At 48.4% G+C, this 57,671-nt stretch carries 52 protein-coding genes (1 of these 52 running past the window's edge); 22 read left to right on the top strand and 30 right to left on the bottom strand.

The features are described from left to right. The 4 genes from GOU96_RS04940 to GOU96_RS04925 form a co-directional block, all read left to right on the top strand. A protein-coding gene (locus tag GOU96_RS04940; protein WP_001914879.1) for an N-acetylglucosamine kinase crosses the window boundary here: on the top strand, positions 1 to 501 show its 3' portion. 384 nt of this gene lie to the left of the window's left edge; 501 of the gene's 885 nt are visible here — the last part of the coding sequence; its start codon lies off the left edge, out of view; it ends in the stop codon at positions 499 to 501. Then, the gene (locus GOU96_RS04935; RefSeq protein WP_000122111.1) at positions 498 to 2,411 is read left to right on the top strand and encodes a beta-N-acetylhexosaminidase; all 1,914 of its coding nucleotides are present in this window, start codon (positions 498 to 500) and stop codon (positions 2,409 to 2,411) included. Before GOU96_RS04940 ends, GOU96_RS04935 begins: the two co-directional genes overlap by 4 nt. Before the next feature lie 118 nt (positions 2,412 to 2,529). Then, on the top strand, positions 2,530 to 4,935 hold the full coding sequence (locus GOU96_RS04930; protein WP_069212470.1) for a GH36-type glycosyl hydrolase domain-containing protein: 2,406 nt from the start codon (positions 2,530 to 2,532) through the stop codon (positions 4,933 to 4,935). A 122-nt stretch (positions 4,936 to 5,057) separates the two neighbouring features. Further along, positions 5,058 to 6,470, top strand: a complete 1,413-nt coding sequence (locus GOU96_RS04925; protein ID WP_000589188.1) for a phosphoglucomutase/phosphomannomutase family protein — start codon at positions 5,058 to 5,060, stop codon at positions 6,468 to 6,470. Between the two features lie 130 nt (positions 6,471 to 6,600). Here the strand turns inward: GOU96_RS04925 and GOU96_RS04920 are convergent, their stop codons facing one another. From GOU96_RS04920 to GOU96_RS04870, 11 genes are all read right to left on the bottom strand, one after another. Beyond that, positions 6,601 to 7,632: an ABC transporter ATP-binding protein gene (locus GOU96_RS04920; RefSeq protein WP_001277489.1), complete on the bottom strand. Its 1,032-nt coding sequence runs from the start codon at positions 7,630 to 7,632 to the stop codon at positions 6,601 to 6,603. After that, positions 7,632 to 9,257: an ABC transporter permease gene (locus GOU96_RS04915; RefSeq protein WP_000660927.1), complete on the bottom strand. Its 1,626-nt coding sequence runs from the start codon at positions 9,255 to 9,257 to the stop codon at positions 7,632 to 7,634. Before GOU96_RS04915 ends, GOU96_RS04920 begins: the two co-directional genes overlap by 1 nt. 83 nt (positions 9,258 to 9,340) lie before the next feature. After that, positions 9,341 to 10,354 carry a Fe(3+) ABC transporter substrate-binding protein gene (locus GOU96_RS04910; RefSeq protein WP_000735496.1) on the bottom strand — a complete coding sequence of 338 codons (1,014 nt, stop codon included), beginning with the start codon at positions 10,352 to 10,354 and terminating at the stop codon, positions 9,341 to 9,343. Between the two features lie 141 nt (positions 10,355 to 10,495). Beyond that, a complete protein-coding gene (locus tag GOU96_RS04905; protein ID WP_267781937.1) occupies positions 10,496 to 11,725 on the bottom strand; it encodes an ammonium transporter in 1,230 nt (409 codons plus the stop codon). Positions 11,726 to 11,746: 21 nt separating this feature from the next. Next, positions 11,747 to 12,085: a P-II family nitrogen regulator gene (gene glnK / locus GOU96_RS04900; RefSeq protein WP_000767166.1), complete on the bottom strand. Its 339-nt coding sequence runs from the start codon at positions 12,083 to 12,085 to the stop codon at positions 11,747 to 11,749. Positions 12,086 to 12,262: 177 nt separating this feature from the next. Then, positions 12,263 to 12,643 carry a YacL family protein gene (locus GOU96_RS04895; protein ID WP_000393917.1) on the bottom strand — a complete coding sequence of 127 codons (381 nt, stop codon included), beginning with the start codon at positions 12,641 to 12,643 and terminating at the stop codon, positions 12,263 to 12,265. A 154-nt stretch (positions 12,644 to 12,797) separates the two neighbouring features. Beyond that, on the bottom strand, positions 12,798 to 15,395 hold the full coding sequence (gene acnB / locus GOU96_RS04890; RefSeq protein WP_000888585.1) for a bifunctional aconitate hydratase 2/2-methylisocitrate dehydratase: 2,598 nt from the start codon (positions 15,393 to 15,395) through the stop codon (positions 12,798 to 12,800). Positions 15,396 to 15,659: 264 nt separating this feature from the next. Further along, positions 15,660 to 17,951, bottom strand: coding sequence for a patatin-like phospholipase family protein (locus GOU96_RS04885; RefSeq protein ID WP_042989794.1), 2,292 nt, complete (start codon positions 17,949 to 17,951; stop codon positions 15,660 to 15,662). A gap of 240 nt (positions 17,952 to 18,191) precedes the next feature. Further along, complete coding sequence (gene mrcB / locus GOU96_RS04880; RefSeq protein WP_000197290.1) at positions 18,192 to 20,525, bottom strand: penicillin-binding protein 1B; 2,334 nt, start codon at positions 20,523 to 20,525, stop codon at positions 18,192 to 18,194. Beyond that, a complete protein-coding gene (gene hrpB, locus GOU96_RS04875; protein ID WP_267781940.1) occupies positions 20,522 to 22,984 on the bottom strand; it encodes an ATP-dependent helicase HrpB in 2,463 nt (820 codons plus the stop codon). Before hrpB ends, mrcB begins: the two co-directional genes overlap by 4 nt. A gap of 98 nt (positions 22,985 to 23,082) precedes the next feature. Then, complete coding sequence (locus GOU96_RS04870) at positions 23,083 to 24,408, bottom strand: alpha/beta fold hydrolase (RefSeq protein ID WP_267781943.1); 1,326 nt, start codon at positions 24,406 to 24,408, stop codon at positions 23,083 to 23,085. Positions 24,409 to 24,681: 273 nt separating this feature from the next. Between GOU96_RS04870 and sfsA the strand changes: the two genes are divergently transcribed. The 7 genes from sfsA to panC all read left to right on the top strand — a co-directional run bounded on the left by sfsA (position 24,682) and on the right by panC (position 30,604). Continuing rightward, positions 24,682 to 25,416: a DNA/RNA nuclease SfsA gene (gene sfsA / locus GOU96_RS04865; protein WP_000545809.1), complete on the top strand. Its 735-nt coding sequence runs from the start codon at positions 24,682 to 24,684 to the stop codon at positions 25,414 to 25,416. A gap of 124 nt (positions 25,417 to 25,540) precedes the next feature. Further along, positions 25,541 to 25,987 (top strand): RNA polymerase-binding protein DksA, encoded by a 447-nt coding sequence (gene dksA, locus GOU96_RS04860; protein ID WP_000140367.1) that lies wholly within the window; start codon positions 25,541 to 25,543, stop codon positions 25,985 to 25,987. Between the two features lie 73 nt (positions 25,988 to 26,060). Next, the gene (gene gluQRS / locus GOU96_RS04855) at positions 26,061 to 26,951 is read left to right on the top strand and encodes a tRNA glutamyl-Q(34) synthetase GluQRS (RefSeq protein ID WP_001106431.1); all 891 of its coding nucleotides are present in this window, start codon (positions 26,061 to 26,063) and stop codon (positions 26,949 to 26,951) included. A 90-nt stretch (positions 26,952 to 27,041) separates the two neighbouring features. Continuing rightward, the gene (pcnB, locus tag GOU96_RS04850) at positions 27,042 to 28,415 is read left to right on the top strand and encodes a polynucleotide adenylyltransferase PcnB (protein WP_267781946.1); all 1,374 of its coding nucleotides are present in this window, start codon (positions 27,042 to 27,044) and stop codon (positions 28,413 to 28,415) included. After that, the gene (gene folK, locus GOU96_RS04845; RefSeq protein WP_000978980.1) at positions 28,412 to 28,915 is read left to right on the top strand and encodes a 2-amino-4-hydroxy-6-hydroxymethyldihydropteridine diphosphokinase; all 504 of its coding nucleotides are present in this window, start codon (positions 28,412 to 28,414) and stop codon (positions 28,913 to 28,915) included. The genes pcnB and folK overlap by 4 nt, the downstream gene beginning before the upstream one ends. Before the next feature lie 2 nt (positions 28,916 to 28,917). Beyond that, a complete protein-coding gene (gene panB / locus GOU96_RS04840) occupies positions 28,918 to 29,712 on the top strand; it encodes a 3-methyl-2-oxobutanoate hydroxymethyltransferase (protein WP_000724408.1) in 795 nt (264 codons plus the stop codon). A gap of 10 nt (positions 29,713 to 29,722) precedes the next feature. Continuing rightward, on the top strand, positions 29,723 to 30,604 hold the full coding sequence (gene panC / locus GOU96_RS04835) for a pantoate--beta-alanine ligase (protein WP_267781949.1): 882 nt from the start codon (positions 29,723 to 29,725) through the stop codon (positions 30,602 to 30,604). A gap of 63 nt (positions 30,605 to 30,667) precedes the next feature. Here panC and GOU96_RS04830 read toward each other — a convergent pair whose 3' ends face one another. The 3 genes from GOU96_RS04830 to GOU96_RS04820 all read right to left on the bottom strand — a co-directional run bounded on the left by GOU96_RS04830 (position 30,668) and on the right by GOU96_RS04820 (position 34,387). Further along, positions 30,668 to 31,438, bottom strand: coding sequence for an ABC transporter permease (locus GOU96_RS04830; RefSeq protein ID WP_000284379.1), 771 nt, complete (start codon positions 31,436 to 31,438; stop codon positions 30,668 to 30,670). A gap of 5 nt (positions 31,439 to 31,443) precedes the next feature. Further along, positions 31,444 to 32,361, bottom strand: coding sequence for an ABC transporter ATP-binding protein (locus tag GOU96_RS04825; RefSeq protein ID WP_000271066.1), 918 nt, complete (start codon positions 32,359 to 32,361; stop codon positions 31,444 to 31,446). A 379-nt stretch (positions 32,362 to 32,740) separates the two neighbouring features. Next, positions 32,741 to 34,387, bottom strand: a complete 1,647-nt coding sequence (locus tag GOU96_RS04820) for a SulP family inorganic anion transporter (RefSeq protein ID WP_113628433.1) — start codon at positions 34,385 to 34,387, stop codon at positions 32,741 to 32,743. Positions 34,388 to 34,534: 147 nt separating this feature from the next. Between GOU96_RS04820 and can the strand changes: the two genes are divergently transcribed. Then, positions 34,535 to 35,203: a carbonate dehydratase gene (gene can, locus GOU96_RS04815; RefSeq protein ID WP_001114117.1), complete on the top strand. Its 669-nt coding sequence runs from the start codon at positions 34,535 to 34,537 to the stop codon at positions 35,201 to 35,203. A 74-nt stretch (positions 35,204 to 35,277) separates the two neighbouring features. Here the strand turns inward: can and hpt are convergent, their stop codons facing one another. After that, entirely contained in the window at positions 35,278 to 35,811 is a 534-nt protein-coding gene (gene hpt / locus GOU96_RS04810) for a hypoxanthine phosphoribosyltransferase (RefSeq protein ID WP_000683351.1), read from the bottom strand. 295 nt (positions 35,812 to 36,106) lie between these two features. On the opposite strand from hpt, the gene hapR reads away from it, so the two are divergent. Further along, the gene (gene hapR / locus GOU96_RS04805) at positions 36,107 to 36,718 is read left to right on the top strand and encodes a quorum-sensing master transcriptional regulator HapR (protein ID WP_000340100.1); all 612 of its coding nucleotides are present in this window, start codon (positions 36,107 to 36,109) and stop codon (positions 36,716 to 36,718) included. Between the two features lie 209 nt (positions 36,719 to 36,927). Here the strand turns inward: hapR and rsmI are convergent, their stop codons facing one another. Further along, positions 36,928 to 37,794: a 16S rRNA (cytidine(1402)-2'-O)-methyltransferase gene (rsmI, locus tag GOU96_RS04800; RefSeq protein ID WP_000131547.1), complete on the bottom strand. Its 867-nt coding sequence runs from the start codon at positions 37,792 to 37,794 to the stop codon at positions 36,928 to 36,930. Positions 37,795 to 37,863: 69 nt separating this feature from the next. Here rsmI and GOU96_RS04795 point away from each other — a divergent pair, with 69 nt between their 5' ends. Genes GOU96_RS04795 through GOU96_RS04780 form a run of 4 tightly spaced genes read left to right on the top strand, consistent with a single transcriptional unit; the run spans position 37,864 to position 41,190 of the window. After that, positions 37,864 to 39,669: a penicillin-binding protein activator gene (locus GOU96_RS04795; RefSeq protein WP_258501536.1), complete on the top strand. Its 1,806-nt coding sequence runs from the start codon at positions 37,864 to 37,866 to the stop codon at positions 39,667 to 39,669. After that, a complete protein-coding gene (locus GOU96_RS04790; protein ID WP_001893625.1) occupies positions 39,656 to 40,024 on the top strand; it encodes a YraN family protein in 369 nt (122 codons plus the stop codon). Before GOU96_RS04795 ends, GOU96_RS04790 begins: the two co-directional genes overlap by 14 nt. Before the next feature lie 3 nt (positions 40,025 to 40,027). Further along, a complete protein-coding gene (locus GOU96_RS04785) occupies positions 40,028 to 40,618 on the top strand; it encodes a phosphoheptose isomerase (protein ID WP_000887295.1) in 591 nt (196 codons plus the stop codon). A gap of 2 nt (positions 40,619 to 40,620) precedes the next feature. Continuing rightward, positions 40,621 to 41,190, top strand: coding sequence for a BON domain-containing protein (locus GOU96_RS04780; protein ID WP_000836325.1), 570 nt, complete (start codon positions 40,621 to 40,623; stop codon positions 41,188 to 41,190). A gap of 67 nt (positions 41,191 to 41,257) precedes the next feature. On the opposite strand, the gene sspB is transcribed toward GOU96_RS04780, so the two are convergent. The 8 genes from sspB to zapE all read right to left on the bottom strand — a co-directional run bounded on the left by sspB (position 41,258) and on the right by zapE (position 47,552). After that, positions 41,258 to 41,722, bottom strand: a complete 465-nt coding sequence (sspB, locus tag GOU96_RS04775) for a ClpXP protease specificity-enhancing factor (RefSeq protein WP_000351088.1) — start codon at positions 41,720 to 41,722, stop codon at positions 41,258 to 41,260. An 11-nt stretch (positions 41,723 to 41,733) separates the two neighbouring features. Next, a complete protein-coding gene (gene sspA / locus GOU96_RS04770; RefSeq protein WP_000257304.1) occupies positions 41,734 to 42,369 on the bottom strand; it encodes a stringent starvation protein SspA in 636 nt (211 codons plus the stop codon). Between the two features lie 99 nt (positions 42,370 to 42,468). Further along, the gene (locus GOU96_RS04765) at positions 42,469 to 43,206 is read right to left on the bottom strand and encodes a cytochrome c1 (protein ID WP_000758871.1); all 738 of its coding nucleotides are present in this window, start codon (positions 43,204 to 43,206) and stop codon (positions 42,469 to 42,471) included. Then, the gene (locus GOU96_RS04760; RefSeq protein WP_001148353.1) at positions 43,203 to 44,468 is read right to left on the bottom strand and encodes a cytochrome b; all 1,266 of its coding nucleotides are present in this window, start codon (positions 44,466 to 44,468) and stop codon (positions 43,203 to 43,205) included. Before GOU96_RS04760 ends, GOU96_RS04765 begins: the two co-directional genes overlap by 4 nt. After that, complete coding sequence (petA, locus tag GOU96_RS04755) at positions 44,468 to 45,061, bottom strand: ubiquinol-cytochrome c reductase iron-sulfur subunit (RefSeq protein ID WP_000063600.1); 594 nt, start codon at positions 45,059 to 45,061, stop codon at positions 44,468 to 44,470. Before petA ends, GOU96_RS04760 begins: the two co-directional genes overlap by 1 nt. 327 nt (positions 45,062 to 45,388) lie before the next feature. Then, the gene (gene rpsI / locus GOU96_RS04750) at positions 45,389 to 45,781 is read right to left on the bottom strand and encodes a 30S ribosomal protein S9 (RefSeq protein ID WP_000829823.1); all 393 of its coding nucleotides are present in this window, start codon (positions 45,779 to 45,781) and stop codon (positions 45,389 to 45,391) included. A gap of 15 nt (positions 45,782 to 45,796) precedes the next feature. Next, positions 45,797 to 46,225, bottom strand: coding sequence for a 50S ribosomal protein L13 (gene rplM / locus GOU96_RS04745; RefSeq protein WP_000847599.1), 429 nt, complete (start codon positions 46,223 to 46,225; stop codon positions 45,797 to 45,799). Positions 46,226 to 46,448: 223 nt separating this feature from the next. Further along, a complete protein-coding gene (gene zapE / locus GOU96_RS04740) occupies positions 46,449 to 47,552 on the bottom strand; it encodes a cell division protein ZapE (protein ID WP_258501496.1) in 1,104 nt (367 codons plus the stop codon). Between the two features lie 153 nt (positions 47,553 to 47,705). Here zapE and zapG point away from each other — a divergent pair, with 153 nt between their 5' ends. The 3 genes from zapG to degS all read left to right on the top strand — a co-directional run bounded on the left by zapG (position 47,706) and on the right by degS (position 50,877). After that, on the top strand, positions 47,706 to 48,143 hold the full coding sequence (zapG, locus tag GOU96_RS04735) for a Z-ring associated protein ZapG (protein ID WP_001145863.1): 438 nt from the start codon (positions 47,706 to 47,708) through the stop codon (positions 48,141 to 48,143). Positions 48,144 to 48,274: 131 nt separating this feature from the next. Further along, positions 48,275 to 49,642, top strand: a complete 1,368-nt coding sequence (locus tag GOU96_RS04730) for a DegQ family serine endoprotease (protein ID WP_000743136.1) — start codon at positions 48,275 to 48,277, stop codon at positions 49,640 to 49,642. 176 nt (positions 49,643 to 49,818) lie between these two features. Then, on the top strand, positions 49,819 to 50,877 hold the full coding sequence (gene degS, locus GOU96_RS04725) for an outer membrane-stress sensor serine endopeptidase DegS (RefSeq protein ID WP_000911599.1): 1,059 nt from the start codon (positions 49,819 to 49,821) through the stop codon (positions 50,875 to 50,877). A 120-nt stretch (positions 50,878 to 50,997) separates the two neighbouring features. On the opposite strand, the gene rplS is transcribed toward degS, so the two are convergent. The 5 genes from rplS to ffh form a co-directional block, all read right to left on the bottom strand. Beyond that, a complete protein-coding gene (gene rplS, locus GOU96_RS04720; RefSeq protein WP_000065250.1) occupies positions 50,998 to 51,351 on the bottom strand; it encodes a 50S ribosomal protein L19 in 354 nt (117 codons plus the stop codon). Positions 51,352 to 51,392: 41 nt separating this feature from the next. Further along, complete coding sequence (trmD, locus tag GOU96_RS04715; protein WP_000270021.1) at positions 51,393 to 52,136, bottom strand: tRNA (guanosine(37)-N1)-methyltransferase TrmD; 744 nt, start codon at positions 52,134 to 52,136, stop codon at positions 51,393 to 51,395. A 27-nt stretch (positions 52,137 to 52,163) separates the two neighbouring features. Next, on the bottom strand, positions 52,164 to 52,718 hold the full coding sequence (gene rimM, locus GOU96_RS04710; protein WP_002031055.1) for a ribosome maturation factor RimM: 555 nt from the start codon (positions 52,716 to 52,718) through the stop codon (positions 52,164 to 52,166). Positions 52,719 to 52,745: 27 nt separating this feature from the next. Then, positions 52,746 to 52,994, bottom strand: a complete 249-nt coding sequence (rpsP, locus tag GOU96_RS04705; protein ID WP_000256449.1) for a 30S ribosomal protein S16 — start codon at positions 52,992 to 52,994, stop codon at positions 52,746 to 52,748. Between the two features lie 235 nt (positions 52,995 to 53,229). Further along, positions 53,230 to 54,615: a signal recognition particle protein gene (gene ffh, locus GOU96_RS04700; protein WP_000462715.1), complete on the bottom strand. Its 1,386-nt coding sequence runs from the start codon at positions 54,613 to 54,615 to the stop codon at positions 53,230 to 53,232. 212 nt (positions 54,616 to 54,827) lie between these two features. Here ffh and GOU96_RS04695 point away from each other — a divergent pair, with 212 nt between their 5' ends. Next, complete coding sequence (locus GOU96_RS04695; RefSeq protein ID WP_000369278.1) at positions 54,828 to 55,622, top strand: cytochrome C assembly family protein; 795 nt, start codon at positions 54,828 to 54,830, stop codon at positions 55,620 to 55,622. Positions 55,623 to 55,704: 82 nt separating this feature from the next. Further along, on the top strand, positions 55,705 to 56,985 hold the full coding sequence (locus tag GOU96_RS04690) for an HlyC/CorC family transporter (protein WP_000340990.1): 1,281 nt from the start codon (positions 55,705 to 55,707) through the stop codon (positions 56,983 to 56,985). 69 nt (positions 56,986 to 57,054) lie between these two features. On the opposite strand, the gene luxS is transcribed toward GOU96_RS04690, so the two are convergent. Next, positions 57,055 to 57,573 (bottom strand): S-ribosylhomocysteine lyase, encoded by a 519-nt coding sequence (gene luxS / locus GOU96_RS04685; protein WP_001130227.1) that lies wholly within the window; start codon positions 57,571 to 57,573, stop codon positions 57,055 to 57,057. Positions 57,574 to 57,671: the final 98 nt, after the last annotated feature.

Below are 57,671 nucleotides of genomic sequence, written 5' to 3'. Positions count from 1 at the left end.
CTAAAAGGTGGCAAACAGTACGTGGTTGGCGGTCGTGAGTTCCCAATCTCCGATCAAGGCAGTGGCGCCGTCATGGGCTTACGCCTGATTCAACAAGTGCTGCTCGCACAAGACGGCATCCGTCCCCATACCCCGCTGTGTGATGTAGTGATGAACCACTTTAACCAAGATATTGATGCCATTGTTGCTTGGTCTAAAACCGCTCTACCTCGCGATTATGGGCAATTTTCACCTCAGATTTTCAGCCATGCCTATTGCGGCGATACCCTCGCGATTGAATTACTCAAACAGACCGCCGCAGACATTGAAATGTTCCTGATCGCCTTACACCACAAAGGCGCAGAACGCATCTGTTTAATGGGCAGCATTGCTGAGCGTATCCAAGATTGGCTCTCCCCACCGGTACAGCAGTGGATTGTCAAACCGCAATCGGATGCTATCGAAGGCGCATTAATGTTTGCCGGTAAGCCTGAGCACAACCTGTATAAGGATGGTTTATGAGTTATCGAATTGAATTTGCGGTGCTCTCGGAACAAAAACCGGATTGCCGTTTTGGTTTAACCCTGCACAATTTGAGCGATCAAGATCTGCATGATTGGTCGCTGTATTTTGTGATTGATCGTTACATCCAACCCATGAGTGTGACCAACGGTCAACTGACCCAAGTCGGCAGCTTATGTTCGATTGTTCCAACGGAAAAAGTGTTGCCAGCCAATGGCCACTTTTATTGTGAGTTCATCATCAAAACCGCGCCTTACCATTTCTACACCGATGGGGTAAAGCACGCGTTTGTCCAACTCAATGATAAACAGCCTGTCGAAAGAATTAACGTTGCGGTTAACCCTATCGTTCTCGCGTCACCATTTCGCGAGCGTAGCCAAATCCCACACGTTGAGGCCGCCGAGCTGTGCCTAATTCCAAAACCCAATTCACTGCAACGTTTCCAAGGTGAGTTTGTGGTCAACCACTCCAGCCAGATCTCGCTGCAATCGGACTCGGCCGCGCGTGCTGCACGCTGGTTAGAACAAGAATTGCATGCACTGCATGGGTTCAAACTGAATACGGTTGGCCATAGCGATATCGTCTACCGCAGTAATCCCACGCTCGATGAGGGCCATTATCAACTCAATATCGAAGCGCAAGGGATCAAGATTGAAGCAGGTAGCCACAGTGGCTTTATGCATGCCAGCGCGACTTTGCTGCAACTGGCGCAAGCGCATCAAGGCTCATTGCGCTTTCCTCTGGTCAAAATTGTCGATGCACCGCGCTTTAAGTATCGCGGCATGATGCTCGATTGCGCCCGCCACTTTCACTCGCTTGAGCAGGTCAAACGAGTGATCAATCAACTGGCACACTACAAATTTAACGTGTTCCACTGGCATCTGACCGATGATGAAGGTTGGCGTATTGAGATTAAACGCCTGCCGCAACTGACAGACATTGGTGCATGGCGTGGCATGGATGAAGTGCTTGAACCTCAATACAGTTTACTCACCGAGCGTCATGGCGGTTTCTATACCCAAGATGAGATCCGTGCAGTGATTGAGTACGCCAGCGATCGTGGCATTACTGTCATCCCTGAAATTGACGTACCAGGGCACAGCCGCGCCGCGATTAAAGCGCTGCCGGAATGGCTGGTTGATGAGGAAGATTGCTCGCAATATCGCAGTATTCAGTACTACAACGACAATGTGCTCTCCCCTGCACTGCCGGGCACTTATCAATTCCTCGACATCGTATTGGAAGAAGTGGCTGCGCTGTTTCCAAGCCAATTTATCCATATCGGTGCCGATGAAGTCCCACACGGCGTGTGGGTAGATAGCCCGAAATGCCAAGCCTTAATGCAAGAGCAAGGCTATACCGACCCGAAAGAGCTGCAAGGCCACTTACTGCGCTACGCCGAGAAAAAACTCAAGAGCTTGGGTAAGCGCATGGTCGGCTGGGAAGAAGCCCATCACGGCGACAAAGTGAGTAAAGATACGGTGATTTACTCTTGGTTATCGGAAAAAGCCGCCTTGGATTGCGCCAAACAAGGCTTTGACGTGATTTTGCAACCGGGACAATTCACCTATCTCGATATCGTTCAAGACTACGCTCCTGAAGAGCCGGGCGTGGATTGGGCGGGTGTTACTCCGCTAGAGCGTGCTTACGGTTATGAACCGTTAGCCGACGTTCCGGCCAATGACCCACTGCGTAAACGCATTTTAGGTATTCAATGCGCTTTGTGGTGTGAATTGATCAATAACTCAGAACGCATGGAATACATGCTCTATCCACGTCTCACGGCATTAGCAGAAGGCGGTTGGACAGAGAAATCCCAGCGTGACTGGTTGGATTATCTAGCGCGTTTGAAAGGCCATTTACCACTGCTGGATAAGCAGAAAATACCTTATCGCGCGCCTTGGAAGTAATTCTGCCTTGAAAGTAATTCTTCCGAAAATCGTAACGACGGCGTGACGGAACTCACGCTGGTTTTCACTAGCAAAATTTTTAGCTGCCATAGGGCAGCTGGTTTAAAAGGAAAGCACAATGAAATACGGCTATTTCGATAATGATAATCGCGAATACGTCATCACTCGCCCTGACGTACCCGCACCTTGGACTAACTATCTCGGTACTGAAAAATTCTGTACGGTGATTTCACACAACGCAGGGGGTTACTCCTTCTATCACTCACCTGAGTACAACCGCGTGACCAAGTTTCGTCCAAACTTTACCCAAGATCGTCCCGGGCACTATGTTTACCTACGCGATGATGCGACAGGCGATTTCTGGTCAATCTCTTGGCAACCTGTTGCGAAGAGCCTTGAACAAGCGAAATACGAAGTTCGCCACGGTTTGTCTTACTCAAAATTCAAGTGTGAATACAACGGCATTCACGCGACCAAAACCCTGTTTGTTCCTAAAGGCGAAGATGCCGAAGTTTGGGATGTAGTGATTGAAAACACTTCGAACGAAGTGCGCACCATCAGTGCGTTCAACTATGTTGAGTTCTCTTTCAGCCACATCAAGTCAGATAACCAAAACCATCAAATGTCGCTCTACTCAGCAGGTACTGCGTTCAAAGATGGCGTGATTGAGTATGACCTGTACTACAACACCGATGATTTCTTAGGCTTCTACTACCTGACTGCGACTTTCGATGCCGACAGCTACGACGGCCAACGCGACCAATTCCTTGGCATGTACCGTGATGAAGCTAACCCAATCGCTGTGGCGCAAGGCAAGTGCTCTAACAGTGCGCAAACCTGTTACAACCACTGTGGTGCACTGCATAAGCAATTCGTTCTGCAACCAGGCGAAAAAGTTCGCTTCGCAGTGATCTTAGGTGTAGGTAAAGGCAACGGCGCAAAACTGCGTGAAAAATACCAAGATCTGAGCAAAGTGGATGCTGCCTTTGCAGGTATCAAAGCACACTGGGATGAGCGTTGTGCGAAATTCCAAGTCAAATCACCCAACCAAGGTCTCGATACCATGATCAACGCTTGGACTCTGTACCAAGCGGAGACGTGTGTGGTGTGGTCGCGTTTCGCCTCTTTCATTGAAGTCGGCGGCCGTACAGGCCTTGGCTACCGTGATACTGCGCAAGATGCGATCTCCGTACCGCACACTAACCCAGCAATGACTCGTAAGCGCCTCGTTGACCTACTGCGTGGTCAAGTGAAAGCCGGTTACGGTCTGCACCTGTTTGATCCTGACTGGTTCGATCCAGAAAAAGCGGATGTTAAACCGTCTAAATCACCCACAGTTGTCCCCACACCGTCGGATGAAGACAAGATCCACGGCATTAAAGATACTTGTTCTGACGATCACCTGTGGATTGTGCCAACCATCCTCAACTATGTGAAAGAGACCGGTGACTTCGCCTTTATCGACGAAGTAATCCCTTACGCGGATGGCGGCAACGCAACCGTATATGAGCACATGATGGCAGCGCTAGATTTCTCTGCAGAATATGTGGGGCAAACCGGTATCTGTAAGGGTCTGCGTGCCGACTGGAACGACTGTTTGAACCTCGGTGGTGGTGAGTCCTCTATGGTCTCTTTCCTACACTTCTGGGCGTTGGAATCTTTCCTTGAACTGTCACGCTATCGCAATGATGAAGCGGCAACCGACAAGTACCAAGCGATGGCCGATGGTGTACGCGAAGCGTGTGAAACTCACTTGTGGGATGAACAAGGCGAATGGTACATCCGTGGCCTGACCAAAAATGGCGACAAGATCGGAACCTTCGAACAAGTGGAAGGCAAAGTGCATTTAGAGTCTAACTCGCTTGCAGTGTTGTCTGGCACGGTTAGCCATGAACGCGGCATCAAAGCAATGGATGCGGTGTACAAATATCTGTTCTCCAAATACGGTCTACACCTGAACGCTCCATCATTTGCCACGCCAAATGATGACATCGGTTTCGTGACTCGCGTTTACCAAGGCGTGAAAGAGAACGGCGCGATCTTCTCGCATCCAAACCCATGGGCATGGGTAGCCGAAGCGAAACTGGGCCGTGGTGATCGTGCGATGGAGCTGTATGACGCACTCAACCCATACAACCAAAACGACATCATCGAAACCCGTATTGCTGAACCTTACTCTTACGTACAGTTCATCATGGGGCGTGACCACCAAGATCACGGCCGCGCTAACCACCCATGGTTAACCGGTACTTCTGGCTGGGCATACCATGCGACCACCAACTATATCTTGGGTATCAAAGCGGGCTTCGATGCACTGGAGATCGATCCTTGTATCCCAACGTCATGGCCGGGTTTTGAAGTGACTCGCGAATGGCGTGATGCGACTTACCAGATCAAAGTTGAAAACCCGCAAAGTGTTTCAAAAGGCGTGAAATCCATCACCCTAAATGGTCAAGCGATTCAAGGTGCCGTTCCTGTGCAAGCCGCAGGCAGCGTTAACCAAGTCGTGGTTGTTCTAGGTTAATCCATTTTCGGGCACTCGCTGAGTGCCCGTTTGCTAATACCTAAGCGTTTTATATGCCCAGACCACTTGTCGTTGCAGCCAAGACTCTTGCAGCGTCAGTAGAAAAGGGATAGGGGGAGAAAATGATTAAATTTGGTACTGGCGGCTGGCGTGCGTTTATTGGTGAAGAATTCACTAAAGATAATGTGCGCTTGGTGGCTCAAGCGTTAGCCAACATCATCCATCATGAGCAAGCCGCAAACGAAGGCTTCGTAATTGGTTACGACCGCCGTTTTCTGTCAGACAAAGCGGGACGCTGGTTTGCCGAAGTGTTAGCCGCGAATGGCGTTGTGGTGAGCTTTATTGACAAGTTTGTGCCAACACCGGTGGTGATGTTTAAAGCCAAAGCGATGGATTGTGCTTATTCAGCCTGTATTACCGCCTCGCACAACCCGGCCGACTACAACGGCATCAAAGTGTTTATCCGTGGTGGCCGTGATGCAGATGAAGTGATCACTCAGAAGATCGAGCAGCAAATTGCCACTTTGACTTTACAAGACGTGAAATCGATCGACTTTGATCAAGCCGTCAACGACAAACTGATCGCCATCATCAACCCGATGAACGAGTTCGTCGACAGCATCATCAACTTCATCGATATTGAAGCGATCAAAAAAGCCAATCTGCGAGTGTTGATCGACCCGATGTTCGGGGTGGCGAAAAACGCGCTGCAAACGGTACTGATCAATGGCCGCTGCGACGTGGACGTGATCAACGATGGCAAAAACCCAGACTTCGGTGGTTTGATGCCTTCGCCTAGCGCTGCCACCTTGTATCGCTTGAAGCATCTGGTGAAACACGAAGGTTATGACATCGGTATCGGCACCGATGGCGATGCGGACCGCCTTGGCATCATCGATGAAAAAGGCAACTTTATTCACCCGAACGAAGTGCTGATCCTGCTTTACTACTACCTGCTGGAGTACAAAGGCTGGAAAGGTTCTGTGGTGCGTAACATCGCAACCACACATCTGTTGGATAAGATCGCCGCCGATCATGGTGAGCAGTGCTTTGAAGTGCCTGTGGGCTTTAAACACATCTCTTCACAAATGGAAGCGGACGACTCTCTGATTGGCGGGGAGAGCTCTGGCGGCCTCACGATTCGTGGTCACATCAAGGGGAAAGATGGCGTGTTCGCTTCTAGCCTATTGGTGGAAATGATCAGCGTGACGGGCAAGAAACTCTCTGAGCTGTTAACCGAGATCTATGATCGTTACGGCTATGCCTACACTGCGGAAGGCGATTGCAAATTTAAGCCCGCTCAGCGTGATGAGATCTACAACAAGGTCTACATTGAGAAAAAACTGCCTGAGTTTGAATTCGACATCGATAAAGTCAGCTATGAAGATGGGGCGAAAGTCTACTTCAAGAACGGTGGCTGGGTAATTGCCCGCTTCTCCGGTACTGAACCTTTATTACGTATTTTCGCCGAAATGGCCGACAAAGATACTGCGGAGCGTGTTCTTCAACAGATGAAAGCTTTCTTGGCGTTGTAATCATCGCCTTGTCAAATCATCCCCTGAGGTTAAGTCCCCTCAGCGGAGAAGAACACTTGCCCGACGCTCGACGTCGGGCTTTTTTATGCAGGTAACATAGTTTGGCAATTCAAGACGCTTGGTGGGTGCATTAGGCGAAAGCGAGCACGCCTTGGGTATCAATATTGACCGAGACTGACTGCCCTAACTCCAGCGGTTGCGAAGAGGTCGCGATAAGCTGAGTGCCATGCGCATCAATCAGATAACGGCAATGATCGCCCATAAACTGCTGCTCCGTCACCGTCACACTGCTCTCCTCTTCTGCACGAATTTGCACCTGTTGTGGACGCAGCAGTAACTTACACTCCGCCTCTACCGCGATCGGTTGGCGCGCAATCGCTTCGACCACCCCAAGCGCCGTTTGGTACTGAGTTTCACTGATCCGCTTGGCGCTTAAATAACTGCCTCCGCCCAGAAAATCGGCCACAAACTGACTCGATGGTTGGTAGTAAAGCTCTGCGGCGGTGCCGTATTGTTCAATCACACCACGATTCATCACCGCCATTTTATCAGCGAAGGCAAACGCTTCTTCGCGCGAGTGAGTGACGAAAATCGCCGTGACACCCTGCTGTTTAAAGATCTTACGAATCTCAATGATCAGCTCATGGCGTACTTGAGTATCGATATTGGAAAACGGCTCATCAAGCAGTAACAGATCGGGCTTATACGCTAAGGCACGAGCAATGGCGACACGCTGCTGCTGACCACCCGATAGTTGGTGCGGATAACGCTCTGCGAAAGCGTCAAGATGAACCAGAGCCAGCATCTCGGCAATTTTGGCCTGCTTTTGCTTCGCGGGCATCGCATCTAACCCAAAACCAACGTTTTGCGCCACGGTAAGATGGGGAAACAATGCGTAATCTTGGAAAATCATTCCAATATTGCGCTGCTCAGGGGGCAACCAGCGTTTACCGTCATCCAAGGTGACACAGTTAAGGCTAAGCTGACCAGAAGCCAAAGGCAGCAAGCCGGCAATCGCTTTCAGCAAGGTGGTTTTACCACAACCACTTGCGCCAAGCAGACAGACAATTTCGCCCGGATTGACTTGCAAAGAGAGAGATTTTAATACGGTTTGTGCATCGTATTGGCAAGTGAGATTTTCAATCAGCAGTGCGCAGCTCATTAGTGCTTTTGCTCCAAAGAACGGTTAACCATAACAAGAGGAATAAGCCCGACCAACACCAGTAAAATGGCGGGTAGCGCCGCCAACTCTAAGCGCTCATCTGAAGCGTAGTTATAGACGTAAGTAGCGAGAGTTTCAAAGTTAAATGGGCGCAGCAAAATCGCCGCGTTCAATTCCTTCATCGATTCGATAAACACCAACAAGCCGGCGATTAATGCACCGCGGCGGATCAGCGGCAAGTGTACACGCTTGAGCATTTGATTGGCATGACAACCCATAGTGCGCGCCGCCATATCCAACGAAGGTGATACTTTACTGAGGCTACTTTCGATGCTGCCAATCGCTACCGCCGAGAAACGCACCACCAGCGCGAACACAATCGCAAATAAACTGCCGGAGAAAACAAGCCCTGGGCGTCCCCACTCCATCATTTTAGCGATATCGTTGATCAGATGATCCAGTGCGAGTACAGGTACTAAAATACCGATAGCCAGAACGGTTCCCGGCACCGCATAGCCCATCGAAGAGAGGCGCATCAAGGCAACACTGGTACGATTATTTTGTAAACGGGCATAAAAGTTAGCCACTAAAGCCACTAAGACTGCTACGACAGCAGCACTGATCGAGACAGTGAAACTGTTGATCGCGTACTCTTTAAATTGGGTGGTCCAGCTCTGGGCAAAATAGGTCCACGCGTAACTGATAAGTTGTAGCAGAGGCAGAATAAACGCCACCGCCACTAAGCCCCAGCACCAGATTAAAGCGGCCCATAAACGCCAGCCTTTTAAGGTATAACGATACTCTTCATGGCTATTAAATTGGGTTTGATACAGTTTTTGTCGGCGACGACTATAGCGCTCACTACTGAGCAGTAGCAGCACCATCACCAGCATAATGGCCGAGATTTTTGCAGCCGCATTGAGATTGGAATAACCGAGCCAAGTATCGTAAACCGCTGTGGTTAAGGTATTCACCGCAAACAGGCTTACCGTGCCGAAATCACCAATGGTTTCCATGGCCACCAAAGACAAACCCACCGCAATCGCAGGTCGTGCTAATGGCAGAGAAATACGTCGAAAACTTTGCCACGGTGAACATTTCAGTAAGCGCGCAGACTGAAGCAAAGTGACATTTTGCTCCATAAACGCCGCACGGCACAAAAGATACACATAAGGATAAAGTACCAGCGCCAGCACCACACTCGCACCGCCTAGGCTACGAATATCGGGAAACCAGTAGCTGCCCGCTTGCCAACCGGTCCAATCGCGCAAGGCAATTTGGATTGGACCTGCGTAATCAAACCAATGGGTAAATAAATACCCAATAATATAAGCAGGCATCGCCAAAGGGAGGACAAGCGCCCATTGCAGCCAACGCTCACCGGGCAGTTTGCACATGGCAATCAGCCAAGCTGACGGTACCCCAAACAGTAAAGCCAAGAGCAATACCGAACAGGTTAATACCAATGTATTGAAAATATAGGTGGGCATCACAGTCGCCAGAAGATGAGCAAAAACCTCATCACTGTTGCCGAATGCGGTATAGAAGATCGCTAAGATCGGTAAAACCAGCAGAGTGGTTAACACTAGGCTGCTGGCTTTCCAGGCAAAATATTTTTCTTTCATCGCCTATCAGTATAAGGCTTGAACAGCAAGCAGATACTGCATCCCTCAAATAAAATAGGGGTACGTTATACCCCTGATTTTACTTACAGGTCAAATTTGACTTCATCGATCAATTTGATCGCTGCAGCATTGTTATCTGCAATTTTTTCCAGTGGCAGACTGTCGGCTTTAAACTCGCCCCAAGACTCCACCAATGCAGAACGTTGTACACCCGGTTTGACTGGGTATTCGTAGTTCACTTCTGCATACATTTTCTGAGCCGTTTCACCAGTCAAAAACTCCATCAGTTTCTGCGCGTTTTCACGGTTAGGTGAGTATTTAGCCATCGCCATACCACTCACGTTAACGTGTGTTCCTTGCACATTTTGACCTGGGAAGTTGATGTACACAGCTTCAGCCCAAGATTTCTGCTCTTGATCATTCAGCATGGCGCCTAGGTAGTAGCTGTTACCCAATGAGACATCACACAGACCTTCTTTGATCGCGCGAACTTGGTCACGATCGTTGCCTTGCGGTTTGCGTGCTAGGTTCGCTTTAACGCCTTCTAGCCAAGCTTTTGCTTCCGCTTCACCGTGGTTAGCAATGATGGAAGCAACTAATGCGATGTTGTAAGGATGCTTACCACTACGAGTACAGATTTTGCCTTTGAACTCAGGCTTTGCCAGATCCATATAGTCAAAATCATCACCGAGCTTACCTAGGCGGTCACGTGAAGAATAGACACTGCGAGTACGCTGAGTCAGGGCAAACCACTCATCGCCACTGTCACGATACTGAGCCGGAATGTTCTCTTCAATCACTTTGCTATCCAGCGGCTGAGTCAAACCTTTTTCGGTCAGCTCAAACAGACGACTGAATTCAGCGGTTAAGATCACATCTGCTGGGCTGTATTCGCCTTCTTGAGCAAGCTTTTCAGCGATACCTTCTTTCGCAAACTTCACGTTAACTTTAATGCCAGTTTCTTTCGTAAATTCAGCAAACATCGGCTCAATCAGAAACGGTTGGCGATAAGAGTAAACATTGACTTCTTGAGCGGCAAAAGCAGAAGGAGCAAGCACACTGAGCGTTATCGCTGACAGGCTGAGCAGTTTTTTCATTGAGTATTCCTTTTGACTAGTAATGATAACCTTTATCAATCGCAATGTATTATAGGAATGTTCAATAAGAAAACAATTGGCAATAAAACAAAACCCGCCTTTACGGCAGGTTTTGTTCAGGTCAATTTGTAAAATGATATTTCACTTAACAGTAACAAACTCTGGGTAAGCACCGACACCACAATCGTGCATGTCCATCCCTTCCATCTCTTCTTCTTCAGAGACGCGGATCCCCATCGTCGCTTTAAGCACGCCCCAAACCACCAGACTTGCACCAAACACCCATGCGAAGATCACCGCAGCACCAAGTAATTGTGCGCCAAAGGTTGCATCAGCGTTGCTCAGTGGTACCACTATCAGACCGAAGAAACCACACACGCCATGGACGGAAATCGCCCCCACTGGATCATCAATTTTCAGCTTATCGAGACCAATAATGCTAAACACCACCAGAGAGCCAGATACTGCGCCAATCGCTACCGAATAAAGCGGTGAAGGAGAGAGAGGATCGGCCGTAATCGCCACTAAGCCCGCTAATGCACCGTTCAGTACCATGGTGAGATCCGCTTTACCCCAAGTGGTTTTACACACTAAAAGTGCAGCGATAGCCCCTGCCGCCGCAGCCGCATTGGTATTGAGGAAAATTTTGCCCACGGACGTCGCATTTTCAAAATCCGACACCATCAACTGTGAGCCGCCGTTAAAGCCAAACCAGCCAAACCACAGAATAAACGTACCGAGTGTGGCCAATGGCATGTTGGAACCGGGAATTGGATAAATTTCGCCGTTTTTGCCGTATTTGCCTTTACGAGCCCCGAGCAGAAGAACGCCTGCTAATGCCGCTGAAGCTCCCGCTAAATGCACAATGCCGGAACCTGCGAAATCACTAAATCCTGCCGCTGAAAGGAAGCCACCGCCCCAAGTCCAGTAACCTTCAACGGGATAGATGAACGCGGTCAATACTGCGGAGAAAATCAAAAATGCCCAGAGTTTCATCCGTTCTGCGACGGCACCAGAGACGACAGACATCGCGGTCGCCACAAACACCACTTGGAAGAAGAAGTCCGATTCGAGCGAGTGGTCAGCACCATCGGCCTGTGAGCCAATCAGCGCACCAAACGAAGGCAACCAGCCTCCTTCCGTGTTATCGACATACATGATGTTGTAGCCGACGATCAAATAGGTGGTACAAGCAATCGCATACAGAACAAAGTTTTTCGTCAAAATTTCGGTGGTGTTCTTGGAGCGAACCAAACCCGCTTCCAACATAGCGAAACCTGCCGCCATCCACATAACGAGCGCTCCTGAGATCAGGAAGAAAAATGTATCGAGTGCGTAACGCAGCTCAGTAACTGTGATTGATAGTTCCATAATCAAATCTCATCCTTGAATTTAAAGGGCTTCTGAATCCATTTCGCCAGTACGGATACGCACCGCTTGGCTTAGGTCATACACAAAAATTTTGCCATCACCGATCTTTCCGGTGTGCGCCGCCTTAATGATCGCTTCAACTACGCGATCGACATTGTCGCTTTGAGTCGCAATTTCAATTTTGACTTTAGGGAGAAAATCGACCTGATACTCAGCACCGCGGTACAGTTCAGTGTGTCCTTTTTGACGTCCAAAGCCTTTCACTTCAGACACCGTCATCCCCTCAATCCCAACATCCGCCAGCGCTTCGCGAACATCATCCAATTTGAATGGTTTAATGATTGCGTTAATCAGTTTCATCTCTTCCTCTCTGAAGCAGTCGTCCATTTACTCCTCATTATCCAAAGGGCGTGCCAACTTTTTAACTTAATGATTTTTATGGATATATAGGCATTTGTTGAGTAAAAAAACAAAAGGCCGCACCGATTCGGTGCAGCCTTTTCCCAACAATAACGCACAACGTATGAGCAGGATGGATTAGAACCTACCCTGATTTTGAATAAAACTTTGCCACTGCGTCAGTAAGGCCACAAAGTCTTCTCGCCCACAGGCGGCAATACTTTCGCTGTCATAGAGAGCAAAATCGGTTTCTAATTCATGCTCACTCTCATAAGCCAGCGCATTCTCTTGCACTGTGATTTCATCGCCTTGCACCAGTAATGAGATTTCACGTCCCGTCCATAAAAACTCTTGGGCTGGTGATTGTTCTGCCTTATCGATCAGCGTTAATACGTGTTTAAGTTTGGCTAAGTCTTGGCCAATCTCTTCTTGTAGCCATCGCCCGACGATTTGGTGCTCCATATTGCATCGCACCGCATACTCACCGAGCAGGGTATTTTTAATAAATTCAAATTCCATGGTGAACACTCCACCGATCCACAATGGCGCGAGTATATCGCAAACCCCTTCACGATACTTAGACAAGTGATGACCCGCAAAGTAAACCGACCGAAAAATACCCACAATAAAGCCGCGACAAGCGCGGCTTTAAAAGAGGATTCAATCACTCTGCTTATGCAGGTTCTTGGAAAATGACCGAATCTGCTTTACTGGTGTACTGACCCATACGGTGGAAGTTGAGGTAACGGTAGGTATCCGCAGCCGCCGCATCAATCTGCTTCGCGTAATCCATGTACTCCGCTACGCTTGGGATTCGACCCAAAATCGCTCCCACTGCCGCTAATTCAGCAGAAGAGAGGTAAACGTTAGCCCCTGTGCCCAAACGGTTCGGGAAGTTACGCGTTGAAGTCGACATCACGGTTGCTTTGTCCGCTACGCGTGCTTGGTTACCCATACACAACGAACATCCCGGCGTTTCGATACGCACGCCAGCACGACCGAAAATACCGTAGTAACCTTCTTCAATCAGTTGGTCACGATCCATCTTGGTTGGCGGAGCGACCCATAAACGGGTATTCAATTGGCCATTGAATTTTTCAAGCAATTTACCCGCCGCGCGGAAGTGCCCGATGTTGGTCATACAAGAGCCGATGAACACTTCATTGATGGTTTCCCCCGCACACTCAGAAAGCAGACGAGCATCGTCTGGATCGTTTGGCGCACATAGGATTGGCTCTTTGATCTCAGCAAGATCAATCTCAATCACATGCGCGTACTGGGCATCTTTGTCCGCTTCCATCAGTGTTGGGTTAGCTAACCAAGCTTCCATCGCTTGAATACGGCGCTCAATAGTACGGCGATCGCCATAACCTTCAGCAATCATCCACTTCAACATCACGATGTTCGAGTTGAGGTACTCTTCAATCGACGCTTGTGACAGCTTCACGGTACAACCTGCCGCTGAACGTTCTGCGGATGCATCAGACAACTCAAACGCCTGCTCAACCGTCAGGTGTTCAACCCCTTCGATCTCTAGGATACGACCGGAGAATTCGTTGATCTTACCTGCTTTTTCTACCGTGAGCAGACCTTGCTTGATGCCGTAATAAGGGATGGCATGCACCAGATCACGCAACGTGATCCCCGGCTGCATCTTACCCTTAAAGCGCACCAGAACCGATTCAGGCATATCCAGCGGCATTACCCCAGTCGCGGCCGCAAACGCCACCAGACCAGAACCTGCTGGGAAAGAAATACCCAATGGGAAACGAGTATGCGAGTCACCACCAGTACCGACTGTATCTGGCAGTAGCATGCGGTTTAACCATGAGTGGATAACACCATCGCCCGGACGCAGTGAAACACCGCCACGGTTCATGATGAAATCAGGTAATGTGTGGTGAGTCTGCACATCGACAGGCTTTGGATAAGCCGAGGTATGACAGAAAGACTGCATCACTAAATCGGCAGAGAAACCAAGACAGGCCAAATCTTTCAATTCATCACGCGTCATTGGGCCTGTGGTATCTTGCGAACCGACGGTCGTCATCTTAGGTTCACAGTAAGTGCCTGGGCGAATGCCTTGTACACCACACGCTTTACCCACCATTTTCTGAGCCAGCGTATAACCTTTACCGCTATCTGCAACCGCCACAGGGCGACGAAACTCTTTTGACGCTTCCAGACCTAATGCGTGACGCGCTTTATCCGTCAGGCCACGTCCAACGATCAGCGGAATACGACCACCCGCACGCACTTCATCGTACAGGACATCGGTTTTCAGTTTGAAAGTCGCCAGTACTTCGCCCGTCGCGTGGTTACACACTTTGCCTTCAAATGGGTAAACGTCGATCACATCGCCCATATTGAGCTTAGAGACATCCACTTCGATAGGCAGAGCGCCAGCATCTTCCATGGTGTTAAAGAAGATTGGAGCGATTTTACCGCCAAGCACATATCCGCCCGTGCGCTTATTAGGCACATTAGGAATATCGTCTCCCATAAACCACAACACTGAGTTGGTTGCCGATTTACGTGATGAACCGGTACCGACCACATCACCCACGTAAACCAGTTGGTGACCTTTGGCTTTAAGTGCTTCGATCTGTTTGATCGGGCCAACTTTACCCGGTACATCCGGCTCAATGCCATCGCGCGCGTTTTTCAGCATGGCTAATGCGTGTACAGGGATATCAGGACGTGACCATGCATCAGGCGCTGGAGAGAGATCGTCCGTGTTGGTCTCCCCCGTCACTTTAAATACAGTTAAGGTCACTTTTTCAGGCAGTGCCGGCTTAGATAGGAACCACTCTGCATCAGCCCAAGATTGCAGTACTTGTTTCGCAAATGGGTTGCCCGCTTTGGCTTTTTCTTCCACATCGTAGAAGTTATCAAACATCAAGAGGGTATGAGACAGCGCTTTGGCGGCAATCGGAGCCAGCGCGCTATCGTCCAGTAATTCAATCAGCGGTTCGATGTTGTAGCCGCCTTGCATGGTACCGAGTAACTCCGCCGCTTTTTCACGACTCACCAACGGAGATGCGACCTCGCCTCTCGCAACGGCCGTCAAGAAACCTGCTTTCACGTAAGCCGCTTCATCGACACCCGGAGGAATGCGATTTTCAAGTAGGTCAAGAATGAAAGCTTCTTCACCTTGTGGGGGATTTTTCAGAAGTTCGACAAGTCCTGCGACTTGCTCTGCGTCTAGGGGTTTAGGTACAACTCCTTCAGCGGCACGCTCTGCGACGTGTTTACGGTAGGCTTCAAGCACGACTTTTTCCTCTCATTGCGGTTCACCCAGTTGATTATAAAAATACGAGCGAACATCCTTGGAAACTTGGCTCTCCCTAGCCCTTGTTTTCACTCAAATTGACTGAGAAACAGCGCCATAGAGGCCAAACTGTGGGCGTCAGAATAGCAAGTTTAACGATAAATTAAAATCTCATCATTTTGACCAACATAGCAACTTGAGACTAAAGTTTTAGCTTTCTCACTGAGTGAAAAGCGCGCAAACCCCACCCATCTCAAGCTCTCGCTATTTAAATGTGGTACCAATAATGAAATAGATCGAGTCATAATTCTGCTCGGTGCGACCATAGCCAAACATAATCGGCCCAATCGGCGAATTCACCCCAGCGAAGATCGAACCTGCGCCATACAAAGGCGCATCTTGCAAACGCAAATCGGGATCAGACCAGACGCCACCGTATTCAATCGATGCCCCTAAGTAGACGGGGGACGTGAACATGCCAAAGTCATTATCAAACCAGCGGTAACGGTAAACGAGGTTTCCATACAGCTTGTTTTGACCAATCAAGCTATTGCGGGGGATGCCCGACAAGTTGAGAAAACCACCGATGCTTTTCGGATCAATCGGGGTAGATGAGTGTTTACTTTTCACCACCCCCATATCCAAGTTTGCGACTAAAGTATGGCGTGAAAAGGTGTGCGCAGCGATCAATCGCCCAGACAGCTCCGATACGGTATCGGAAGAGAGGGCATCTCCAGAAAGGGGATTGCTACCGTCAAAACTGTCTTTAGAGATCAGATATTCCAAGTCAAAATAGATGCCTTGTTGAGGCAAACTAAAGTCATCCAAGGTGTCGTGTCGATAATCAAAAAACACCCCGCGACGCTGGAAGGAAAAATCCCCAAAAACCGGTAATGAAGAAGCTTCGCCATTGCCTTTGCTGTAGCGTGCACCGAGTTTTATTTCTCGCCATAACTCGATTTGATAGCCGAGCGCCAGTTCGGCAACCCATTCGGAATAAGTGACGGGTAAGTAATTCTCCGTAGCCGCGAGAGAGGTGTCATCAAAGCCTGCCAAAGGCGCATTTCGCCGCTCGTTACTGAAATGCAGCAGTGCCGTCGTAAATGTTTTTTGTCCCGATAACAGTGGCGAATAAAGCTCAGCTTCGATCAGCTTGTCGGTCCCCATATCCATATTCAGAGCCAGCTCAGCACCGTGTGAGTTGATGTCTGTAAAATTGGTGGAAACCCCAAGGGCATACTGACTTTCAGTATCAAAATCATCTTCTAAAAAGAAGCGGAAATTGACGTAATTGGGCCCCCAAGACTTTTCACGCACATCGACCACCAGTTGTTGTTGGTCATCGAGTTGTTCGTATTGATAACGCACCAATTCGAAGCGATCTAGGGCATAGAGATCTTCTATGCTGGCTTCAATCTCTTCGGTGCTGAGCTTTTGCGCGGGTTCTAAATTGAGTCGGTTCAGTAATAGCAGATCGCTGTAGTGGGTGTTGTTTTGCAGAACAATTTCGTCCACCTGAACATTATCACCATAGCGCAAGGTTTTACGCCGCTCTTCTTTCTCATCCACATACGCTTGATATTGCGCTGAACTCAGAGCAATGTTCTTGAAAAAAGCCTGATTATCCATCGCTTCTTGGTAGCCCATCGCAAACGCCGCCGGCATTTTGTCGAACTCCATGGTCTCCATTTTGCCCACGGGTGGACGCAGCAGCAGATCGCGCGAGGTCAAATGATCGCTCTGTCTTTCCGTGCTGCGGCGAACCAAATAGTTCGAAAGCTGGTCTGCAACCGTAAAGAGATTGGTGAAATCCTCTTGGCTTTTGTAGTCGGTGCTGATGTCGACCGCGATGATAATATCTGCCCCCATCGCACGCGCGACCTCAACCGGCATGTTATTGGTGACACCACCATCCACCAGCCATAAACCGTCAATTTCATAAGGTGGTAACGCGCCGGGTACTGACATGCTGGCCATCATGGCATCCACCAAAAAGCCTTTATCAAGCACGACTTCTTGAAGGTGAATAATATCGGTCGCTACCGCGCGATACGGGATCACCAATTGATCAAAAGAATCGAAGGCGGGAAGATTGCCAGTGGTTTCACGCAACATGCGCAGCATGTTTTGTCCTTGCACTACGCCTTTTGGCGCGCGCACTTCCCCCCAGTGTAGGCCGAGATCTGTGGTGATTTGGTAGCGATCTTCATACTCTTTGTCACGGACTCGGCGCTGGCTACGATCGACACGATCTCGATAACCTCGGTTCCAATCCACGCTATAAATCAGCGCTTCAATCTCCTCTGCGCTCATTCCTGTTGCGTATAACCCACCCACATAAGCACCCATGCTGGTACCTGTGATGATATCGACGGGGACGTGCATCTCTTCCAAGGCTCGCAGCACCCCCATGTGCGCGGCGCCTTTGGCACCGCCCCCCGCCAGAACTAACGCGATTTTAGGTCGTTTGGCGACTTGAGCTTGGGCTTCTTGTGCCAAGGCCAATGGGGCAAACACTATCCCTACGACTACGCTGAATGATACCGCCCATTTCATCACGTGAGTTATCCTCGAAATCCTTAAGAATCAAACCAATATATACCCAAACTATGGGGAGTTACAGGCAGACGGCAAGTGAACGCATCACAAAGCGCATAGACAGTCGCTATGATTGGAGTGAAGAAACCTCGCCAACACGGCTGCCGCAGCAAGTAGCAAGAAAAGAGAAAACTATGCCCACAGAAGCAAAGCAGACGTTGTCGTCAGTGCAACGACAACGCCGCGCCCACGAGGGTGCTACCACTCAAACAGCTTTTTGATCCACTCGGTCGGACGGTTTTCACACTGCTGTTTTAACTGCTGTTGATTGTCCCAAATAGGCAGTTTAAACGCATTATCACAGTCGAGTTTCAATCCACCTTGCGTCTGCTTGGCAAAGCCAAAGGTCGTTATGCCTTCTGGCCAAGGTAACTGTAATTTCTCTGGAATGCGATATTTCAAATACTGCGCATAAACACGTAATGCCCCACTCGCGCCAGTGAGCTTCGTTGGCTGGTTATCATCGCGGCCAAGCCAAATGGTGGTCACTTCACGGCCATCGACCCCCACAAACCAACTGTCACGGTTATCGTTAGTGGTCCCGGTTTTCCCCGCCAGTGCTGCACTGCTGAACTGCGCATTCAAGTAACGTCCCGTCCCCTCTTGCACCCCTTGTTTCATCGCGTAAGTCGTCAGCCAAGCGGCTTGTTGATCCACCGCTTGTGATACTCTCGGCAGAGATTCATACAGCACATTACCTTCCAGATCGAGCACCGAACGCAGCGCTGAGAGAGGCGCTTTTTTGCCGGAGTTGGTCAACGTTTGGTACATCTGCGCCACTTGATATGGAGTGAGCGAGAACGAACCAAGCAACATAGACGGCACAGGTCGAATCTCATCACGATTGACACCAAGGCGTCCTAAGGTCTCTGACACTTGTCCAATCCCCAGTTTCATGCCTAACGATACCGTAGGTACATTCAGTGATTGAGCGAGCGCCATATACAATGGCACTTCTCCACGATATTGACGATCGTAGTTTCGTGGTGTCCACGCGCTGCCTTCACTACCTTTTAAGGTGAGGGGTTTATCTTCCAGTGTAGTGGCTAGGTTGTACTGATCGGGATGTGCTAACGCCGTGAGATACACCGCTGGTTTCACCAGTGAACCAATCTGTCGACTGGCATTGAGCACGCGGTTAAAACCATCGTAACCGGTTCGCTTACCGCCGACCATGGCACGAATTTCGCCACTATGACGATCCACAGCGATCGCAGCGGCTTCGAGATCTTTGCCTGCGGTTTTCGCTAATTGCGGGATCTGATCGTGGATCGCTTGCTCGAGTTTGGACTGCGAAACCGGATCGAGCGAGGTAAACACCCGTAATCCTGAATCCGCTTTAAATTTGTCGCCCAGTTTTTCTTTCAGCTCAATAGAAACTTGCTGGAAATACGCTGGCTGACGGCTAGCGATTTGCGCGGTTTTCTGCACATCCAACGGACGAGTTACCGCTTGCTGGTACTCTTGCGCCGTCAGAATATCGTGCTCCATCATCAGTTTCAGCACCAGATCGCGCCGCTCGCGAGCGCGCTCGGGATAACGCATCGGGTTGTAATAAGAAGGCCCTTTAACCATGCCAACCAACAATGCCAATTGATCAATCCGTAGCTCTTGCAGCGGCTGGCCAAAATAGAGCCGTGAAGCCAGACCAAAACCGTGGATCGCATCTGCGCCACTTTGCCCTAAATAAACTTCGTTAAGATAGGCTTCAAGAATACGATCTTTGCTGTAACGATAATCGATGATCAGCGCCATATAGGCTTCGCGCAGCTTACGCCACAAGGTGCGATCACTAGAAAGGAAGATGTTTTTAGCCAGCTGCTGGGTCAAGGTACTGCCCCCTTGCACCGTGCGCCCCGCTTTAAGGTTGACCACCATAGCGCGACCAATCGCAAGTGGTGATACGCCATCGTGCTGATAAAAATCACGATCTTCGGTGACTAAGAGCGCATCAACCAACACTTCGGGGAATTGATCGCGACGTAAAAAGAGTCGCTGCTCCGGCGAATCTTTTTCCAGCATGCCCATCAGTTTTGGCTCTAAACGCAGGTAGCCTAGCTCGCGTTTTTGCTCTAATGATTCGATTTTGTTCAAACCACTGCCATCAAAGGTGAGCATCACTCGGCGATCCGGCTCTGGCCCATCCGCGAATTCAAACGGACGGCGGATCAGCTCAATTCGACTGGAAGAAGACGCGTACTCACCGGGAAAACGGGGCTGTGCCACTTTGCGGTAATTGAGGACATCGAGCTCATTGCGCAGTTCTTGCAAACTGAGGCCGTTGCCGGGCTCAAGCGTTAAAATACGGGCATAGACCACGGTCGGCAGATCAAACAGCTGACCTTCAAAGCGCTGTTTGATCATCGAATCGAGATAGATACCAATAAAAACCAGCACTGCGGCCAGCGTCAGCGCTAATTTCCAGCCGATACTCCAAATCCTTCCCAGCCAGATTTGCAGCTTGGAGGAAGAGGCACTTTTACCACTGCGCGCTTTACGGCCACGCGATCTGTTACTACTTTTTCTCGTCATGCGTTCAATTGTCGTTTGGTTTTACTGGTTGCCACATGATTGGCAGGATCATCCGGCCACACGTGTTTCGGGTAGCGGCCTTTCATCTCTTTTTGCACTTCTTTGTACGCGCCCGCCCAAAAACTGGCGAGATCGCGGGTAACTTGCAACGGTCGCTGCGCGGGGGAAAGCAGTTCCATCACCACGGCGCGCGTCCCTTTGGCAACGCGTGGCGAACTTTGCTCGCCAAACACTTCCTGCATGCGCACCGAGAGCGTAGGCTCCATCCCTAACTGATAACGGATTTTTTTGTGATTCCCCGTTGGTAGCAGATGATGGGTTGGCAGCCACTCGTCAAGCTGCTGACTGAGCTCCCAGCCAAGATAGTGCTTCAGCGCTTGCAACACGGAGACACTCTGCAAACCTTTCACTGAGGTTACGCCGGCTAAATACGGCTCTAACCACAGTTCGAGGTGCGCCAGTAGCGTTTCATCGTCCAAGGCTGGCCACGCTTCTTCTGGCAGCCATTCGGCGGCGCAGCGTGCACGGGCAAGCCACTCGCTCGCGTCTTCGCTCCACTGTAACACTGTTAAGCCTTTGCGCCGTACATAGCTCAGCAAAGCTTGTGTCATTTTTTGTTTATCGGGTTCTGGCAGCTTTTCACGACGAAGCACCAATTGATCGATTCGCCACTGCGCTTCCGCGCTCAAGCGGCCGGCTTTTTCATCCCAATCCACTTGTTCAACCCGAGAAATCAGCGCTGGCAATAGGCGCTCAAGCGCGTGGATATCCAGCTCAAGGGCACTGAATATTTGACTCGCTTGGGTTTGGCCGCGCATCAAATCCAAGGCGACCAGATAATCGGCGGCGGACAAACGCTCTTCCACCGCCAGCCAAGCGCCATGGCCATTGGCGAGTAAAAATTGCCCTTTTTGTTGGCCGCGCTGCTGGGCAATTCGATCTGGAAAGGCCAAACACGCCACTAAAGGCAGCCATGCTGAATCAACCGAGGAGAGTGAAAATGCCGTATCGAGTTTGTGCGCCAAAGATTGGGCACGTTGGATCAGCAGTTTTTGTTTAGGATGACGACCTTGCTGCCAGCGGTGCAAGCTATGTTGTACATCAATCACTTGCCGTTCAGGCTCTTCAAGTAACACCGCCAACGCTAAAGCACTTTGCAAGGCCGACTCACCTAAGCGATCGGCACTCAGCAGCATCGCGGCAATCCGCGGCTCAACGCCCAGTAAATGTGCCTCTTTACCCGCCGCTGTGAGTTGCGTGCGTGCATCCAAAAGCCCAAGACGCTGCAAAAGTTGCTGCGCCTGCGCAAACGCACTGCTCGGTGGCAAATTCAACCAAGCCAAATCGCTCGGCTGCGCGCCCCATTGCGCGAGTTCTAATGCCAGTGGCGCTAAGTCAGTATGTAGCATTTCGGGCTCTGACACCCAAGGCTGCTGCTTAAGCTGCGCTTCGCTGTATAAGCGCACGCAAATCCCCGGCTCTAAACGTCCGGCACGCCCTGCCCGCTGCTCGGCAGAGGATTGAGCAATCCGCACTTGTTCAAGGCGAGTAATGCCGGTTTTGAGATCAAAACGCGCACTGCGTTCAAGCCCACTATCAAGCACTATGCGAATGCCTTCGATGGTCAGCGAAGTTTCAGCAATATTGGTCGCCAAGACCACTTTGCGCCGCCCCGCCGCAGTGGGAGCAATTGCGCGCTGCTGCGCGGCGAACTCCATCTGTCCATACAAAGGGCAGATTTCAACCTCGCTAGCCAAATCGCTTAACTGTTCGGTTAACTGGTTGATGCTGGCGGCACCGGGCAAAAAGGCCAGCAATGAGCCCGTTTCGTGCTGCAGAAGATGACGAATTTGTCGCTGCATCGCCGCCACCAAAGGCTCATCAGGGTGCAGAGGTTGATAGCGAATCTCTATCGGGAAACCGCGCCCTTGCGATTCGACATAACTCGCTTGCGGCAGTAAGTTTTGCAAAGCTTGCTGATCGAGTGTGGCCGACATCACCACGATTTTTAAATCTTCCCGCAGCGCAGACTGCACTTCGAGCGCCAACGCCAAGGCAGTATCAGCGTGAATGCTGCGCTCATGAAACTCATCGAAAATCAGCACATCTACCCCATCCAGCTCAGGATCGTTTTGCAACATGCGCGTCATGATGCCTTCCGTCACAATCTCCAACTGAGTGGCACGGCTGACTCGGTTTTCACCGCGCACCCTATACCCGACACGCTGCCCAACCTCTTCCCCCAGTTGCTGCGCCAAATAGCGGGCAATATTACGCGCCGCCAAACGCCGTGGCTCCAGCATAAGAATTTTGCCGTGGAACAGCCCCGCTTGCAGTAACTGCAACGGAAAGTAGGTGGACTTACCGGCACCGGGCGCGGCTTTGAGGATGAGTTGTGGAGAGTTGGTGATACCGGACAACAGCTTCGGCATCACCTCAATAATGGGCAGTGGTGACAAGGGCGCTTCCTACAAGGTTAAATGGCCGCGCCATTGTACATAAAACGGAGTCCGTGCCCAAAGTGCATTCCTATCAAGAGGCGCAGCAGACAAAAAACTTACTGTGGTGCTCTCTCTTCCGGTTGGGCAATCAAAGGTGCCTCAAGCGTGGGTTCAGAACTCGCTGGCACAGCACTCTCACTCTCTTGTGGCTCAAGCTCTACCGCACTTGAAAGCGGCTCAGTTGCAACCTCTGTGGGTATGTTTTCCATGCTCGGCAGCACAGGCTCATCGCTAAGATGGGGAGAGATAACACTGGGCTCCGCCACGGCTTCAGTAGGAACAACTTCGGTTGCTGCCGTGAGCTTAGACTTCATCCAAGCATTCAAAGCTAATGCCTGATCATCCGTTAAAATGCCGTTATGACCAGCAATCACACCATCGGCCACAGCAAGTACCCACACCGCCTGACGATTGGCATCTTCGCAACTTTGTACGGTTTTGCGGGCGTGCAATCTGGCGCGAATTTTCCAGCCAGCCCCTTCCAATACCTGCATGCAACCGGGTTTCGCATCGTGCTCAAGCAGCCACTGAGGGATTTTGACCACTTTATTACAATCACGCCCCGAGCACGGGTCCACATCATGAGTGATTGCCCAAGAGTTACCCACGGCGCGCTCGCCATCTTTGATCCAGTTAAAGGCCTCACGTACCGCAAAATCGGTTTTGGACTGCAACACCAGCATGGATGGACCAAAACCGTCTGGACTCAACCACTTATCCAGCGGCTGATACTCTTTGGCAGAGGCAGCGGGATTTAAAAGCACCGTTAAATGGGTTTCACCGCGACCTGCGGCCAGATTATCCAAAATCGCCTGTTTGCGGGCGTGTAGCGCAACCACACCACCCAAGCTGTGCCCAACTAAAATATAGCGCCCTAGCGTTCCTTGACGATGCAGTTCATCCAGCGAACTCAGCAGCTTTCTCACCCCATGCTCGCCAACTCTTCGCGCCACCTGCTTGCTGGTTAATATGGTCGGAAAATCCAATGCTTCCACTCGACTTTCAGGATCGTCTGAACCATCCAACCACAAGGGATCGTACTGATCCCCCCGCCAACCGATATACAGCCCGATGAGGCCAGGATTGGTCTTCGCCATCTGGCGATGAAAACGTTGAAACGCGACAAAATTATCGTCCGTGGGCGCCGCATTATGGTGCCAACCGTGAATAAAAATCAGCAGTTCCGCCCCTGGGTTTTTGGCTAACCTCGCCTTCAACATGTCGTATTGCCCAGGCAAGTGCATTTCACCCTCATCATTAAATTCAATCACATGGAAATCAGACCGACTCAACTCAGGCGTGACTTGATGATAGGGCATATCGGGAATACGGGTAGACCAAATTGACAACGCGAGAATAGCCAGCAATACAACCTTAAACATGGCTATATTTTTCAAAAACTTACGCAAGGAATCTTACCAAAAAACAGATACCCAGACTCGGGCGGGCGGCCATTATATGTTCAACTTCAATGCTTCACCAGAGGCGGAATGAGGGACTTTCTCACCTGCCGCTAACCTCTCGATGGCATCAACCTTTAACAGCTTGAAACACCATAGCTACCGCTTCCAATAGGAAGGGGATGGCGATTGTGACAAAAGCCACTAGAGTATGTTTAAATGCCTTCGCCATTGGCTATGAATAAGAAGAGAAACATGCACTTTTCCCCACCTCTGCAAAAAGGCACCTTACTCAAACGTTACAAACGCTTTTTGGCCGATGTCGCGCTGGAAGATGGTTCGGTGATCACCATGCACTGTGCGAACACGGGCGCCATGACTGGCTGCGCCGAGCCGGGCAGTACGGTGTGGTTTTCTACATCGGATAATCCAAAACGCAAATACGCCCACAGTTGGGAACTGACGCAGACCCAAGCAGGTCACTGGATTTGCGTGAATACCGCGCGAGCCAACGCATTGGTGGTCGAAGCGATTTTGGCAGGAGAGATCCCACAACTGCGGGGTTATGAAGCACTCAGTACGGAGGTGAAGTACGGCCATGAAAATAGCCGTATCGATATCTTGCTAAAGTCAGATTCTCAACCACACTGCTTTATAGAAGTAAAAAGCGTCACTCTTTTGGATGAGATTCAAGGCGATAAAGGGCAAGGTTATTTTCCTGATGCGGTGACAACCCGTGGTCAGAAGCATCTGCGTGAGCTGGCGGAAGTCGCTAAAGATGGAAGCAGGTCGATACTTTTATTTGCCGTTTTGCATTCAGGGATTGAAAAAGTCGCTCCCGCTCTCCATATAGACGCGAACTATTCACAGTTACTAAAAGCGGCACAAGAAGCCGGAGTGGAAGTGTTGTGCTACAAAGCGTCACTTTCAAAACACGAGATCCGAATGGTATCTGAGGTCAAATTTGCCCATCAAGTGACAAAAAATTGATGGTGTCTTCACATTGACGATAACTTTACCTTCGATTGTTTGCCTCCCCCACTTCTTTTTGCTATAGATACCCGCCTTAAATTTAACTGCTCTCGCAGTTGACTAGGGTTAGTAGGAGATCTGTATGACAGAGTCTAAAAAGAAAACGCTAGGCATCCTAGCCATTGCTGGTGTTGAGCCATATCAGGAGAAGCCGGGTGAAGAGTATATGTCACCTGGGCAAATCACACATTTTACAAAGATTTTGGAAGCGTGGCGCAACCAACTGAGAGAAGAAGTGGACCGTACCGTTCACCACATGCAGGATGAAGCAGCCAACTTCCCAGACCCTGTTGACCGAGCTTCTCAAGAAGAAGAGTTCAGCTTAGAACTGCGTAACCGTGACCGCGAGCGCCGTTTGATCAAGAAAATCGAAAAGACCCTCGACAAGATCAAAGAAGAGGATTTCGGTTACTGTGAATCGTGCGGTGTGGAAATCGGTATTCGCCGTTTAGAAGCGCGCCCAACAGCCGATCTCTGTATCGATTGCAAAACACTGGCTGAAATCAAAGAAAAGCAAATGCTTGGCTAAGATGGAACAGTAAGGAAAAGGGAGCACAAGCTCCCTTTTCTTGTTTCTTTGCATTTGAAAGGTAAATCGCCCTATGAACTATATTGGTCGCTTCGCCCCCTCTCCTTCTGGTCCATTACATTTTGGTTCTTTGATTGCGGCGTTGGGAAGCTATTTCCAAGCCAAAGCACAACAAGGAACTTGGCTGGTCCGTATTGAAGATCTCGATCCGCCCCGGGAAATGCCGGGAGCAGCCGCGCACATTTTGCGTACATTAGAAGCCTACCGCCTGCACTGGGATGGCACTGTGGTTTACCAAAGCCAGCGTCACGCCTTATACCAAGATCAAATCGATGCTTGGCTAAGCACAGGTCAAGCTTACTACTGCCAGTGCACCCGAAAAGCCATCAAAGCCATGGGCGGCTTTTATAACGGCCACTGCAAAATCCATCCGCCAGCGCGGCAGCAAGACTGCTCGATTCGGCTACGAATGGATAATCCGGTGCAACAATTCATTGATTTGAAACACGGCACCATCACCATACCCAAGGCATTAGCAGAAGAAGATTTCATTATTAAACGCCGAGATGGTCTGTTTGCTTACAATCTTGCTGTGGTGCTGGATGATATTGATCAAGGCGTGACTCAGGTGGTACGCGGCGCCGATTTGATAGAACCAACAGGGCGGCAAATCAGCTTGTATCACACTTTAAAACAAAAGCCGGTCAGCTACTTACATTTGCCTTTGGCGATGGATGGGAACGGGAATAAACTCTCGAAACAGAATCACGCTCCGGCCATTGACCCAACCGCGCCTCGGCAGACCATTTCCCATGCGATGCAGTTTTTAGGCTTTACGCTGCCCACGGATTTTTCCGATGCCAGCGCAGAGCAAATGCTGGCTTGGGGCTGCCAACATTGGCAGGTGAGCCAGCTACCGGAAGCGATCGAGATCACACCAAGATTCTCAAATGGTCCTGCTTAAGCTATTATTAGCGCCAAATTCCGTCCGTTTGAGCGTCAAATTAAGCAGCGTAGCGCTTACAGCGGCAACAGCAATCATTGTCAGAAGCACATGAATAATAACGATTTTGAACCGAGCAACACTCGCACATATCCAGACTTAGCTTTGACCATCATTCCGCGTCAGGAACACCCTATCTCGCGTCAGCAGATCAGCGAAAATGCGCTGAAAGTGCTCTATCGTCTGCATGGTGCGGGGTTTGAGGCCTTTCTGGTCGGCGGCGGTGTGCGTGATTTACTTCTGGGTGGCAAGCCGAAAGACTTTGATGTGGCCACCAACGCCACGCCAGAGCAGTTGCGCCAACTGTTTCGCAACTGCCGTCTGATTGGCCGCCGTTTCCGTCTCGCGCACATTATGTTTGGACGCGACATCGTCGAAGTCGCCACTTTCCGTGGCCATCATCAAGAGTCGAGTCAGAGCCAAAATATCGCTGCACAATCCGAAGCGGGTATGCTGCTACGTGATAACGTGTACGGCACGATTGATGAAGATGCCGAGCGCCGCGATTTCACCATCAATGCCATGTATTACAACATTGCAGACTACAGCATCCACGACTATGCCGGCGGCATGGAAGATCTGGAAGATCGTTTGGTGCGCCTGATTGGCGATCCGGAAACGCGTTATCGTGAAGATCCGGTACGCATGCTGCGCGCGGTGCGTTTTGCGGTCAAACTCGATTTTGATATCGAAGAAGATACTGCGGCGCCGATTGAGCAACTTGCGCCATTGCTGCGTGACATTCCTGCGGCTCGCCTCTACGAGGAGTCGCTCAAAATGCTGCAAGCAGGTCATGGTTTAGAAACCTACCATTTAATGCGTCAATACAATCTGTTCCAGCAGCTTTTTCCAACCATCGCCGAGCATTTTACCGCCGATCACAGTTCAAAAACCGAGCAGATGTTGGATTTGGTGCTGGATGCGACCGACATTCGAGTTGAAGAAGATCTGCGCATCAATCCGGCCTTTATGTTTGCCGCCATGCTGTGGTATCCGATGATTGATCTCGCGGATCGCTTAATGGAATCGCTCAACCTAAATGAATTTGATGCAATGACCGAAGCCAGCAACCGAATCTTGGATGAAGTGGTCAAACGCATCGCGATCCCGCGTCGCCATACCACCACCATTCGTGATATCTGGCAGTTGCAGCAGCGCTTACCCCGTCGCAGTGGTAAACGAGCCTTCCGTCTACTTGAACTGAACAAGTTCCGTGCAGGCTTTGATTTCCTCGAAATGCGTGGCGAAATTGAAGGCGGTGAAACCAAACAATTGGCGGAATGGTGGGCCACCTTCCAAAGCGCGGGACGCAATATGCGCCAAGCCATGGTGGGTGATATCGATAATGCAACGGGCAGCAGCAAATCTGGTGCTCGCCGCCGTAAACCATCCCGCAACAAATCCAAGAGTAAATCCAGCGAATGATGCTTGCCTACATTGCGATTGGCAGTAATTTGGGCGATCCCGTCGCCCAAGCACAACTGGCCATACAACAGCTTACTCTCATACCGAAGTCGCGCCTTATCGCGGCTTCATCGCTCTATAGCAGCACTCCGATGGGGCCGCAAAATCAGCCTGATTACATCAACGCTGTTGCCGCCATCGAAACCGAATTAACGCCACTGGAATTGCTCGATTGCACACAACGCATTGAGCTAGAACAGGGGCGTGTCCGTAAAAGCGAACGATGGGGACCGAGAACCCTCGATCTCGATATTGTGCTTTACGGCAATGAGGTGATAGAGACCGAGCGCCTCACCATTCCTCACTATGGAATGAAAGTACGTGAATTCGTGCTTTACCCGCTCGCGGAAATCGCACCAAATTTAACCCTCCCAGACGGGACTGAAATCCAAGCGTTATTGCAACAAGTACCGCTCAATGGGCTCAGCATTTGGCACTCGCCAACGTCGAGTAAGGACTAAACATGAAAAAAATTACCATAAACGACCTGATGAAATGGAAGCAGGAAGGTCGCAAATTTGCTACATCAACCGCTTATGATGCGAGTTTTGCTCAGTTATTTGAGAGCCAAGAAATGCCCGTCTTATTGGTCGGTGATTCACTTGGCATGGTGTTACAAGGAGAAGCCGACACCTTACCCGTGACGGTGGATGACATTGCGTATCACACCCGCTGTGTGCGTAAAGGCAGCCCCAATTGTCTGCTGATGGCTGACATGCCTTTCATGAGCTACGCCACACCAGAACAAGCGTGTGAAAACGCGGCCAAACTGGTTCGCGCTGGTGCGAATATGGTGAAAATTGAAGGTGGCGATTGGTTAGTCGACACCGTAAAAATGTTGACTGAACGTGCGGTGCCTGTGTGTGCTCACCTCGGTTTAACGCCGCAGTCGGTCAATATTTTTGGTGGCTACAAAGTACAAGGCCGCGAGCAAGATAAAGCGGATCGCATGGTACGTGATGCGTTGGCTCTGCAAGAAGCGGGCGCACAAATTGTCCTGCTAGAGTGCGTTCCAGCCGAACTCGCCAACCGAATTACTCAAATTTTGGATGTTCCCGTAATAGGTATTGGCGCGGGTAATGGTACTGACGGCCAAATTTTGGTGATGCACGATATGTTTGGAATTTCGGCGAACTACATGCCAAAATTCTCGAAAAATTTCTTGGCTGAGACTGGCGATATTCGCCAAGCCGTTGCCAAATATATCGAAGATGTTGCCAGTGGCGCGTTTCCCGATCTCGCCCACACCATTGCCTAAGGAGTCATACATGCAAGTTTTTGCTGACATCGCCGTTCTTCGCGAGCAGATCAAACAGATCAAGCGCGAAGGTCGCCGCGTCGCTTTTGTACCGACCATGGGTAATTTACATGAAGGCCATTTAACCCTGGTTCGTAAAGCTCGTGAGCTCGCTGACGTCGTCGTGGTGAGTATTTTCGTCAATCCGATGCAGTTTGATCGCGCAGAAGATTTGAAAAATTACCCACGTACGCTTGAAGAAGACCTGAGCAAACTCAACGGCGAAGGGGTTGATCTGGTTTTAACGCCGACACCCGAAACCATGTACCCACAAGGGTTGGATAAGCAGACCTTTGTTGAAGTGCCAGGGCTCTCTTACATGCTCGAAGGCGCATCGCGTCCGGGACATTTCCGTGGCGTCGCGACCATTGTCACTAAACTGTTTAACATTGTGCAGCCAGATGTCGCTTGCTTTGGCGAAAAAGATTTCCAGCAATTGGCGGTGATCCGTCAAATGGTGGAAGACTTGTGCATGGATATTGAGATTGTCGGCGTAGCGACCGTACGTGAGTTAGATTGCCTTGCCATGAGTTCACGTAATAATTTGCTGACGCTGGATGAGCGCCAACGTGCGCCCGTTTTGGCGCGCACTATGCGCTGGATCAGTAGCGCCATTCGTGGTGGTCGTGATGATTATCCATCAATCATTGAAGATGCAGTGGATCAGTTGCGTGCGGCCGATTTAGAGCCAGATGAAATCTTCATCCGTGATGCACGTACTCTGCTACCCATCAGCAGTGACAGTAAGCAAGCCGTGATCCTGATGTCCGCTTTCCTCGGTAAAGTGCGTTTGATTGATAACCAAGTTCTCGATCTGCAAACCGACACCAAAGCCAGTAGCGAAGAAGAATAATCCTCTTGTCTCTGGATCAAAAAAGGTCAACCTCGGTTGACCTTTTCTATATCGATTGCCTGATTAGCTGCGCAGCCCTTTTCCTTTAGTCACTAAATAGTGTGCCACCGCATACAGCGCGGCAACAAACACGAACAGCACCGCAAACGAGGTGGTGATATCCACATCCGACACGCCAAGGAAACCGTAGCGGAACGCATTGACCATGTAGACAATCGGATTGATCTTCGAGACACCTTGCCAAAACTCCGGCAGCAAGCTAATCGAATAAAATACCCCACCAAGGTAAGTCAGCGGCGTCAGCACGAAGGTCGGGACAATTGAGATATCATCAAACGTTTTGGCAAACACCGCGTTAATCAATCCACCGAGTGAAAACACCACCGAGGTTAAAAATACCGTGGCAATAATGATGCCCCAATGATCGACCTGCAAATCGACAAACAATAGTGAAACCGCCGTCACCATAGCCCCCACCAACAATCCACGCGCGACACCACCCATCACGTAACCCGCGATAATCACATAGTTTGGCACAGGAGCGACTAACAGCTCTTCAATGTTCTTTTGAAACTTAGAGCTAAAGAAAGAGGACGCCACATTGGAATAAGAGTTGGTGATCACCGACATCATAATGAGGCCGGGCACGATGTACTCCATGTAGCTGAAACCGTTCATCTGGCCGATTCGAGAGCCAATCAAATTACCGAAGATGATGAAGTACAGCGTCATAGTGATGGCGGGTGGAACCAAAGTTTGCACCCAAATACGGGTAAACCGGTTAATTTCTTTGCCGAGCAGACTACAAAATGCCGTCCAATAAATTTGATACATGCTGATTAACCTCGCTTACCACTGTTGACTATGCTGACAAACAGCTCTTCCAAACGGTTCACTTTGTTGCGCATCGACAGCACTTTCACCCCTTGTTCGGTAAGTTGGGTAAACACATGGTTGATCCCTTGGCTTTTTTCTAATTCAATCTCCAGCGAGCCTTCCACCATCTGCTGTTTAACCACTCCTTGCAGCGGTGCAATGGGTGCGTTGCCATCCACATCGAGAACAAACGTCTCAACGTGCAACTTACCAAGCAGAGATTTCATGGTGGTGTTTTCAATCAATTCCCCGCGTTGAATGATGCCAATGTGGCGACAGAGCATTTCCGCTTCTTCGAGATAGTGAGTGGTGAGAATGATCGTCACCCCTTGCGCGTTGATTTGCTTGAGAAACTCCCACATGGAGCGGCGCAGTTCGATATCAACGCCAGCGGTTGGCTCATCAAGAATCAGCAGTTGCGGCTCATGCATTAAAGCGCGCGCAATCATCAAACGGCGCTTCATGCCGCCAGAGAGGTTTCTTGCTCGTTCGCTGCGTTTTTCCCACAAATCGAGCTGAGTCAGGTACTTTTTCGCGCGCTCTTTGGCTAACGCTTTCGGTACGCCATAGTAACCGGCTTGCTGCAAAACAATCTGCTCGACTGTTTCAAAGGGGTTGAAGTTAAACTCTTGCGGCACCAAACCAAGTTGCTGTTTGGCAAGTTCCAGCTGTGAATCGAGATCGTAACCAAATACTGTGACTTTGCCGGAGGTTTTATTGACCAGCGATGAGATGATGCCAATGGTGGTCGACTTCCCCGCACCATTGGGTCCCAGCAGAGCGTAAAAATCGCCTTTTTTGACTTGTAGACTAATGCCTTTGAGGGCTTCAAAGCCACCAGCATAGGTTTTTCTAAGTTGTTCTATTTCCAGTGCGTACATGGTAGGAACCTTGTTATCAATAACAACAAGGATGTTGCGCTTTTATGGCGTTTTTTCAACCCTTTATACCAAAACTACTTGGAATTGCAGCTAGGCGGCAAGTAAGTGACAAATTTGTCTGGAACAAATTTGCACAGCCATCGGCTGGCCTTTGGTGAGAGCCAAGGATGGATCTCATAATCCCCATGAGCATAGATAAACTGTGTGATTGGGGTGAGCAAACGTAGCCAACACCGCTGCAACTTCAAGTAGGAAGGGGATATTGGCTAAGGGCAATGATTAATACAGAAATAGCTAATATAGGCTTGCCCTGCATTCAAAGGTCAGAGACAAAATGCCGCATGACTGCGGCATTTCAGCCATCACCATCAACGCCGAGTTACGTATTCACCTGTTTGACTGCCGCATTAAGCGCTTCATAACGGAAAGTAAACATATTCTGATCCGGAACCAGATCTATGACCTTAAACTTTTCTAATTCGGCACGCGTTTTTTCATTAGGACAGAGCAAATAGACTTCACAATGCGCTTCCTGTGCATCACGAATCGCGTTTTCTAACGCCAAACCAACGGTGACATCAATCATAGGGACATCGGTCAAATCGAGGATCATCGCTTGATATTGTTCGACACTGCTGTGCTGGCGCGTAATGGCTTTCGAGACACTGAAAATCATCGGCCCTGATAGGTAGAAAAACAGCACCTTACCATTGGCTTTATCCAGCAGCTTACGTTCACTCTCCGTCAGTGGCACATCATCGTCATCCGCGTCACTGATCGCCTTGACTTGGCGTGCCTGCTCACGGCTTAAACGTTCAATAACCAGAATGTTGGAGATGAACACACCAAGGCCAACCGCTACAATCAGATCGACAAAAACGGTCAGCAACATAACGCCATACATGATGGCCATACCTTGCAGACTGATTTTGTGCGCACGTTGAATAAATGCCCAGTCGAGGATATTCACCCCAACATACACCGCGATACCGGCCAATACCGCCATGGGGATTGGCTCAGTCAACCCACCCGCGACTAACACCACCAGCGCCAACATTAAAGCGCGAGTCACTCCAGACAATGGCGAACGAGCGCCCACTTGAATGTTGGTGACTGTGCCCATGGTCGCTCCCGCACCGGGTAAAGCACCAAATAATCCCGCGACCATATTGGCAATCCCCTGCCCTTGCAGCTCGCGCTCCGAATCATGCTCTTTACGCGTGAGAGAATCGCCAATGACTGCCGTTAACAGCGTATCAATACAGCCCAGAGTACCGAGTACAAGGGCATCAATCACCATGGTCACGACAATATCGCTAGTGAAAGTAGGGACGACGATACTCGGTAAACCTGCAGGGATTTCACCAATCCGGCGAATATCATCAGTATCAAAGAAAATCACCGAAAACAGGGTCACGACGACCAAAGCGACCAGCTGAGCAGGAACTTGCTTGCGGTATTTTTGTGGTAAAAAAAACAAAATTCCGAGGGTGAGTAAGCCTAAAAACAGCTCGCTGAATTTTAAATTGGCGAGCAAATCGGGCAACGCAGATAAAGTCCCAAGCACACCGCCACCAGGAGAAGGGTGCCCGAGCAGTGGTGAGAGTTGCAAAATAATCAGGATCACCCCAATACCAGACATAAAGCCCGAAACCACGCTGTATGGCATCAGCGTAATGTATTTACCGAGCTTGAGAGTACCGAGCAAAATCTGAAATGCACCGGCCATCATGACAACGGTAAAGGCAATCGCCGCGCCCGATTCAGGGTAACGTGCCACCATGGCGGTTAAAATCGCCGTCATGATCACCGTCATCGGCCCTGTTGGCTCTGAAATCAGAGTGGAGGAGCCTCCAAATAAGGCGGCAAAAAGACCGACTAAAATGGCGCCCCACAGACCCGCCTCTGCTCCTGCACCGGAAGCGACCCCAAACGCTAACGCTAATGGCAGTGAAATGATGGCGGTGGTTACCCCACCAAACAGGTCACCACGTAAATTAAGATCCGCAAATCTAGCCTGAAACACGCACTATTCCTTAAGGTGTCATCGAATGACCCTAGTTTAAAACCAATGTTGTAAAAACACGTCAGATGAGTTAAGCAGAAAGTAAATTAGATGAGCTTGAATTTGTAACATTGTGTATATTGTTGGCAATTATTTAAGGGAAGTAAGATGCCAGAAATTAAACAACTTTTTGAGAACAACTCAAAATGGTCTGAATCGATCAAAGCAGAAACTCCGGAATATTTTGCCAAACTCGCTAAAGGGCAAAACCCGGATTTTTTGTGGATAGGATGTGCAGACAGCCGAGTGCCAGCCGAACGGCTCACTGGCCTTTACTCGGGTGAATTATTTGTCCACCGTAACGTTGCCAATCAAGTTATCCATACCGATCTCAACTGTCTTTCTGTCGTTCAGTACGCGGTCGATGTGCTGCAAGTCAAACACATCATTGTGTGCGGCCACTATGGGTGTGGTGGGGTTACTGCGGCGATCGATAATCCACAACTTGGCTTAATCAATAACTGGTTACTGCATATTCGCGATTACTACCTTAAACATCGTGAATATCTCGATCAGATGCCTGCCGAAGATCGCTCCGATAAACTGGCAGAAATCAATGTCGCCGAGCAAGTCTACAACTTGGCTAACTCAACCGTGTTACAGAATGCTTGGGAGCGTGGACAAGCAGTAGAAGTACACGGTTTTGTCTACGGTATCGAGGATGGCCGACTGGAATATCTCGGTGTACGCTGCGCGTCACGCAGTGCAGTGGAAGATAATTACCACAAAGCGTTAGAGAAGATACTCAATCCGAATCATCGCCTACTGTGTCGTTAATTATCTCCAAAGAGCAACGCCCACGAGTGCGTGGGCGTTGTCGGCAATCTTTTATTGTCAATCGTGAGCTTGGTTTATTCCGCCAGAGGCACCACTTTGCCAATATAAGGTAGGTGACGATATTTCTGCGCGTAGTCGATACCGACACCGACCACAAATTCGTCAGGAATTTCAAAACCGACCCAATTCACTTCAACGTCCACTTCACGACGGGTTGGCTTATCCAATAGTGTGCAAATACGGATCGATTTAGGCTCACGCAGCGCCAGAATCTCTTTCACTTTGTTTAAGGTATTCCCTGTATCGATAATATCTTCCACCAGCAATACATCTTTACCTTTGATGTCGTCATCGAGATCTTTCAGAATGCGCACATCACGTGAGCTTTGCATACTGTTGCCATAGCTAGAGGCGGTCATAAAATCGACTTGATGAGTCAGATGAATTTGACGAGCAAGATCCGCCATAAAAACAAAAGAACCACGCAGCAATCCAACCAAAACTAAATCACTACTCCCTTGATAATGCTCAGTGATCTGTTGACCTAATTCGCGAATGCGCTGGGCGACCTCTTGCTCAGAAATCATGACTTCAACTGTGTGTTTCATACCATTCTCGTTGTGTTGGGCGATGTCAGTATCGCTGACTTTGGTGGCGCGTATAGTACCACTTCACTCAAATCCTGTTAATCGTTTCCCTACTCATCCTCGCTTTGTTATGCACCCACTCAATAAAACAAGCTGAAACGACAAATAATTAACATAGTTGCACATTTTTCACCCAACAGAGATTGACCTTGAATATATGCACCATTACACTCATAGGGCTTTAAGTAGCAAATAACAAAATAATCATTAGAGCAAAATGCTCAATCAACAACTCAATTGGCAAGGATATACCCCTATGGACGCATCAATCGAAAAACGCCCTCGAACTCGGCTATCGCCTCAAAAACGCAAACTACAACTGATGGAAATCGCGTTGGAAGTGTTTGCTAAACGCGGCATTGGTCGTGGTGGTCACGCAGATATTGCCGAGATTGCGCAAGTCTCCGTTGCAACAGTGTTCAACTACTTCCCAACTCGTGAAGACTTGGTTGACGATGTGCTGAATTTTGTGGTTCGTCAGTACTCCAATTTTTTGACCGATCACATCGATCTTGATTTGGATGTGAAAACCAACCTACAAACTCTGTGCAAAGAGATGGTGAAATTGGCGATGACCGATTGTCACTGGCTCAAAGTCTGGTTTGAGTGGAGTGCTTCAACCCGTGACGAAGTTTGGCCACTGTTTGTTTCCACCAACCGAACTAACCAACTGCTGATCAGAAACATGTTTATGAAAGCTATGGAACGTGGCGAATTGTGTGAGAAACACGATGTCGATAACATGGCCAGCCTGTTCCACGGTATCTTCTACTCCATCTTCTTACAAGTGAACCGTTTAGGTGAACAAGAAGCAGTGTATAAGTTGGTCGATAGCTACCTCAATATGCTGTGTATCTATAAGAACTAGTTTCTTGGGCAGCACAAAGGGCGCATCCGCGCCCTTTTTTGTTTTCAGATGGGTATCACTTCCAGCGGTAATATACCTAAACGATTTGGTGTTACAGGTAGGCGGCAAATGAGTGAATCCCCACGAGCATAGATACACTCTGTGATTGGGGTGCGCAAATTCTGCCAACACCGCTACAGCTTCAAGTAGGAAATGGATAGAAGAGAAAATTATTCGCCTAAATTCTCCAAGCCCCATTTATACAATGCATTCTTTTTCAACTGGTGAATTTCAGCCACTAAGGCAGCAGCTTTTTTCAATGGCAGCTCTTTAGTCAAAATCGTTAAGGTGCGTAGAGCCTCATCTGGCAGTTGCTGCTCACCCGCATCCCGATATCCATGCACCAACAGCACCATTTCGCCTTTCTTACGGTTATCATCTTCAGCAATCCACTCAATCAACTCAGCCAAAGGCATACCTTGAATTGTTTCGAAGGTTTTGGTGAGTTCACGGGCAAGTACCACTTCACGCTCGCCACCAAGTACATCTAACATATCTTGCAGTGACTCGCAGATCCGGTGTGGCGATTCATAAAAAATACAGGTACGGCTCACTTTCGCGATCTCTAACAGTTTATCCTTACGTGCTTTGCTTTTTGCCGGCAAAAAACCTTCAAAGCTAAAACTATCAGACGGCAGGCCTGATGCACTCAGCGCTGTGATCACCGCACATGGCCCTGGAAGTGGCACAACTTTAACGCCTGCTTGACGACATTGAGTGACTAAATGATAACCTGGATCACTGATCAGAGGCGTGCCAGCATCGGACACTAAGGCAATCGATAGACCAGACAGCAGTTTATCCACTAAGACTTGGGCTTTCTGCTGCTCATTATGATCGTGCAAAGCAAACGTTTTGGTCGAGATGTTGAAGTGAGCTAATAATTTTCCGGTATGACGCGTATCTTCAGCGGCAATCATATCGACACTGGCTAATACATCCAGAGCGCGTTGTGTGATGTCACCCAGATTACCAATCGGGGTTGGGACAATATAAAGAGTTGGAGCACCATTTGGCACGGTTTTATTATCTGTCATTTGTTTACCATCACATCAACGATTAATATAGAGACAATTTTACACGGACTAACGAAAGAACTCATGGCTATGAACCACCATCAGCGACGCAGTGTACCACGCTTACTCACTCCGATTGCATTATCAATCGTTTTATCGGCCTGTTCGACTCAACCTTCGTCACCGGATGTGGTCGATATTACCGCTCAACCACTCTTAACGGCGCAGACGTATTTGATGCGAGCCGATGCCAGCCAAGGTAATCAACAAAATGATTGGCTGATCATGGCTCTCAAAGCCGCCATAGAGGAAAACAATCCCGATCAAGCCCAACTTCTGATCATGCGCTTGGCGAAACAGCCCTTGACTCCAACTCAGCAGGCGCAGTGGCAACTGCTGCGCGCTCAGTTATTAGCTAATACCGAACAATATCAAGAAGCTCTAGAGCAACTGAGTTTCCAAGCCAATTGGTCGTTACCTCAAGTTCAATGGCAGCAATATCACCAGCTTCGTGCGGACATATTCACGGCTCTGGATCGCTCTTTTGACTCCACTCGTGAGTTAGTGGCGCTTTACGGCCTTTCATCCAACAAGGACAAAGAAGCATTAGCGGATCAAATCTGGGCAAACCTCAATCACTACTCCGCCAGCAAAATTATCAAGCTTTCTGCTGAGCCCGATGAAGCGCAGTTGGATGGCTGGCTACAGCTTGCGATCTATATGAAAACGCTGGGTAGCGATCTACCACAACTGAAAAATACCTTAGAAAAATGGCTGGCTGAAAATCCGCAGCACCCAGCGGCAATTTATACCCCTAAAGCCATTACCGATATTTTGGCTTTAGAAATCGTCAAGCCGACTAACACCGCTTTACTGTTACCCTTGACTGGTAAATTTGCTAAGCAGGCCCAATTTATTCGTGATGGATTTGTGTTTGCCATGATGAACGATGCCGATCGCCAAACAAACGCGACGTTGACGATCATCGATACCAATGCCGAAACGCTCGAATCTGTTGATGCGATTCTGACCAGCAAACAAATTGATTTTGTTGTGGGTCCACTGATCAAAGGTAATATCGAAAAACTGCAGCAATTCCAACAAAGCCGTGGCCAAATGATCCCAACGTTGGCACTGAACATCCCGGATCAAATTGATACGACGGCGGGCGCTTGCTATCTCGCTCTATCACCTGAACAAGAAGTCGCACAAGCGGCGAAACATCTGTTCACTCAAGGCTACCGTTACCCACTGATCCTCGCGCCCCAAAACGCTTATGGTGAACGTGTGGTTGAAGCCTTTAATGAAGAGTGGCGTCGTTACAGCAAAAACAAAGTGGCAGTGAATCTTTTTGGCGACAAGCGTCAATTACAACGCAATATCAACTCCATTTTTGGCTTACAGGATAGCCAACAAAACATCGCACAGATGGAATCTCTGCTTGGTATGGGCTTAGAGAGCCAACCTCGTAGCCGCCGTGATATAGATGCTGTGTATATTGTCGCAAACAGCTCAGAACTCACCTTGATCAAGCCATTTATTGAAGTGGCTATCAACCCGGATACCCGCCCACCAAAACTGTTCTCAAACTCGAACAGCAACACAGGTGGTCGCCAATACGAAGATTTGTCAGGCGTGACTTACAGTGATATTCCACTGCTGATACAGCCAGCGCCAAGTATCAAAGAGCAGCTAACCCAAATCTGGCCCGAAAGCTCAAATGCAGAGCGCCGCTTGCAAGCTCTGGGGATGGATGCCTACCGTTTGATGGTGGAACTTCCACAAATGAAAATCGTCGAAGGCTATACGATTGATGGACAAACGGGTGTGCTAAGTATTGATGAACAATGTGTGATTCAGCGTGAAATCAGCTGGGCAGAGCATGGTGTTCGTTAATTCTAGGCACCAAGGAAATCATTATGAACAAATGGCGGCGGACTATCTTCGCCGCCAAGGCCTTACTCTAGTCACACAAAATGTGAACTACCGTTTTGGCGAATTAGACTTAATCATGCGTGATGGAAACACATTGGTGTTTGTCGAAGTACGTTATCGAAACAACACTCAACATGGTCACGCCGCGGAAACCGTCACGAGAACCAAGCGTGCTCGCTTGATCAAAGCCGCAAATTGTTGGATGCTCGCCAACAAGATGAATAGTCACAGTGCGGATTTTCGTTTTGATGTGATTGCCATTCATCAACAAGGGCAACATATTGATTGGTTAAAAAACGCTATTACTGAAGGATAAACAATGCTCGATAGCATTAAAGACAGTTTTACCGAAAGCATTCAAATTCAAATCGCCGCAGCGGAGGCGTTACCCGATGCCATTATGCATGCCGCACAAGCCATGGTGGCGAGTTTACTTAACGGTCATAAAATTCTCTGCTGCGGTAACGGTGGCTCGTCGGTCAATGCACAACAATTTGTTTCTTGCCTTTTAAATCGCTTTGAGACCGAACGCCCAAGCTTACCGGGAATGGCTCTGACTGCAGATAACACGACGCTCACCGCCGTCGCTAACGACTACCACTATCAAGAAATCTTCTCAAAACAGGTTCGAGCTTTTGGCCAACCCGGTGATATCTTGCTTGCAATATCAACCAGCGGTAACAGTAAAAATATCATCAAAGCAATGGAAGCGGCCGTAACTCGCGACATGACGATCATTGCTCTCACGGGCAAAGATGGCGGTGAAATGGCCGGACTGCTTGGTGAAAATGACGTGGAAATTCGGATCCCATCACACCGTACCGCTCGCATTCATGAAGTACATATGGTAACGCTACACTGCCTATGTGATTTGATTGATCAAGTGTTATTCCCAGCCCATGAAGAGTAAATATGAAAAGCATTAGACTTCTTATCGTTTCCGGTTTGCTCGCCACTCTAACAGGGTGTGCCGGACTGTTTATCGCGGGTGCCGCAACCACAGCCAATATTGTGACCGATCCGCGCAGCACGCAAGAGATCTGGCAAGATAACAATGTTGAACTTGAAGTTGCAGGCCTTGCCAATAAAGAACCTTACCGCAAAGATGCACGCATTTCTGCCGTTGCTTACCGTGGAACCGTCGTGTTATTGGGACAGTCACGCAATGAAGCGATCTTAGAGCAATTTATTGCTCAGGCTCGTCAACTCAAAGGCGTCAAAGAGCTGCATAACCAAGTGCAAATTAAAGCGCCACTCTCCGTTGGTGAAATCAGCAACGATAGTTGGATAACCACCAAAGTAAAATCGGCGCTTTTAACGAAATCTGAGCTCAACGGCATTAAAATTAAAGTGGTGACAGAGGATCGCGTCGTTTATCTGTTTGGATACGTTTCTCCTGAACACGCAGAGATGGCCATTGATGTCGCAAGAAATATCATAGGTGTGAAACAGGTTGTGAAGGCGTTTGATTACGCTCAGTAACGATTTTGAGAGTGGGATATGAAAAAGGCAGCGATGACCGCTGCCTTTTTGATTTCATGAGATTTATTTACTTCACGACACGTAAACTCGGTTTGCCTCTAGGGCGTGGAGTCTCTTCAGTGTGCTCAACCGCAACATCGCTTTCCAGCTCAATCAAGGAGTCATCTGAATCAATCTCTTCAGGAAAATCCATCATATCTAGATAAGCAGGCTCCGGCTCAAACATAGTGCCTGCGCCATTTTCACGGGCATAAATGGCCTGCACAGCATAAATAGGCACGATAACCAAATGAGGACGACCACCGAAACGGGCATTAAAAGTCACTTCATCATTGCCCAACTCTAGGTTTCCCACCGCGCGTGGAGCAACATTCAGAATAATTTGACCATCTTGAACGTATTCAAGTGGCACCTTCACGCCCGGTAAAGTGGCATCAACGACGAGGTGTGGCGTTAATTCATTTTCCAGTAACCAATCATAAAATGCACGTAGCAAATATGGTCGGCGTGGTGTCATTTGACCAATATCCATTCCGGCATCCATTAGCGAGCCAGACGCATCTCGCGTTCTGCTTCAGTCAGTGAAGCCAAGAATGAATCACGTTCAAATACACGGTTCATATACACTTTCAGCTCTTTTGAGCCAGGGCCAATTAAATCAATGCCCAGCACAGGCAAACGCCATAACAGTGGAGCAAGATAGCAATCGATCAGACTGAACTCTTCACTCATGAAGTATTCAAACTCAGCAAACACAGGCCCTAAAGTTAACAGATCATTGCGTAGCTTATTACGCGCATTTTCAGCAACTTCAGGAGAACCATTCACTACTTTTTCTGCCAATGAATACCAGTTTCTTTCGATACGATAAATCATCAGACGGCTGTTACCACGTGCAACAGGGTAAACAGGCATAAGTGGCGGATGAGGGAAACGCTCATCTAAGTATTCCATGATGATCTTTGAGTCATACAGAGCAAGCTCGCGATCAACCAGTGTTGGAACTGTTTTATAAGGATTTAGCTCAATCAGTTCCGCTGGAAGGTTGTTCTCATCAACCAACTCAACTTCAAAACTGACGCCTTTTTCAGCTAGCACAATGCGAACCTGATGGCTATACATGTCAGATGCACTTGAAAATAGAGTCATCACAGAACGTTTGTTGGCAGCTACAGCCATGGAGCCCTCCAGTACAGATGCGGGTACAAAAAATCAATGGAGGCTAGAGCCTCCACTGATGAGTTAACAATCGGGAATTAGCGCAGCATAATAGCACAATTAGTGCACATCACGCCAATACTCTTTCTTGAGTGCGACAACGACAATGGTGAAGATCACTAAGAAACCCATTGTCCACCAGCCTAAGTTTTGGCGCTCAAGCTTCATCGGCTCACCGGAATATTCCAAGAAATTCACCAAGTCACGTACTGCTTGGTTATATTCCCCTTCACTCAATTCACCGTTTCCACGTGACTTCACGCCAACCACATGTTGAACCTCATTGCCATCGACGACTTTGGTTTCAAAAATAGGCTCAGGAGTACCTTGAAGCTCTTCAAGAACATGGGGCATACCTACGCTTGGAAACACAATGTTATTCACGCCAAAAGGACGTGAAGGATCCGTGTAAAATGAGCGCAAATAGGTATACAACCAATCGGTTCCACGCACACGAGCAACTAGTGTCAAATCTGGTGGTGGCGCACCAAACCATTTCGCTGCCGATTTATCGGGAATCGCATTTTCCATCAATTGACCAATTTTGGTCTCAGGATCAAAAATCAGGTTTTCCTTCATTAAATCAGCTGGGATGCCAAGATCATTGGCAACCCGTTCATAACGTTGATACTGAGTAGAATGGCAACCAAAGCAGTAATTCATAAACAACTTAGCACCATTTTGTAGCGAAGCCTGATCCGTCAAATCGTTATTCGCTTTATCTAAATGCACATTTGCTCCAGCCGCCATCGCCAGTGAAGGCAGCATAGCAAACAAAACTACAATCCATTTTTTCATTTGTATGTCACCCTTGTTGGTAATGGCTTAGTGGCTTCGTTTTTGCTGTAGAAGAACAGCAACACAAAGAACATGAAGTAACACAAGCTAAATATCTGAGCCAACAGTGTGTAGGTTGGAGTTGCAGGTAGCGCGCCTAAAATCCCTAAGGCAATAAAGCTAACAGTGAACTGAGCAATATTGAATAAATGGAATTTGCTACGATAACGGTAAGAACGAACCTTACAACGATCCAGCCAAGGTAACAGGAACAATACAACAATCGATGCCCCCATCGCGATAACCCCTAGCAGCTTATCTGGAACCGCACGCAAGATGGCGTAAAACGGCGTAAAGTACCAAACAGGCGCAATATGTTCTGGTGTTTTCAGTGGGTTAGCTGCTTCAAAGTTGGGCGGCTCAAGGAAGTATCCCCCCATCTCTGGATTGAAGAACAACACATAGCAGAACAAGAATAAGAATCCCGCAACACCAATTAAATCTTTCACCGTGCCATAAGGATGGAATGGGATCGAATCGATAATGTCGTACTTCTTAGTGTAGTACTCATGGAATTTAAACTGTGATTCGTAGCCTTCACCCATTGAACCTTTTGGCAATTTAGTCTCAATACCATCAGGGTTATTTGAGCCAACTTCGTGCAGAGCCAGAATATGCAGCACGATCAAAAGCAGTAATACGATTGGCAACGCAATCACATGCAAAGCAAAGAAACGGTTTAGTGTGGCACCAGAAATGACATAGTCACCACGGATCCACAGCGTGAGATCATCACCAATAACCGGAATTGCACCAAACAGCGAAATGATTACCTGTGCGCCCCAGTAAGACATCTGTCCCCAAGGTAAGAGGTAGCCCATAAAGGCTTCTGCCATCAACACAAGGAAAATCAGCATACCGAAGATCCACAATAGCTCACGAGGCTTTTGGTATGATCCATAAATCAAGCCACGGAACATGTGCAGATAAACTACCACGAAAAATGCAGAAGCCCCGGTTGAATGCATATAACGCAATAACCAGCCGTACTCCACATCACGCATGATGTATTCAATCGAAGCAAAAGCGCCCTCTCCCGATGGCACATAGTTCATGGTTAACCAAATACCGGTCAGGAGTTGGTTGACCAAAACCAACATCGCAAGCGAACCAAACAGATACCAAAAGTTAAAGTTCTTTGGCATTGGGTATTCTGAAAGGTGTTTCTTGTACGCATTCATGGCAGGTAGGCGTTTTTCTACCCAATCAAGTAGAGCTTGCATTATGCCTCCCCTGTCTCATCAAGACCAATCACGATCCGCGTATCACTGAGATACATGTGCGGCGGGATAACAAGATTTAGTGGTGCCGGAACAGCTTGGAATACTCGCCCTGCCATATCAAATTTTGAACCATGACATGGACAGAAGAATCCAGACTTAACTCCTTGGACTTGCTCAGAAAAAGAATCTGGAAGATAAGTTGGTGAGCAACCCAAATGAGTACAAATACCGACTGCGATAAAGTACTCAGGCTTAATCGAACGGTAAGGATTCTGAGCATAATTAGGCTGTTGTAGCTCGTCAGAATTCGGATCACGAAGTTGGTTTTCGTGACTTTTCAAACCTTCAACGACAGCTTGTGAACGACGAACCACCCAAACAGGCTTACCACGCCATTCAACACGAACCATCTGCCCTTCTTCGAGTTTACTGATTTCAACCTCGACAGGGGCACCGGCCGCTTTTGCTTTCGCGCTCGGGTTCCACGATTTTATAAAAGGTACGGCAACCGCAACGGCTCCTAAACCACCCACAACGGCCGTTGTAGCGGTCAGAAATCGTCTGCGGCCTTGATTTAGAGGCGCATTACTCATCCAGACATTCTCCCATTTGCTCCTTATGGATCCTGCTTATTCCGTTTAAAGAGCAAGGCTAACAAACACGAGTTTATTTTGTATTTATTTGATAGCAAATGATAAATAAAACCCTACTTTTTGACAAGATAAAGCTACCTTTCTGTAACATTTGTCAATTCAAATCGCTCGCGGCATCACAAAAGGAACAACTTATTTATCGAGTATTGAGAAGAGGGGAATTAGGAATCTGCCAAGCAGATCTTGAGATGTAAAAAACCCGGCCATAAAGCCGGGTTTTTGAACCACATCCAGTAACACTGGAGCGTATTTTTCCAAAAGGAAAAATTAACGCTTAGAGAACTGTGGACGACGACGTGCTTTACGTAGACCCACTTTCTTACGTTCAACGCGACGAGCGTCACGAGTAACGTAGCCAGCAGCACGTAGAACAGGACGTAGAGACTCATCGTATTCCATCAGAGCGCGAGTGATACCGTGACGGATAGCACCTGCTTGACCAGAAATACCACCACCTTTAACAGTGATGTACAGATCCAGTTTCTCTACCATGTCAACCAGTTCAAGAGGTTGCTTAACAACCATGCAAGAAGTTGGACGACCGAAGTACTCTTCAAGGCTACGCTTGTTGATTACGATGTTGCCGCTGCCTGGTTTAATAAAAACACGAGCAGCTGAGCTTTTGCGACGGCCAGTGCCGTAGTATTGATTCTCTGCCATTTCCGAAATCCCCGATTAGATGTCCAGTACTTTTGGTTGTTGAGCAGCATGGTTGTGCTCAGCGCCAGCGTAAACTTTCAGCTTACGGTACATAGCACGGCCTAGAGGACCTTTTGGCAACATACCTTTAACCGCTAACTCAAGTACCATTTCTGGCTTACGCTCAATCAGCTTCTCGAAGCTGAATGACTTCAGGCCACCTGGGAACTCAGAGTGACGGTGGTACATCTTGTTCTTAGCCTTGTTACCTGTAACAGTAACTTTCTCCGCATTAACAACGATGATGTAATCACCAGTGTCAACGTGTGGAGTGTATTCAGCTTTGTGTTTGCCACGTAGGCGAGATGCAATTTCACTTGCTAGACGGCCAAGAGTTTTACCTTCAGCGTCTACAACGTACCAGTCGCGTTTTACAGTTTCTGGTTTAGCAACGAAAGTTTTCATGCTAATAATAACCCGTTAATTTAAATTTACACTTCAAGGAGCTTTCGCTCCCACTGTCTAAGAGCCCAGTCATCACCCCTTCGAGTGGGTGGCACTCTCGGCCACAAAGGACCTGCAGTAACGGTGGGTCGCAGGATTATAGAGAAGGGCGCAGAAAAAATCACCTTTTTTTGCATGAAAAGAGAAAAAAAATCCACGCCTTACTGGGGAAGCCATTTTGTACTCAGCCCAAGTGCTCCTTCGCTAAGTAATCATGACTTTGCATTTCAATTAAGCGTGATTGGCAGCGTTTAAATTCAAATTCTAACAAACCATCGGTATACAGATCGGTAAGGGGCACTTCAGCAGAAATAATTAACTTTACATGTCGCTCATAAAACTCATCCACCAGCGCAATAAAGCGCCTCGCGGCATCATCGCTACTTTTGTTCATCTGTTTGACATCCGCCAGCAGCACAGTGTGATAAATTTTCGACAGCTCAATATAGTCATTTTGGCTACGTGCCGTTTGGCATAACTGAGCAAAGGTCGCATACAATACTCCGTCTCCTGCCGCTTCAACCGTAATCATTCGGTGATTAACGTCGATCTGCGTCTCAGGAGCCTGCTCTGAGCTGATCAACTGCTGGAAGTAACGCTGTAGGTTATCGGTAGCTTTACTGTCTAAAGGGTAATGATAAATTTCCGCTTGCTGTAAGGTTCTCAAACGATAATCGACACCACTATCTACATTTAGGATCTGACAATGCGTTTCCACCAACGCAATTGCAGGTAGGAATCGGGCTCGCTGTAACCCATTGCGGTACAAATCCTTGGGGGCAATATTCGAAGTGGCTACCAATACGATACCGCGTCTAAATAAGGCCTCGAACAGAGTTCCAAGGATCATCGCATCGGTAATATCCGAGACGAAAAACTCATCAAAACAGATAATGTTTGCCTCAGCACAAAAGCGATCAGCCACAATTTCAAGTGGATCACTGACGTCTGATAAAGTGCGTAATTCATCGTGCACCCGATACATAAAGCGATGAAAATGAACCCTAAGTTTTTTTTCTGTCGGCAAGGCTTCAAAAAAAGTATCCATAAGATAGGTTTTACCGCGTCCGACACCTCCCCACATATAGAGACCTTGTGGCGGTTGCGTCACTGTTGGCTTCTTACCGATGAGCTTTTGCCATACAGAAGGTCGTACCACTGGCTGATTGAGGTGATTTAGCCATTGGTGATACAAATTATCTAAGGCATTGACGGCACGCGCCTGTGCTTCATCACTATAAAAATCAGTGCGTTGTAAATCTTTTTCGTATCGCTGCTTCGGAGTCATCTTGGTCTACTACAGTTACAAGGAGAGCCATAAACGCAAAATAGCTGACGTGCATTTTGCTTTATCCAACTTGGGTCTCATAGTAACATGTCCCTCGTACATGTGTAACCGATGGGTAAAAAACATGTTAAATAACAACAATAAGGAGCTGTTATGCCTTGGATCTATGCCATTGCTGGATTGCTAGTGGGGATTGCTGTCGGGATGCTGATTGCTCGTTTGACTACCCCTCAATATAAGACGCAGAAGAACCTGCAAAAAGAACTCGAGAGCGCAAAATTCACCTTAGAGCAGCAGCGCCAAGAACTGTCTGATCACTTTGCGCAGACAGCAGAAATGCTCGATACCCTAGGAAAAGATTACACTAAGCTGTATCAACACATGGCGAAAACCGCCACCGATTTGATCCCCAATTTACCTGAGCAAGATAACCCATTCAGTAAATTGGCTCAGCAAAAAGAAGAGAGCAAACAGCCAGAAGAGCTCGAACAACCACCTAAAGATTACGCATTGGGTGCCACAGGACTTTTGCGCGGTGAAGAAAAAGCAATCATTCGCTCAGCGGATTTGCTTAACGCCAAAGCCAGCTAATCGATTCCCGCTACTTTACGGTGAACTTTGTAAAGGTTTTTGAGTCATAACTCGCAGACTGTCAGTTGAAGTTTCTTGAAATGGACATATTTTCTACTTCAACCGGACGTTAATTTGTTGAGGAGCTTATGATGAAAAAACCTTTACTTGTTTTAACTGCTCTGTCTCTTAGTTTGAGCGCGATTCTCTCGCCTTTGCCTGCAACTGCAGCGCTTCCTCTCTCAGTCAATGGAGAGCAGATTCCTAGCCTAGCCCCCATGCTTGAAAAAGTCACACCCGCCGTGGTGAGCATTGCTGTGGAAGGGACTCAAGTTTCAAGACAGCGTCTGCCGGATCAGTTTCGTTTTTTCTTCGGACCGGATTTTCCGACCGAACAACTCCAAGAGCGGCCTTTCCGTGGCTTAGGTTCTGGGGTCATCATTAGCGCTGATAAAGGGTATGTCGTTACTAACTACCATGTCATTAATGGTGCTGAAAAAATTCGCGTCAAACTGTATGATGGTCGCGAGTTTGATGCAGAACTTGTCGGTGGTGATGAGATGTCTGATGTCGCCTTGCTCAAGCTAAACAAAGCGAAAAACCTCACTGAGATCCGTATCGCAGACTCCGATAAACTGCGAGTCGGTGATTTTGCAGTGGCCATCGGTAACCCATTTGGCTTAGGGCAAACTGTGACCTCTGGCATTGTTTCAGCGTTAGGGCGTAGTGGTTTGAATATCGAAAATTTTGAAAACTTCATCCAGACCGATGCCGCCATAAACAGCGGAAACTCAGGGGGTGCTCTAGTTAACCTTAATGGTGAACTCATCGGTATCAACACTGCGATCCTTGGTCCAAACGGTGGCAACGTAGGTATAGGTTTTGCCATCCCATCGAATATGATGAAAAATCTGACCGATCAAATTCTTGAGTTTGGTGAAGTGAAACGCGGTATGCTGGGTGTACAAGGCGGTGAAATCACTTCCGAACTGGCTGATGCGCTCGGCTATGAATCCTCAAAAGGTGCTTTTGTCAGCCAAGTGGTTCCTGACAGTGCTGCGGACAAAGCGGGCATAAAAGCGGGTGACATCATTACGTCGCTGAATGGTAAAAAAATCGATACCTTCTCTGAGCTACGCGCGAAAGTCGCGACCCTAGGCGCAGGAAAAACCATTACTCTTGGAGTGCTGCGTGATGGTAAGAATCAAAATATTGATGTAACGCTTGGGGAGCAGCAAAATGCCAAGACCAAAGCAGAATCACTGCATCAAGGTTTGAGCGGCGCGGAGTTAAGCAACACCACTGACAGCGATCCTATTCAGGGCGTTAAGGTTACTGAGGTTCAAAAAGGCTCTGCCGCTGAATCTTACCAGCTACAAAAAGACGACATTATCATTGGCGTGAATCGTAAGCGGGTGAAAAATATCGCCGAGTTGCGTGCGATTATGGAAAAATCACCGAATATTTTGGCATTGAATATCCAACGTGGAGAGAGAACGCTTTACTTGGTTGTTCGTTAATTATCACTCAGCGTTACCGCTTACTGAGCGGTAACGCTTTCTTTACCTCAAAAATCCCCAAACTTGCACAAAAACTTATTCATAAGCTACAGATGCAACTTTGGCGAAATGCCTTTCCAGTGTTATTCTTGCCCACTCGCAGTGAGGAATTTAGTCAATATTGAGTTGGGGAAACTATGCTGAAATTTTGGGTTCGCTCAATCAGCCTTGGGTTGTTGGCTGCGATTGCCATTATTATGGTGACACCCTCACTACGCGCTAAATTAATGCCCGTTGTCGAACAACCACGCAACATCGGCGCTCTACAAATCTCATTTAATGAAGCGGTACGCAAAGCCGCCCCTGCCGTCGTCAATATTTATAACCGTAAATACAGCGAAAATGATCGCCGTAAACTCTCGATTCAAGGTTTAGGATCCGGTGTCATTGTCAGCGAAAAAGGCTACATCATAACCAACTACCACGTCGTCGCGCAGGCCGATCAAATTGTCGTTGCTCTACAAGATGGGCGAGCCGCAGCAGCACAATTGGTGGGAAAAGATCGCCGTACCGATATTGCCGTATTACGAGTAGAAGGCACGGGATTACCGGTGATTCCACTCAATCCAGATTACCACCCCAAAGTGGGGGACGTGGTATTGGCGATTGGTAACCCTTACAACTTAGGGCAAACCACGACTTTCGGAATTATCTCGGCTACCGGACGTTCATCCATTAGCGCTGATGGTCGCCAAGCCTTTATTCAAACTGATGCCGCAATCAATGACGGCAACTCAGGAGGTGCATTGGTCAATACCCAAGGTGAATTGGTCGGCATCAATACCGCCTCTTTTCAACAAGCCACCGATCTCGAAACTTACGGGATTTCGTTTGCGATTCCCTACTCTTTAGCCAGTAAAATCATGACCAAAATCATTGCTGATGGCCGCGTGATCCGCGGTTATATTGGCGTCGACGGTCAAGATATTAACTCGATGACATCACGTTTGCTGGGGAATGAGCATGTCGGTGGGATCATTATTTTAGGGGTTGACCCGAATGGACCCGCAGCCCGAGCAGGCTTTCTGGAGCAAGATATTTTGCTGAAAATCGACGGTAAAAAAATTAACGGTCGCCAGAATGTCACAGATACCGTCACCGATCTTCGCCCCGGTACTGTGGTGGATTTCACCCTACTGCGTAAGGGTGAAGAGATTGTACTCCCAGTTACGATTGGTGAAGACACTCGTGATTAAACGCAATTGATTCTGAAAGGTTCCACTCATCGACGATGAAACCTTCGACGTTAAAAATGGAGCACAAAAAAGCGGAGCCCTTGGGCTCCGCTTTTTACTACGAGAACGAGAGTTCTAGCATTACTTCTTAGCCAGCTTCTCTTTGATACGAGCAGCTTTACCAGATAGGTCACGCAGGTAGTACAGTTTGGCACGACGTACTGCACCGCGACGTTTAACTTCAATGCTATCAACTACTGGAGAGTGAGTTTGGAACGTACGCTCAACACCTTCGCCGTTAGAGATTTTACGAACGGTGAATGCTGAGTGCAGACCACGGTTACGGATTGCGATTACGATGCCTTCAAAAGCCTGTAGACGCTCACGGTCACCTTCTTTTACCTTAACTTGAACCACAACAGTGTCGCCTGGTGCAAATTGAGGCAGGTCTTGTTTCATTTGCTCTTGTTCTAGAGCCTTGATGATGTTACTCATTGTCTAAATTCCTAGAATAAACTGATACTAAATTTAATAGGTTACTGATGGCGAGTCTCTTTAATGTACTCGGTCAGTAATTGTTCCTGTTCGTCAGTCAGAGCTAGGTTTTCCAGGAGCTCCGGTCTTCTAAGCCAGGTACGGCCAAGCGACTGCTTGAGTCGCCAACGACGAATGTCCTCATGATTGCCGGATTTCAGTACCGCTGGCACCTCTTTTCCGTCCAATACCTCGGGACGCGTGTAGTGAGGACAATCCAGCAAACCATTGGCAAAAGAGTCTTCTTCTGCTGACGTGAAATCCCCTAATACTCCCGGAATGAACCGCGAGACAGAATCAATCAACGTCATGGCTGGGAGTTCCCCACCCGTCATTACAAAATCACCAATTGACCATTCTTCGTCAACTTCAGATTCAATAATGCGTTCATCTACCCCTTCATAGCGACCACAAATCAGAATCAGATTCTGGTTTTGCGCCAGCTCTTCCACACCTTGTTGGTCGAGTTTTCGACCTTGCGGAGAAAGGTAAATCACTTTCGTCTTACCCGGTGACGCTTGTTTCGCAGCATGGATGGCATCGCGCAAAGGTTGCACCATCATCAACATGCCGGGACCGCCACCGTAGGGTTTATCATCGACAGTGCGACGTTTGTCATGAGCGAAATCACGAGGATTCCAAGCTTCAACTGACAACAACCCTTTTTTAACCGCCTGACCTGTTACTCCAAAATCGGTAACGCTGCGGAACATTTCAGGAAATAGGCTAACGATGCCAACCCACATGTTTCCTCGCTTATTCGATTTTAAGAGTTAAAACGCAGGATCCCAGTCAACTTCGATCCGTTGAGCTTGGCGATCAACAACTTTGATCACTTGCTCTTCAAGAAACGGTATTAACCGTTCCTTTTGGCCGAAAGCATCTTTCAGATTCGCTTTCACCACGAGAACATCGTTGGAGCCGGTTTCCATCATGTCAGTTACAACACCAAGGTCGTAGCCGTTAGTGGTCACCACTTGCATTCCAAACAATTCACGCCAGTAGAACTCATCTTCTGACAATTCAGGTAGTGATGCGGGGTCAATAGCAATTTCAAAGTTAGTCAGCAGGTTTGCATCTTCGCGGATATCAAGTCCTTGAAGTTTTACCACCCAACCTTTGTTGTGGCGTTTCCAGCCTTCTACTTTGTATTCAACCCACTCGCCCTTTTGTTCAATGAACCAAGGACTGTAATCGAAAATACTTTCTGGATTGTCTGTGTAGGAAAAAACTTTAAGCCAGCCACGAATGCCGTAAGAAGAACCTAGTTTTCCCACAACCAATCTTTCGTCTTGCTTGCTCATTGTTTGTTTACCTTTCATCGACATAAACTAGTTACTACTTAACAGTAATAATTAAGCCGCTTTTTGAGCGGTTTTAACTAGCTGTGCTACGCGATCAGACAGAGATGCGCCTTGTGAAACCCAGTGGTTCACGCGATCTAGGTCTAGACGCAGGCCTTCTTCTTGACCAGTAGCAGTAGGGTTAAAGAAACCTACTTTCTCGATGAAACGGCCAGTTGCTGAGTTGCGGCTGTCAGCTACAACGATTTGATAGAATGGACGCTTTTTCGCGCCGTGACGTGCCAAACGAATGGTTACCATGTCGTCCTCTTTGCTTTTCAAAAATAAAATTAACCCCGAAAACCACTTTGCAAAAAATTCACAAAATCAGTTTAGGGTCTCGTGCCAAAATAAAGCCTCGGGATTTTACTCTTATTCCGAGGCTTTGCAAGGGGTTTAGCTACTTTTTCGCCAGCTTAAAGCGCTACAAATTACCGTGATTCAGTTAACAAATTGGAAAGTTCACTGAACACTCAAGCGGTTGCGTGCGAGTGAATTAACGACCGAAGAAACCGCCGCCGAAACCACCACGGCCACCGCCGCCCATCAGGCCTTGCATGTTACGCATCATGCCTTTCATGCCACCTTGTTGCATTTTCTTCATCATCTTCTGCATCTGGGTAAATTGCTTGAGCAGGCGGTTTACGTCTTGCACTTGGGTACCGGAACCCGCAGCAATCCGCTTTTTGCGTGAGCCTTTGATGAGGTCTGGGTTTTGACGCTCTTTCATGGTCATTGAGTTGATGATGGCTTCCATCTGTTTGAAAACGCGATCATCCACTTTGTCTTTCATATCCGCAGGCAGTTGAGACATTCCGGGCAGTTTATCGAGCATCCCCATCATGCCGCCCATGTTTTTCATCTGACCTAACTGCTCACGAAAGTCTTCTAAATCAAAGCCTTTCTTCTCTTTGAATTTTTTCGCGAGTTTTTCGGCTTTCTCTTGGTCAACATTGCGCTGCAGATCTTCGATCAGCGACAGTACATCGCCCATACCAAGAATGCGTGACGCAATACGATCCGGATGGAAAGGCTCTAAGGCATCGGTTTTCTCGCCGACACCGATAAACTTAATCGGTTTACCGGTAATATGGCGTACCGACAACGCCGCACCGCCACGGGCATCACCATCGACCTTGGTTAGAATCACCCCGGTCAGTGGCAATGCATCGCCAAACGCTTTCGCGGTATTGGCGGCATCTTGACCCGTCATGGCATCGACCACGAACAGCGTTTCAACCGGATTGATCGCTTTATGCAGCGCTTGGATCTCCGCCATCATCTGCTCATCAATCGCCAAACGACCTGCGGTATCGACAATCAGTACGTCGTAGAATTTCTTCTTGGCGTGATCAATTGCGGCATTCGCGATATCGATCGGTTTTTGATCCGGTGATGATGGAAAGAAATCAACGCCTAAATCGTTGGCTAGGGTTTCGAGCTGTTTGATCGCCGCAGGGCGATACACGTCAGCGGAAACCACCAACACTTTCTTCTTATCACGCTCTTTTAGGAGCTTAGAGAGTTTACCAACGGATGTGGTTTTACCCGCACCTTGCAAACCTGCCATCAAAATAACCGCTGGAGGCTGAGCAGCAAGATTCAAGGCTTCGTTGGATTCACCCATCACCGCTTCAAGTTGCTGGCGGACGATTTTGATGAACTCTTGACCCGGAGTCAGAGATTTGGAAACTTCGACCCCCACCGCGCCTTCTTTAACGCGATTGACGAAATCACGAACGACAGGCAGCGCAACGTCCGCCTCTAACAGCGCCATGCGCACTTCGCGCAGGGTATCTTTAATGTTGTCTTCAGTAAGACGACCTTTGCCGCTGATATTTTTCAGCGTTTTGGACAATCGATCGGTTAAATTCTCAAACATCTTTTTTCTCTTCGCTAAGCGGCGATAAATTGGCGTGAGTATACCTTAGACAAACGGACAGGCATACCCGTTACCCAATGCTCACATTCACGAATATCATTTTGAGCCATATTTTGTGCTCTAACCTCTCAAAAACGAAGGTGATACAAAGTAGCCCATTAGCACAGAGCAAGGTATAATTCGCCCACTTAACCCTTATCTATGTGGCAGGTATGGACAACTTAATCGCGATTGCCGCGGCGATGTTATATCTCTTGTCGATTGCGACCATCGTACCCGGGCTGGTCAATCAAACCGGGATCCGAGCAAAAACCGTGTTTATCAGTGCAGCGATTGCACTGTTGTTTCATGGCTGGTTACTGAGTGATTTGATCCTACATAGCAGTGGGCAAAACCTGAGTATCCTTAATGTGGCTTCCTTGATTAGCTTCATCATCTCTTTAGCGATGAGCTTAGCCATGTTCAAAACTCGTCTCTGGTTTTTGCTGCCTGTTGCCTACAGTTTTTCTGCCATTAACCTTTCTGCAGCAACGTTCTTACCGGGAACTTTTATTACCCATTTGGAAAGTGATCCCAAACTGCTGCTGCACATCTCTTTAGCGCTATTCTCTTATTCAACATTGAGCATCGGAGCCTTGTATGCGCTGCAGCTTGCTTGGCTCGACCATAAGCTGAAAAGTAAAAAAGTCTTCTCTATCAACCCTAATTTACCGCCTCTGCTGCTGGTTGAGCGTCAGTTATTTAAGATCATTTTGATTGGTAACTTGCTGCTCACAGGTACCTTGTTGACTGGTTTTATCTTTGTGCAAGATATGTTTGCCCAAGGCAAAGCCCATAAAGGCATCCTCTCGTTTGTCGCATGGATTGTGTATTCTATTTTGCTTTGGGGTCATTACCGTAAAGGCTGGCGCGGTAAAAAAGTGACTTGGTTTGCGGTCGCAGGCGCTACGTTACTCACCTTGGCTTACTTCGGTAGCCGTTTTGTACGTGAAATCATTCTGCGCTGAACAAGATTCATCGAGCTGTCATTTGACACTCGCAATACATTCAGCCTTTAATTAGAACTCTGTCATAAGGAAAATTCGCGTTTTGGACGACATATCAACGGGTATCTTATTTGCGCTACTCGCGTGTCTCATCATTATTTCCGCCTATTTCTCCGGTTCTGAAACCGGCATGATGGCTCTCAACCGTTACCGTTTAAAGCATTTGGCCAACAGCGGCCATAAAGGTGCTAAACGTGTTGAAAAGCTACTGGATCGTCCAGATCGTTTGATTGGCTTAATCCTGATTGGTAACAACCTCGTCAATATCCTCGCCTCTGCGATTGCCACGATTATCGGTATGCGCCTGTATGGCGATTTAGGTGTCGCAATTGCCACGGGGGCCTTAACTTTAGTGATTCTGGTGTTTGCCGAAGTCACGCCTAAAACTCTAGCCGCGCTTTACCCAGAGCGAGTCTCTTACGCCAGCAGTGTGTTACTGACGATTTTGATGAAGCTGCTTTCACCTTTGGTGCTGTTCGTTAACTTGATGACCAATGGTTTGATCCGCATTCTCGGCATCTCGCCGAAACATGGCAAAGGCGATCATTTAAGCTCAGAAGAGTTACGTACTGTGGTGAATGAAGCGGGAGGACTCATCCCTCGCCGCCACCAAGATATGCTGCTGTCGATCCTCGATTTAGAACACGTCACCGTCAACGACATCATGATCCCGCGTAATGAGATAACGGGGATCAATATCAATGATGATTGGAAGTCGATTGTGCGTCAGTTAGTCCATTCACCACATGGGCGGGTCGTACTGTACCGTGACAAAATTGACGAAGTGGTCGGGATTTTGCGTTTACGTGAAGCCTCACGCTTTATGCTTGAGAAGAACGACTTTAACAAAGAGATGCTGCTGCGTGCTGCGGATGAGATTTACTTTATCCCTGAAGGTACACCGCTTAACGTTCAACTGCTCAAATTCCAACGTAATAAAGAACGCATTGGTTTAATCGTGGATGAATACGGTGAAATCATTGGTTTAACCACGCTCGAAGATATTTTGGAAGAGATTGTCGGTGAATTTACCACATCCATGTCTCCAAGCTTGGCCGATGAAATTACTCCACAAGGTGATGGCAGTTTCTTGATTGAAGGCAGCGCCAATATTCGTGACATTAACAAGAGCCTGAAATGGAAGCTTCCTACCGATGGACCACGAACCTTAAACGGTTTGATTTTGGAGCACCTTGAAGAGATCCCAGCGAGCCATCTGAGTGTGAAAGTGGCACAGCACAAAATGGAAATCCTCGAGCTGGAAGAGAATCGGATTAAGTTGGTCAAAGTTTACCCAAGAAAAACCAAAGTCAGCTTGGTTTAAGTTAAGCACTCAAACAAAAGCCCGAACTCAACTTCGGGCTTTTGTATTTTTAACGTGTACAGAACCGACTTAGTGAACCTTCAGCTCATTGAGCATAGATTCGGGCAGCGCCAACTCATCGTTACGGTTAACCGAGATACCTGCCGCAATCACGTTTTTCGCAATCGCTTTGGCTTCTTCGAGCGAGTGCATCGCCGCAGTGCCGCACTGGTACTCATTCAGCTCAGGAATTTGCTCTTGGCTTTCAACTTTCAACACATCTTGCATTGCGGCTAGCCATGCTTGTGCCACTTGCTGTTCTGTCGGCGCACCAATCAAGCTCATGTAGAAACCTGTACGGCAACCCATTGGTGAAATATCGATGATCTCCACTTGGCTGCCGTTAAGGTGATTGCGCATAAAGCCCGCGTAGAGATGCTCTAGAGTATGGATACCGCGCTCAGACAAGATATCTTTGTTTGGCATAGTAAAACGCAAATCAAATACGGTAATCGTATCCCCTTTTGGGGTTTGCATGGTTTTGGCAACACGCACCGCCGGTGCATTCATACGAGTATGATCGACGGTAAAACTGTCTAATAATGGCATTTCCTTTCTCCCTTTCTGGCTCGCTTACTGCGCGCCACTAAAACTAAATTAACTCACCGCCTGTCAGTATACCCAAACGACTTGGCGCTGCAGGTAGG

This window comes from Vibrio sp. R-1, from assembly GCF_035615595.1.
Taxonomy (GTDB): domain Bacteria; phylum Pseudomonadota; class Gammaproteobacteria; order Enterobacterales; family Vibrionaceae; genus Vibrio; species Vibrio cholerae.
This window is presented reverse-complemented; position numbering and strand designations above follow the sequence as displayed.

Coding starts and splice junctions, on each gene's coding strand:
- GOU96_RS04935 (WP_000122111.1), top strand. CDS start 498: ATGAGTTATCGAATTGAATTTGCGGTGCTCTCGGAACAAAAACCGGAT.
- GOU96_RS04930 (WP_069212470.1), top strand. CDS start 2,530: ATGAAATACGGCTATTTCGATAATGATAATCGCGAATACGTCATCACT.
- GOU96_RS04925 (WP_000589188.1), top strand. CDS start 5,058: ATGATTAAATTTGGTACTGGCGGCTGGCGTGCGTTTATTGGTGAAGAA.
- GOU96_RS04920 (WP_001277489.1), bottom strand. CDS start 7,632: ATGAGCTGCGCACTGCTGATTGAAAATCTCACTTGCCAATACGATGCA.
- GOU96_RS04915 (WP_000660927.1), bottom strand. CDS start 9,257: ATGAAAGAAAAATATTTTGCCTGGAAAGCCAGCAGCCTAGTGTTAACC.
- GOU96_RS04910 (WP_000735496.1), bottom strand. CDS start 10,354: ATGAAAAAACTGCTCAGCCTGTCAGCGATAACGCTCAGTGTGCTTGCT.
- GOU96_RS04905 (WP_267781937.1), bottom strand. CDS start 11,725: ATGGAACTATCAATCACAGTTACTGAGCTGCGTTACGCACTCGATACA.
- glnK (WP_000767166.1), bottom strand. CDS start 12,085: ATGAAACTGATTAACGCAATCATTAAACCATTCAAATTGGATGATGTT.
- GOU96_RS04895 (WP_000393917.1), bottom strand. CDS start 12,643: ATGGAATTTGAATTTATTAAAAATACCCTGCTCGGTGAGTATGCGGTG.
- GOU96_RS04885 (WP_042989794.1), bottom strand. CDS start 17,951: ATGAAATGGGCGGTATCATTCAGCGTAGTCGTAGGGATAGTGTTTGCC.
- mrcB (WP_000197290.1), bottom strand. CDS start 20,525: ATGACGAGAAAAAGTAGTAACAGATCGCGTGGCCGTAAAGCGCGCAGT.
- GOU96_RS04870 (WP_267781943.1), bottom strand. CDS start 24,408: ATGTTTAAGGTTGTATTGCTGGCTATTCTCGCGTTGTCAATTTGGTCT.
- sfsA (WP_000545809.1), top strand. CDS start 24,682: ATGCACTTTTCCCCACCTCTGCAAAAAGGCACCTTACTCAAACGTTAC.
- dksA (WP_000140367.1), top strand. CDS start 25,541: ATGACAGAGTCTAAAAAGAAAACGCTAGGCATCCTAGCCATTGCTGGT.
- gluQRS (WP_001106431.1), top strand. CDS start 26,061: ATGAACTATATTGGTCGCTTCGCCCCCTCTCCTTCTGGTCCATTACAT.
- pcnB (WP_267781946.1), top strand. CDS start 27,042: ATGAATAATAACGATTTTGAACCGAGCAACACTCGCACATATCCAGAC.
- folK (WP_000978980.1), top strand. CDS start 28,412: ATGATGCTTGCCTACATTGCGATTGGCAGTAATTTGGGCGATCCCGTC.
- panB (WP_000724408.1), top strand. CDS start 28,918: ATGAAAAAAATTACCATAAACGACCTGATGAAATGGAAGCAGGAAGGT.
- panC (WP_267781949.1), top strand. CDS start 29,723: ATGCAAGTTTTTGCTGACATCGCCGTTCTTCGCGAGCAGATCAAACAG.
- GOU96_RS04830 (WP_000284379.1), bottom strand. CDS start 31,438: ATGTATCAAATTTATTGGACGGCATTTTGTAGTCTGCTCGGCAAAGAA.
- GOU96_RS04825 (WP_000271066.1), bottom strand. CDS start 32,361: ATGTACGCACTGGAAATAGAACAACTTAGAAAAACCTATGCTGGTGGC.
- can (WP_001114117.1), top strand. CDS start 34,535: ATGCCAGAAATTAAACAACTTTTTGAGAACAACTCAAAATGGTCTGAA.
- hpt (WP_000683351.1), bottom strand. CDS start 35,811: ATGAAACACACAGTTGAAGTCATGATTTCTGAGCAAGAGGTCGCCCAG.
- hapR (WP_000340100.1), top strand. CDS start 36,107: ATGGACGCATCAATCGAAAAACGCCCTCGAACTCGGCTATCGCCTCAA.
- rsmI (WP_000131547.1), bottom strand. CDS start 37,794: ATGACAGATAATAAAACCGTGCCAAATGGTGCTCCAACTCTTTATATT.
- GOU96_RS04795 (WP_258501536.1), top strand. CDS start 37,864: ATGAACCACCATCAGCGACGCAGTGTACCACGCTTACTCACTCCGATT.
- GOU96_RS04790 (WP_001893625.1), top strand. CDS start 39,656: ATGGTGTTCGTTAATTCTAGGCACCAAGGAAATCATTATGAACAAATG.
- GOU96_RS04785 (WP_000887295.1), top strand. CDS start 40,028: ATGCTCGATAGCATTAAAGACAGTTTTACCGAAAGCATTCAAATTCAA.
- GOU96_RS04780 (WP_000836325.1), top strand. CDS start 40,621: ATGAAAAGCATTAGACTTCTTATCGTTTCCGGTTTGCTCGCCACTCTA.
- sspB (WP_000351088.1), bottom strand. CDS start 41,722: ATGGATATTGGTCAAATGACACCACGCCGACCATATTTGCTACGTGCA.
- sspA (WP_000257304.1), bottom strand. CDS start 42,369: ATGGCTGTAGCTGCCAACAAACGTTCTGTGATGACTCTATTTTCAAGT.
- GOU96_RS04765 (WP_000758871.1), bottom strand. CDS start 43,206: ATGAAAAAATGGATTGTAGTTTTGTTTGCTATGCTGCCTTCACTGGCG.
- GOU96_RS04760 (WP_001148353.1), bottom strand. CDS start 44,468: ATGCAAGCTCTACTTGATTGGGTAGAAAAACGCCTACCTGCCATGAAT.
- petA (WP_000063600.1), bottom strand. CDS start 45,061: ATGAGTAATGCGCCTCTAAATCAAGGCCGCAGACGATTTCTGACCGCT.
- rpsI (WP_000829823.1), bottom strand. CDS start 45,781: ATGGCAGAGAATCAATACTACGGCACTGGCCGTCGCAAAAGCTCAGCT.
- rplM (WP_000847599.1), bottom strand. CDS start 46,225: ATGAAAACTTTCGTTGCTAAACCAGAAACTGTAAAACGCGACTGGTAC.
- zapE (WP_258501496.1), bottom strand. CDS start 47,552: ATGACTCCGAAGCAGCGATACGAAAAAGATTTACAACGCACTGATTTT.
- zapG (WP_001145863.1), top strand. CDS start 47,706: ATGCCTTGGATCTATGCCATTGCTGGATTGCTAGTGGGGATTGCTGTC.
- GOU96_RS04730 (WP_000743136.1), top strand. CDS start 48,275: ATGAAAAAACCTTTACTTGTTTTAACTGCTCTGTCTCTTAGTTTGAGC.
- degS (WP_000911599.1), top strand. CDS start 49,819: ATGCTGAAATTTTGGGTTCGCTCAATCAGCCTTGGGTTGTTGGCTGCG.
- rplS (WP_000065250.1), bottom strand. CDS start 51,351: ATGAGTAACATCATCAAGGCTCTAGAACAAGAGCAAATGAAACAAGAC.
- trmD (WP_000270021.1), bottom strand. CDS start 52,136: ATGTGGGTTGGCATCGTTAGCCTATTTCCTGAAATGTTCCGCAGCGTT.
- rimM (WP_002031055.1), bottom strand. CDS start 52,718: ATGTCGATGAAAGGTAAACAAACAATGAGCAAGCAAGACGAAAGATTG.
- rpsP (WP_000256449.1), bottom strand. CDS start 52,994: ATGGTAACCATTCGTTTGGCACGTCACGGCGCGAAAAAGCGTCCATTC.
- ffh (WP_000462715.1), bottom strand. CDS start 54,615: ATGTTTGAGAATTTAACCGATCGATTGTCCAAAACGCTGAAAAATATC.
- GOU96_RS04695 (WP_000369278.1), top strand. CDS start 54,828: ATGGACAACTTAATCGCGATTGCCGCGGCGATGTTATATCTCTTGTCG.
- luxS (WP_001130227.1), bottom strand. CDS start 57,573: ATGCCATTATTAGACAGTTTTACCGTCGATCATACTCGTATGAATGCA.